We start from the raw sequence: 53,836 nt of genomic DNA, 5'->3' as shown, positions 1-53,836 counted from the left end.
CAGCGCGACATGCTCGGCCGCATCGGCGACGTGACGGAAGGCGACGATCTCGGCCTTGTCGGCCACCGCCACCGGCAGCCGCGCCTGCGACGCGATGACGAGATGGGCGGGATCTTCGTAATCGTCGAGCGCGCCGGCCTCGACCTCCGCCTCGACCGGCCCGTCGGATCGCACAAACAGGGCGGGCAGCAGCCCGGCCAGCCGTGCGAGCCGAAGCGCGGCGGCAGCGGCCTCCGGCGCAGCCACCGCCTTTGCGCGGAACGGACCTTTCAACGGCGTCGCGAGATCCTGGACCGGATCGGCCAGCGCGGTCGCGGTCGGCAAGTCGAGCCAGGGCACCCGCTCGACCAGCGCCGGGCAGGCCGGGCTTGCCGCCTCGCGCTGATTGGCGAGGTGCAGCGTCGCCGCACGCGCCGCCGACAGCAGCACGTCGGCGGGGCTGTCGGCATCGAATTCGGCAAGGGTCACGTCATTGGCGGTCTCGATCGCGAGCACCACCACCCGGCCGCCGTCCGACCTCACGGCCACGGGCCAGCCCCGCTTGAGCGCGTCGATCGCGCGCGCCGCGGATCGGGCGGCGCTCACACGTCGAGCTCGGTGATGAGCGGGATATGATCGGAGGGCTTGATCCAGGAGCGGCAGGGCTCGCAGATATAATGATCTGTGGCGAGCTTCGCGACCTCCGGGCTCGCCCACATATGATCGAGCCGGCGGCCGCGATCCGATGCCGCCCAATCCTGCGCGCGATAGCTCCACCAGGTGTAGAGCCGCGCCGGCGGCGGCACGAAGCGGCGGCCGAGATCGACCCAGTCGTGGCTGGCCTGAAGGCGGTTGAGCGTCTCGACCTCGATCGGGGTGTGGCTGACCACGTCGAGCAGTTGCTTGTGGCTCCAAACGTCGCATTCGAGCGGCGCGATGTTGAAGTCGCCGACCAGCAGCGTCGGCTCGGCAAGCTCCTCCGACCAGCGGATCATCCGGCCGAGGAAATCGAGCTTCTGCCCGAACTTCGGATTGGCCTCCCGATCGGGAATGTCGCCGCCGGCCGGCACATAGACATTCTCGAGCCGGATGCCGCAATCGAGGCGCACCCCGACATGCCGTGCCTCGCCATTGTCCTGCCAGTCGTGGCGGCCATGATCGCGGAGCGGCAGCTTGGAGATGATCGCGACGCCGTGGTGCATCGGCTGGCCGTTGATCTCGAAATGGGAATAGCCGATGTCGCGGAACATCTGGAACGGGAAGGTATCGTCGCGAACCTTGGTTTCCTGCAGGCACAGGATATCGATCTGCTGCTCGAGCAGGAACTGACGCACGATATCGATCCGCGCGCGGACCGAGTTGATGTTCCAGGAGGCGATCTTGAGCTTTGCCATGGTTCGGCGATGTAGCGGCGTGGTTTGACGAGCGCCAGTGGGCGAAGCTCATAAGCCGCACCGTTTCGAAGGAGGGCTCCGCCGCGCTACTGGTGCTTCAGCCGTGCCCATACCGGCAGGTGATCGGACGCCAGCCGCGCCCGCTCGCTGACATGCACTCCGCAGGCGACCAAGTGCAGGTCGCGGGTCAGGATGATCCGGTCGAGGCAACCGACCGGGCGGCGGCTGTGATAGCTGCGTCCGGTCGGCGCGATATGATGGTCCGCGGCGAACTCGCGGATGCAGCCACCCTGGAGCGACCATTCGTTGAGGTCTCCCATCATCACGGTCGGCATCTTGCGCTTGCGGCGGCGGATATGGTCGATGATCGCGCGGACCTGGCGCCGCCGCCACAGCCCCGACAGGTCGAGATGCATGCCGATCACGCGCAGGTCATTGCCGCCGATGGTCAGCTCGGCCATCACGGCGCCGCGCGGCTCCAGCATGGGCAGCTCGATCGGCTGGTAATCGCCGATCTCGACGGCGTTGCGCACCAGGATGGCGTTGCCATGCCAGCCGATCCCGCCGGGGCGGATGTCGAACGGCACGGCCTTATATTCGCCCTGCTTGATCAGTTCGGTCGGCAAGGCGCTCTGCTTCGCCCCGAAGCGGCGATCGGCCTCCTGCAGCGCGACGATGTCGGCATGCACCTCGTGCAGCACGTCGAGGATGCGATCGGGCCTGCGCCTGCGGTCTGTGCCGAGGCCCTTGCGGATATTGTAGCTCGCGACGGTGATCATAGTCCGGTCATTACGCTTTCACACGTGAAACGGCACCGCCGCGGAAAGAGGCATGAACAAAAAAAGGGCCGGAGGGTTGCCCCACCGGCCCCAGTGCGTTCGCAGGAGGAACGCCCGGAGGAGCCGCCCCGGATGGAGCGGCCCCAATTCGATCAATAGTTGTAGGCCCGCTCGCCATGCTCGGCGATGTCGAGGCCTTCCAGCTCGACTTCGACCGAAGGCCGCAGCCCGATGGTCTTGTCGATGAGGAAGAAGAGGATCGCCGACACGCCGCCCGAGAGCAGCAGCGTAACGCCGACCGCCTTGAGCTGGGTGATGAACTGACCCGCCATGTCATAGGTGCCGGCAACGGCCGGGAACACGGTGTAATCGATCCAGCCCTGGCCGCCGAGCGCCGGATCGGCGACGATGGCGGTGCCCAGCGCACCGACGATGCCGCCGACGCAGTGAACGCCGAACACGTCGAGCGAGTCGTCATAACCGAGCTTGTTCTTCACCGTGGTGACGAAGAAGAAGCAGACGATCGAGACGACGACACCGAGCAGGATCGACGTGACCGGCGCGGCGAAGCCCGAAGCCGGGGTGATGGCGACGAGGCCGGCGACGGCACCCGAGGCAGCGCCCAGCAGCGAGGGCTTGCCGTGGATGAGCTGCTCGATCACCGCCCAGGCGACGGCCGCGGCAGCGGTAGCGACGAAGGTGTTGATGAACGCAACCGCGGTGACACCGTTCGACTCGAGGTTGGAACCGGCGTTGAAGCCGAACCAGCCCACCCACAGCAGCGAGGCGCCGATCATGGTCATGGTCAGCGAGTGCGGAGGCATCGGCTCCTTCTTGTAGCCGGTGCGCTTGCCGAGAACGAGCGCGCCTGCCAGGCCTGCGATACCCGCGTTGATGTGAACCACGGTGCCGCCGGCGAAGTCGAGACCGCCCCAGCCCCAGATCATGCCGTAGTCGGACGGCGTGTCAGGCAGGAAGTCGGGACCGGCCCAGTACCAGACCATGTGCGCCATCGGGAAATAGACGATGGTGAGCCACAGGACCATGAACAGCATCAGCGGCCAGAACTTCACGCGCTCGGCGAAGGCACCGACGATCAGCGCCGGCGTGATGCAGGCGAAGGTCATCTGGAAACAGACGAAAGCGTATTCCGGGATGTAGACGTTGTTCGAGAAGGTGGCCGCATAGGTCGACGCGTTCACGCCGGCCAGGAAGGCCTTGGAGAAGCCGCCGAAATAATGGTTTTCGCCGCCCGAGGTGAAGGCCATCGAATAGCCCCAGCCCACCCAGACGAGCGCTGCGATCGATACGATCATCAGCACCTGCATGAGCACCGAGAGCATGTTCTTGGTGCGGACGAGACCGCCGTAGAACAGCGCCAGTGCGGGAACCGACATCATCAGCACGAGCGCCGAGGAGATCAGCATCCAGGTGGTGTCACCCTTGTTGACCATGGTGGCCATCTGTTCGGTGGTCGGAGCCTTGACGAGGTCCGCGAAGGCCGGTGCCGCGGTCAGCGCGGACAGGACAAGGCCGCTCAGGCCCGCCCCGATCTTGGTTGAAAACTTCATGTGTCCCCCTTCTATCAGAGCGCGACGTCGTCGGTTTCGCCGGTGCGGATCCGCACCGCCTGCGCGACCTCGAGGACGAAGATCTTGCCGTCGCCGATGGCGCCGGTGTTAGCGGACTGCTGGATCGCTTCGACGACCCGGCCCGCCAGGTCGTCGGTGGTGGCCACCTCGACCTTGATCTTCGGAACCATATTGGTGCTGTATTCGGCGCCGCGGTAGATTTCCGTCTGGCCCTTCTGCCGCCCGAAGCCCTTGACCTCGGTAACGGTCATGCCCTGCACGCCCAGCGCGGACAGTGCTTCGCGCACCTCGTCCAGCTTGAACGGCTTGATGATGGCAATGACGAGTTTCATTCTGCCTCCCTATTTAGCCCGATTGTGCTTAGCAATAAGCGTGCCAACCACGAGCGCGCCTGGATTCACAGGTCCAATCCTCGCGGGTGCGGCAAAGCCGCGCAAACGACTCGGAGCGCTTTGATTAAAAGTTAAGCCGTGCCCTTTTTTTGGGCAGCGCCTTGCCCGGGCAATGGGTTCGCGCCGGGCCCCGCTCGCTTACCAGCCCCTGCTCAGCGCGATCGCGACATCCTCGCCGGGGCGGTCTGCGCGGCCGAGCGCCGCATTGCGCGCGGGAAAGCGGCCATAGCGCGCGATCATGTCATGGTGCTTGCGTGCGAAATCGAGCGAATTGGCATTCCCGAGCGCGGTGAACAGGATCAGCGACCGCTCCTGATCCGCCATCGACTCGCTGTGCTGGAGCGGCATGTAGAGGAAGCTGAGCTCATCCTCGCTCATCGCCTTGTCGAGGCCGCGATCGAGCGCGCCCCTGGCAATCGCGAGCGCAAGCGGATCGGTCGAGAAGGCATCGGCATGGCCGCGGAACATGTTGCGGGGAAACTGATCGAACAGGATCACGCCGGCGACCGCCTCGCGCGCCGATCCGAGGAAGCTTTCGGGGGTACGGCTGCGCCATTCCTCCCAGAGCGCCGCGAAACGCTCGACGATCGCAGCATCGGTGTCGGCCGAACGTACCCACCAGCGATCGGAACCGATCTCGCCGAACCAGAAATCGTGGACCAGGGCGGTGCCCTCTGCCGTGTCGGTCATCGCGCAGCCCTCATCCCCGAAGCGCGCGCCGCCAGCGCGCGGATGCCCTCGATCTTCTCGATCACCGAACGGCGGCCGATCGCGATAAGTTCATCGGCGCGGGTGAAATCATGGATCTCGACATGGCCGACCGGCAGGGTCAGCCCCAGATCCGGCGGATCGAGCGCCAGCGAATGGCGCGCCAATTCGGCCATCAGCAGCATCGTCGAGGCCCGCACCACCGCCAGCGAAGGATGGCTGCGCTTCGGCTGCGCACGGATTCCCGCGGTGACGCGACGGCCATGATAATCGCCCTGCAGATTGACCGAAAGCACCGGCAGGTCCGGAGCGATCTGTCGCGCGGCGGCGACCGGCACCGGCATCACCACGCCGCCGTCGACCAGCACATGGCCGTCATATTGCACCGGCCGGAACAGGCCCGGAATGGCGATCGAGGCCATGATCGCCGGATTGACCGGCCCGCGATCGATGACCAGCGGCTTTCCCGTGACAAGATCCGTCGCGACCGCCGCGGACGGAATCCACAGCTCCTGGAACTGCAGCCGCCCGAGGTGGAGTTCGAGATCGCGCAGGATGCCGCGGCCGCCCAGCATCGCCCCAGGCCGCATGTGGAGATCGAGGTAGGACAGGACGCGCAGCCAGTTGGTCGAGCGGGCGATGCTTTCGAGCGCATCGAGCTTGCCGGCCGCGAAGCAGACCGCCGCGAGCGCGCCGATCGAGGTGCCGGCCGCCGCGCGCACGGCTATGCCCTGGTCCTTCAGCTCGCGCAGGACACCGATATGCGCCCACCCGAGCGCGGCCCCACCTCCCAGCGCGACCGCGATGCCCATGGCTCAGGCCGCCATCGGACTTAAGGACATACCGTCATGCTGAACTTGTTTCAGCATCCACTCTTCCGCTCGGGGACGTCCAAGAGAGTGCGTAAAGCTCGTCGCAAGAGCCTCTGACGTTCCCCCGCCGCCTGGTGGATGCTGAAACGAGTTCAGCATGACGGACGGGAAAGTGCGCACAGCGCTACGCTGCCGTGCCGCCAACGGTCAGGGCGGAGATCATCACGGTCGGCTGGCCGACCCCTGCCGGGACGGACTGGCCGCCCTTGCCGCAGATGCCGACGCCTTCGTCCAGCGCCATGTCGTTGCCGATCGCGGTGACCTTGGTCAGCACCGAGGGGCCGTCGCCGATCAGCGTCGCGCCCTTGATCGGCACGGTCAGCTTGCCGTTCTCGATCTTGTACGCCTCGGTGCAGGAGAAGACGAACTTGCCGCTGGTGATATCGACCTGGCCGCCGCCGAAGCTCTTGGCATAGATGCCGTTCTTCGCCCGCGCGATGATCTCGCCAGGATCGTCGTTGCCGCCATACATGAAAGTATTGGTCATCCGCGGCATCGGCGCATGGGCATAGCTTTCGCGACGGCCGTTGCCCGTCGGCTCGACGCCCATCAGGCGGGCGTTCAGCCGGTCGTGGATATAGCCCTTGAGGATGCCGTCCTCGATCAGGACGTTGCACTGGGTCGGCGTGCCCTCATCGTCGATCGTCAGCGAGCCGCGCCGGTCGGCGATCGAACCGTCGTCGACGACCGTGACGCCCGGCGACGCGACCCGCTCGCCGATCCGTCCGGAAAAGGCCGATGTGCCCTTGCGGTTGAAGTCGCCTTCGAGGCCATGGCCGATCGCCTCGTGAAGCAGCACGCCGGGCCAGCCGGGGCCGCACACCACGGTCATCTCGCCGGCGGGCGCCGCCACCGCATCGAGATTGACGATCGCCTGGTGCAGTGCCTCGTCGATCGCGCGATTCCAGGTCGCCGGCTCGAACAGCCGGTCATAGAGATAACGGCCGCCAAGGCCGAAGAAGCCGGTTTCGCGCCGGCCATTCTGCTCGACCACGATCGATACGTTGAGGCGGACCAGCGGGCGCACGTCGAAGGCGGTGAAGCCATCGGGACGGACGATCTCGACCACGCTCCACGAACCCGACAGGCCGACCGACACCTGCTGGACGCGTGGATCGCGGGCGCGGGCGGCGGCGTCGACCTCCTGGCAGAGCGCCACCTTCCGGGCGAACGGGATCAGGCCAAGCGGGTCTTCGCCGGTATAGAGCCGGCTGTTGGTGCGGCGCGGCGGCGCGGCGCGGCTGCCCTTGGCGGGATCGAGCAGCGTCATCGTCTCGCCGGCGCGGATGATCGCGGCCTCGCTCAGCTCATTGGCATGGGCGAAGGCGGTGGTCTCGCCCGAGACCCCGCGCAGGCCGAAGCCCGCCTGGGTGTTGTAGTCGGCGGTCTTGAGCCGGCCATCGTCGAAGCCGAAGCTCTCCGAGGTCATATATTGGAGATAGAGCTCGCCATCATCGCAGCCCTGCAGGGTCTGCGCGGTCAGTCGCAATGCCGCATCGGGGTCGAGCGTATCGCGGTAGAGGAAGTGGCGGGGGTCTGCGGGAAGGATCGTCATGCGCCCGATATAAGGACTCGGCGCGGAACCCCAAGAGCGAAATTGCCTTGGCGGCTGCCATCTCGTCTGTCGTCATCCTGAACTTGTTTCAGGATCCACCCGACAGCAGGAGAGCGCTCGCGAACGGAAGAGTGGATGCTGAAACGAGTTCAGCATGACGGCTTTTAGGCTCCGCCTCAGTGGTGCCCGCCGGCTCCGGCGCCATCCTTCAGCACGAAACGACGGTCACAATAGCCGCAATCGACATAGCCCTCGTCCGGGTCGATCTCGAGGAACACGCGCGGGTGGCCGAGCGCGCCGCCGCCCGGAATGTCGCTGGCGCCATCGCAGACGACGCGGCTGGAATCGACTTGAATGGTTTCGGGGGCGGGCTGCGTGCTCATGCCCGGCGATTAGCAAGCGCGCCGGAGTCGCGCAATCTAGCGCAGCCGCCCGAAGCGGCTATTTTCGACGGCGACCGCCACCGAGCCGCTGCCGCCCAGCGGCGCGACGGCCGATCCGAACACGCCGCGCGCGCCGTTGGTGCCGATCATCATCCCGACTTCGCCATGAACCTGCCGGTCGGGCGCATTGACCGCCGATTCGCCCAGCGAGGTCGACGGCTTCGCCGCTGCATCGTCGAGGATCTTCGCCTTGGCCTCGGGGCTGAGCGCCACCACGGTCTCCGCCGCGCCGGCGGCGGAAGCGGCGAGCAGCGCGGCAAGGGCGAGGCCATGGCGTATGCGCGGGCGATATGCTGTCATGGCGCGACGATGCTAGCCGACGAGTGAAGCGCAGGTGAACGAAAAGCACGGCCGTGCGGTAAAATTATATTTTGACGGCGGCTGCCGCCCCAATCCCGGGCCGATGGAAAGCGCCGTCGTGCTGCGGGGCCTCGCCGATATCCGGCGCGACCTGGGCCACGGCGACAATGGGCAGGCCGAATGGCTGGCCTTGCTGCATGCGCTGGAGATCGCCGCCGCCCATGGCCTGCGCGACATCATCCTGATCGGGGACTCGCTGTCGGTGATCCGGCAGGCGAACGGCGTGCAGCGTGCAGCGTCGACCGAAGCGCGGCGTTGTCTCGAACGCTTTCGATCAGCCGCGCAAAGCTTCGATCGGGTTCGGCTCCGTCATGCCGGCCGGGCGCAGAATCTGGCCGGCATCGCGCTGGAGCGCGCGCGCTGGCGGCCCGGCGATTCGACCCGGCCCGGAACGGACTCGGATGGGCGCAGCGGCTCCTGACACGGCGATGGGGCTCGCGCATGGTCCGTGCGGGAGGATCGGCTGTGCGATCGAACATCGGGCTTTGGACGGCGGCCGGAGCAGCGGCCCTGCTGGCGAGCGGTTGCGGCAGGAAGACCGTCGAGCCGGCACCGTCGCCGAAGCTCCACGCCCCGGCACGACCGGCACCGCCCGCGGGCGCGATCGACAGCCTGAAGCTGCCACCCGCCGACGGCAAGGGCGGCTATCGGACGATCAACTCGGATCTCTCGCCCAGCGAGGCGATGTGGCACCTGCGCGCGGCGCTTAACGTCGCGGCGCTGACCTGCGATCGACCGGGGACGATGAGCATCGCCCGCAACTACAACCGCCTGCTCGGTCGCCAGCGCACGCTGCTCGCCGCCGCCTATCGCGCCGAAGGCCAGCGCCTCGGCAGTGCCGCCGCGACCGACGCGCACGTCACCCAGGTCTATAATTTCTTCGCGCAGCCACCGGTTCAGGCGCGCTTCTGCGCAGTCGCCGGCGCAGTGTCCGCCGAGGCCGCCGCCCTGCCCGCCGAAGGGCTCGAGGCGTTCGCCCCGGTCGCGCTCGACCGGTTGATGGCGCCGTTCCTCGATTTCTACCGCGCCTATGCGCGCTACCAGACCGAGCTGGCCGCCTGGCGGAAGGGCGGTCCGATCACCCCGCGCGCGGCGGTCGCACTGACCAGCGCCGCCGCGCCGCCCGCGGCGGGCCCGCCCTGGCGCATCCAGCTCGGCGCCTATTCGGGCGACCGCGCCGCGCGCGACGCCTGGGGCCGGATCCGCAGCCGGATGAGGCGAGCCGCCGATTTCGAGCCGGCTTATGAAGAGACGCCCGACGGCCAGCTGGTGCGCGTGCGTATCGGCCCGGTGACCGACCGCTCGACCGCGATCGCGCTCTGCGCGGCGGCGGCGGGCGCGGGGCTCGACTGCCTGCCGGTGCCGCCCAGGGCTTGATCCTTCGGAAAGGAACTAGCCCTTCCCCCTTTGCACCTGCGCGCCGCACCCGCTATGCCGCGCGCCATGAGCGACGCGGCGATCAGCATAAGGGGCCTTTCCAAGGTCTATAAGGGCGGCAAGCAGGCGCTGTTCGATGTCGACCTGGACATTCCGCGCGGGCAGATCTTCGGGTTGCTCGGACCCAATGGCGCGGGCAAGTCGACGACGATCAACATCCTCGCCGGGCTGGTCAACAAGACCGCCGGCCATGTCGACATATGGGGTTTCGACATCGACAGGGACCCGCGCAACGCCAAGGCGTCGATCGGGATCGTGCCGCAGGAGATCGTGTTCGATCCCTTCTTCACCCCGCGCGAGACGCTCGAAAACCAGGCCGGCTTCTATGGCGTGCCCAAGGCCAGGCGGCAGACCGACGCGCTGCTGCGCGCCGTCCATCTCCACGACAAGGCGGATGCCTATGCCCGGTCGCTGTCGGGCGGCATGAAGCGGCGGCTGCTCGTCGCCAAGGCCATGGTCCATTCGCCGCCGGTGCTGATCCTCGACGAGCCGACGGCGGGCGTCGACGTCGAATTGCGCCAGCAGCTGTGGGAATATGTGCGCGCGCTCAATGCCGACGGCGTGACCGTCGTGCTGACCACCCATTATCTCGAGGAAGCCGAGCAGCTGTGCGATCGCATCGCGATCATCAACCATGGCCGCGTCATCGCCAACCAGCCGACCCGCGAACTGGTCGGCATGGCGCAGGAGAAGGCGGTATCGGTGACGGTCGACCGCGATCTCGACAAGGCGCCCGATGCGGTGTGCTTCGACAAGGTCGAGTTGCAGGGCAGCCGAACACTCGTCATAACCTATTCCAAAGACAAGGTGAACGCCGGCGAGGTGCTGGCGGCGGTACAGCGGGAGGGGCTCGGCATCGTCGACGTTTCGACCCAGGAAGCCGATCTGGAGGATGTTTTCCTGAATCTCACGCGCCAGAACAACGCCGCCTCCGTTCAGAATCCTGGCGCGGGCGATGGCCGCCTATAATTTCGACATCGTAGTGATCGGCTCGGGTGCTGCGGGATTGACCGCGGCGCTCAACCTTGCCGATCGCTTCAAGGTCGGGGTGCTTGCGAAGGCGGGCATCTCCGACGGCTCGACCGCATGGGCCCAGGGTGGCATCGCCGCGGTGCTCGAGCCGGGCGATACGTTCGAATCGCACATCGAAGACACGATGATTGCCGGCGCGGGACTCAACAACCGCACCGCCGTCGAATTCGTCGTGGAAAATGCGCCGGTGGCGATCGAGAAGCTGGCAAAGCTGGGCGTGCCTTTCAATCCCGGCGGCGGACGCGACGACCGCTGGCACCTGACCCGCGAGGGCGGGCACAGCCACCGCCGCATCGTCCATGTCGACGACGCCACGGGCCAAGCCGTCCAGCTCGCGCTCGAGAAGGCCGCCGAAGCGCACCCGAACATCACCCTCTTCCCCGATCGGGCGGCGATCGACCTGATCACCAGCCGGCATGGCGAGCGCTATTCCGGGGATGGCCATATCTGGGGCGTCTACGCGGTCGACCGGTCGACCGGCACGATCGAGACCTTCACCGGCCGCGCCACCATCCTTGCCACTGGGGGCGCCAGCCGGGCCTATCTGTTCTCGACATCGCCGCGCGGCGCCACCGGCGACGGCATCGCGATGGCGTGGCGCGCGGGCTGCCGTGTCTCCAACATGGAGTTCATGCAGTTCCACCCGACCTGCCTGTACAATCTCGAGGTCAAGAATTTCCTGATCACCGAGGCGATGCGCGGCGAGGGCGGGCAACTGAAGCTGCCCACCACCGGCCGCCGGTTCATGTCGCGGTTCGACAAGCGCGCAGAACTGGCGCCGCGCGACATCGTCGCCCGGGCGATCGACCATGAGATCAAGCGGCTGGGCCTCGACTATGTCCATCTCGACATCAGCCACAAACCCGCCGACTTCGTCACCGGGCATTTTCCGACGATCCACGCCAAGCTGCTGAAGCTCGGCATCGACATCACCACCCAGCCGATCCCGATCGTGCCGGCCGCCCATTATACCTGCGGCGGCGTCCTCATCGACCTCAAGGGCCGCACCGACCTGCCCGGCCTGTACGCGGCCGGCGAGGTGACCCAGTCCGGCCTTCACGGCGCGAACCGGCTGGCGTCCAATTCACTGCTCGAATGCTTCGTGTTCGGCGACGCCGCCGCCGAGCATATCAAGCGCCATTTCGACGAGATGCCGACACCGCCGCCAATCCGTCCCTGGGACGAGAGCCGCGTCACCGACTCCGACGAGGAAGTCATCGTCCAGCACAACTGGCGCGAGATACGGCGGTTCATGTGGGACTATGTCGGCATCGTCCGCACGACCAAGCGCCTGGAACGGGCGGCGCACAGGGTGGCGCTGCTCCGCCAGGAAGTTGCCGACTATTACGGCAATTTCCGCGTCACGCCGGACCTGATCGAACTTCGCAACCTCGTCGATGTCGCCGACCTGATCGTGCGTTCCGCGCTGCACCGCAGGGAAAGCCGCGGACTGCATTATACGCTGGATTATCCCGAACTGCTCGATGAGGCGAAGGACACGGTGCTGGTGCCCTGAATGGGCCCGCGGACGGGCACATCTCCTCGCTTCGACTTTCCGCGTTCGCACGTCTAGCGTGCCGCGATGAATTCGATGATCCGCCGATTCCTGGGAACCGAGGCCGCCGGCGGGGTCGTCCTGATCTTCGCCGCTGCCGCTGCCATGCTGGTGGCGAACAGCCCGCTCGCCGCCGGATATGTCGACCTGCTCCAGGCGTCCATCGGGCCGCTCAGCCTGCTCCACTGGATCAACGATGCGCTGATGGCGCTATTCTTCCTGCTGGTCGGCCTGGAGATCAAGCGCGAGTTCGTCTGCGGTCATCTGGCGCGCTGGTCGGATCGCACCCTGCCCTTCATCGCCGCCGCAGCGGGCATGGCAATGCCGGCGCTGCTCTACACGCTGTGGACCGGCGGGACGGTGGGGCTGTCGCGCGGCTGGGCGATCCCGACCGCGACCGACATCGCCTTCGCCATCGGCGTGCTCGCGCTGCTCGGGTCGCGCGCGCCGACCTCGCTCAAGCTGTTCCTGACCACCGTCGCCATCGTCGACGACATGGGCGCGGTCGCGATCATCGCGCTCGCCTACACCCCGGCGATCAGCGGTCCCGCGCTGCTGGCTGCGGCGCTGCTCCTCGCCGCGATGTTCGCGCTCGGGCGGCTCGGCGTCGCGGTGCTCTGGCCCTATCTGCTGCTCGCGGCTGCGCTCTGGCTGGCCGTGCTGCTGTCGGGGGTGCATGCGACCATCGCCGGCGTGCTGGCCGCGCTGGCGATACCGCTGGGCGAGGATGATCGCTCCCCGCTCGAGCGGCTCGAAGCGGCGCTCCATCCGTGGGTGGCATTCGGGATCGTGCCGCTGTTCGGCTTTGCAAATGCAGGCGTGTCGCTGGGCGGCATCGGCTTGAAAGATCTGCTCGCGCCACTACCGATGGGGATCGCAGTGGGGCTGTTCGTCGGCAAGCAGGTCGGCATCTTCGGCAGCATCCGCCTCGCGGCAGCGCTGGGACTGGCCGCGCCGCCCGAGGGTGCGAGTTGGGTGCAAATTTACGGCGTCGCGCTGCTCTGCGGCATCGGCTTCACGATGAGCCTGTTCATCGGCGGGCTCGCCTTCGACGGTCCAATGCTGGGCGACGAGGTCAGGATCGGCGTGCTGGGTGGTTCGCTGCTGTCCGCAGTCTGCGGCTATGCCGTGCTGTGGTGGGTCGGACGAAGGGCGTAGAGTTGATTTCGATTCGATCGATTCATTCTCCGCTCCTCCTCGTCCACCCGTCGCCGTCATCCTGAACTTGTTTCAGGATCCACTTTCCTGCGCGGGAGCGTTCCCGAGGGGCAGAGTGGATGCTGAAACAAGTTCAGCATGACGGAGGGGCGTAAATCGCCACTCAGTGGCGCGAGGCTGAGTAAAGGCGGAACAAGCCCCAGCTAGCCCAGCTTGTCCTTCAGCGCCTGCAGCGCCGCGAACGGGCCGGCCACCACCTCGTCCTCCGACAGCACCCCCGCTTCCCTGAGCACCGCATCGGCATCGGCCGCGCGGGGAAACGGATCGAGGCTCAGCGCCAGCGTCTCGGCGACCGCCTCGCCCAGGTCGATCGCGCCGCCTTCATAATCGATCGTGTCGACATCCTCCGCATCGAGTTCGATCTCCTCGCCCGCCGCCTGTCCCGCAGGCACGAAGCGCAGGCTGAACGGCTCGTCGATCGCCGCCGGGACCGCCGCGCCGGTGGCGACGCACGCCTGCTCCACCGACGCGCGGATGCGCCCCTCCACGAAGATGCTGTCCGCCTCGCGGCGCAGCGCCGCATCCGCCGACAGTGCCTCGAGCGAGATCAGCTCGAAGCGCCGCGCCAGTGCCGCCCGCTCGGCGGGATCCGCTTCCACCGTCAGCGTCCGTCCGCCTTCGCCGAGCGTGTCGATCCGCACCGGCCGTGAGAATTCGGGCGTCATCGGGGCAGGCCATTCGCGAGAAGATCATCCCAGCGCAGCGTCTCCAGCCGCGCGGCGATCGCCTGCATCCGCGCGGCGACCAGCGCCGGCTTCGCGTCCGCGGCGGACTCGCCGCGCCACAGGTTGCGGACCAGCGCCTCCTCGAGCGCGGTCCGGTCGCCGATCGCTGCCCGATAAGCCGAGAGCCGCCCGCCCATCGCCGCCATCATCTTGCCGATATGCTTGCCGACGATCACATCGCCGATGCCAAGTTGGCGCAGCTGTCCGTCCATGTCGTCGATGAACACTTCAGTGAGCCGCGCGCTCGCACCGCGGCCTGCATCGCCCTCGGCCTCGATCCGGACCAGCACCAGCGACAATATCGCCGACACCATGTCGAAGCGGCCGTCCAGCGTGTCGGGCACGCCCATCTCGGCATACCAGGCGGGCTGGCGCGCCTCGGCGACGACCGAGTTGTAGAGCGGGATCAACGCCTCGCGCGGGTCAGGCCCGAACCCGAACAATGTCTTCAGGAAATTCACGTCTTGTTCCTCAGCCCGTTCAGCGGGCATCAAGCCCCGCCCTCTATCTTGCGCGAGCCCATCTTGCCACTGGGTAGCTCCCGCGCATATTGAGGCGGATCGGGCGCGCCGCAAGGGTCGGCGCTGCCATTGCGTGTTTCAAGGAGATGTTGATGCCCCGGACCCTGTCGCGAACGGCCGCTCTGCTCGGCGCGCTCGCCATATTGGGCCTGACCGCAGGGTGCGCCCGCACCCGCGATCATAAGGGCTATGTGGTCGATTCCACGCTGATCGGCACCGTCCAGCCCGGCATCGACAATCGCGAATCGGTGGGCCGCACCCTGGGTCGCCCGACGTTCGCGGGGCAGTTCGACAAGGACAAGACCTGGTATTATGTCGCCCGCGACACCAAGCAGATCGGTTTCCGTACACCCAAGCCAGTCGGCCAGACGGTGCTCGCGATTCATTTCGACGAGCGCGGCAACGTCGCCTCCGTCGAGCGCACCGGTCTCGAAAAGGTGGCCAGCGTCTCGCTCTACGGCGACAAGACCCCGACTCTGGGCAGCAAGCGCGGCTTCTTTCGCGAGCTGTTCGGCAATATCGGCCGGGTCGGGTCGGTCGGCGAGGCAGGCGGCACGGCGGATAATCCTAACTAAGGATTTTTCGATATAGCCCTCAGGCGCCGGGCGGCCGACGTCCGTCGGCCTTGGCTATCCTCGCTATCGCTCGGACGCGCTGCACGCGCTTGTCTCTTCGAACCACGTTAGCGTGGCGCACATTCCGCCTGCACCCGGGCGGACCTCACCTACTTTCCCTCTTGCTTCAACGGCCGCGCCAGCAGCGCCTTCACGACATCATCGACCTTGGCGCCCCCGGTTAGCAGCGCGCAGACCGCATCGACGATCGGCATGTCGACCCCGGCCGCACGCGCGGCCTCGGCGAGGACCGGCGCGGTCGAGGCGCCTTCCGCCACCGTGCGGCGGTCGCTGAGCAGCTCCGCAGCCGGGATGCCCTGGCCCAGGCCCTTGCCCAGCGAAAAATTGCGCGAGCTGACCGACGAGCAGGTAAGCACGAGGTCGCCCAATCCCGACAGCCCGGCCAGTGTTTCGGCCTTGGCGCCGCGGGCCAGGCCGAAGCGCGTCATCTCGGCAAAGCCGCGACTGATCAGCGCGGCGCGGGCGTTCTGCCCAAGCCCTGCGCCGTCGACCACGCCACAGGCGATCGCGAGCACATTCTTGACCGCACCGCCGATCTCGGCGCCAACCACGTCATCCGACAGATAAGGACGGAATCCGGGCCGCCGCAGCCGTTCCGCAAGCGCCAGCCCCACCGCCTCGTCGGCACAGGCCAGCGTTATCGCGGTCGGATGCCCTGCCGCCACCTCATGCGCGAAGGTCGGCCCCGACAGCACGGCGATCGGCGCGCCGGGCACGACCGCTTCGGCGACCTCGGACATCAGCATCCGCGTGCCGGCCTCGATACCTTTGGCGCACAGCACCAGCGGGCGCGCGCCGGCGGGCAGGGCGGCGAGCAGGTGGCGCACGAACTGCGCCGGGACGACGACGACCAGCGCATCGCAATGGGCCATAGCCGCGAGATCGTCGGTCGCCTTGACCCGCTTGCTGAGCGGCAGCACCGGCAGGAAGATCGGATTGCAGTGCGTCTCGTTGATCGCGTCGACCACCTCGGGCTCGCGCGCCCATAGCAGCACATCCGACCCGTCGCTCGCGACGACTTGGGCCATTGCGGTGCCCCAGGCGCCGCCGCCGATCACACCCAGCCTCTGCAGCTTCATCGTCTCTCCAGATATCATCAGGCTTTCACTCCGGCGCCGCGCGCCTTCTCGGCTCCGGGATCGAGCGGCCAGCGGGCACGGGCCGGGACCTCCATATCGTCGATCAGTCCGGCCGCGAAGCGTTCCGCCCCGGCCCAGGCGATCATCGCGCCATTGTCTGTGCAAAGCCACAGCGGCGGCGCGGCGAATGCGAGGCCCGATCGCTCGGCGAGCGCCGCGAGCGCACCACGCACCGCCTGATTGGCGGCGACACCGCCAGCCAGCACCAGCGCCGTCGCGCCGTCGGCAGCGCCGATCGCGCGCGTGGTGCGATCAATCAGGCAGTCGACCACCGCCTGCTGGAAGGACGCGGCGACATCCTCTGGCCTGTGGATGCCGGCATCGCGTGCCCGCAACACCGCACTCTTCAGGCCCGCGAAGGAGAAATGGGGTTCGGCGCTGCCGAGCAGCGGGCGCGGCAGCGGCACGGCCTTCGCGTCCCCGAGCCGGGCCGCCGCTTCGACCGCAGGGCCGCCCGGAAAGCCCAGGCCCAGCAGCTTCGCGGTCTTGTCGAAGGCCTCCCCGGCGGCATCGTCGATGGTCGTGGCGAGCCGGCGATAATCGCCGACGCCGTTGACCAGCAGCAGCTGGCAATGCCCGCCCGAAACCAGCAGCAGCAGATAGGGAAAGGCAAGATCGCGATCGGCGAGGCGCGGCGACAGCGCATGGCCTTCGAGATGGTTGACCGCGATCAGCGGCTTGCCCGCGGCATGGGCGAGCGCCTTGCCGGTCATCAGCCCGACCATGACCCCGCCGATCAGCCCCGGCCCCGCCGTGGCGGCGATCGCATCGACCTGGTCGAGCCTCAGCCCGGCATCGGCCAGCACCGCCTCGACCAGCGGCACCGCCATCTCGACATGCGCGCGCGCCGCCAGTTCGGGCACGACGCCGCCGAACGGCCGGTGTGCCTCTTCCTGTCCGGCGAGGCGATGCGCGAGCACGCGGCCGTCGCTCGTCACCAGCGCGGCAGCGGTCTCGTCGCAGCTCGATTCGATACCCAGGATGATGGCCATCCAGCGCCTGTAGGCGAGCGGGACCGGAATGTTAACTGCCGGCAGGGTTCCCGCGCTGCGCCGGCAAGGCTAAGGAGCGCGGCATGTCCGCAATCGTGACTTCCGAGACGCCCTGGCGTGCCGAGGCGCGCGCGCTCCTGTCGCTGAGCGTGCCGCTGATCATCGGCAATCTCGGCTGGTCGGCCATTGCCGCCACCGATCTGCTGCTGCTCGGCCATCTCGGAGCCGACGCGGTGGCGGCCGGCGCGCTCGGCCTCAATCTCTATACGGCCTTCCTCATCTTCGGGATCGGGCTCACCACCGCCGCCTCGCCGCTGATCGCCAGCGAACGCGGGCGGCGGCTCCATTCGGTGCGCGACATCCGCCGCAGCGTGCGCCAGACCATCTGGGCCGGCGCGCTGATCTGCCTGCCGAGCTGGGCGTTGCTCTGGCACAGCGAGGAAATACTCGTCCTGCTCGGCCAGGATCCCGCGCTAGCCGCAGGCGCCGCCCAGCTGATGCGCAGCCTGCAATGGGCGCTGCTGCCCTATCTGCTGTTCCTGGTCCTGCGCAATTATGTCGCGGCGCTCGAACGACCGATCTGGGGCGTGATCGTCACGCTGGCAACCGTGCCATTCAATGCACTGGCAGGCTGGGTCCTGATCTTCGGCCATTTCGGGCTGCCCGCGATGGGCCTGCGCGGCGCCGGCCTCGCCAGCTTCCTGTCGGCGGTGTTCATGGCGCTGGGCATGATTGCCGTGGTCGGTCTCGATCGCCGTTTCCGCCGCTATCAGCTGTTCGGCCGCTTCTGGGTTCCCGACTGGAACCGGTTCCGCACGGTGTGGCGGGTCGGCCTGCCGATCGCGGTGACACTCGCGCTCGAAGTCACGGTGTTCAACGCCGCGGTGTTCCTGATGGGACTGATCGGCCGGGCGTCGCTCGCCGCACATGCCATCGCGATCCAGATCGCTGCCCTGTGCTTCATGGTGCCGATGGGGATCGGCCAGGCGGCAACGGTGCGCGTCGGCTATGCCCATGGCCGGCGCGACGGCGCGGCGGCGGGCCGCGCCGGCTGGCTGGCACTGATCCTCGGCACGGCCTTCGCCCTGCTCTCGGCGGCGCTGCTGATCGGCGCGCCGCGGCTGTTGATAAGCGGCTTCATCGATGTCCATGCGCCCGCCAATGCCGAGGTCACCCGGCTCGCGGTCTCTTTCCTGGCGGTGGCCGCGCTGTTCCAGCTGGTCGACTGCGCGCAGGCGGTCGGCTCGGGAATCCTGCGCGGGCTGCAGGACACGCGCGTGCCGATGATCTTCGCCGCCGTCGGCTATTGGGTGATCGGCATCGGCGTCGGCACGCTGCTCGCCTTCCCGCTCGGCATGGGCGGCGTGGGGATCTGGCTCGGCCTTGCCTCCGGGCTGGGCGTGGTGGCGGTGCTGCTGGTCTGGCGCTGGATGCGGCGCGAGCGGCTGGGGCTGCTTCGACCCGCTGAAAGCAAATGACAGGGAAGAGCTTTTGCTCGACCGGCCTCTTCTCTAAGGACAGCGAATGACGACCCCTGCCCCTTCCCGCCCCTTGCGCCTCGGCACCCGCGGATCGCCGCTGGCGCTGACCCAGGCCCGCATGGTGATCGCGGCGCTGCGATCGGCGCATGGCTGGGGCGAGGAGGCGATCGAGATCGTCACCATCAAGACCAGCGGCGACCGGATCCAGGACCGCCCGCTGGCCGAGGTCGGCGGCAAGGCCTTGTGGACCAAGGAGCTGGACCGCGCCCTGACCGACGGAGACATCGATTTCGCGGTCCACTCGATGAAGGATGTCGAGACGATCCGGCCGGCCGAGATCGTCATCGCCGCGATGCTGCCCCGCGCCGATGTCCGCGACAGGCTGATCGGTGCGGACTCGCTCGGGGCGCTGCCCGGCGGCGCGCGGGTCGGGACATCGTCGCCGAGGCGCTCGGCGCAGGTACGGCGCGCGCGGCCCGATGCCGAGATCGTGCTGTTCCGCGGCAATGTCGACACGCGGCTGGCCAAGCTGGCGGCCGGCGAGGCCGAAGCGACGCTGCTGGCAGGCGCCGGACTCGACCGGCTGGGGCGCAGCGAGATCGGCCATCCGATCTCGACCGACGAGATGCTCCCGGCGCCCGCCCAGGGCGCGGTCGGAATCGAGACGCTGGCCCGCAGCAGCGAGATCCGGGCGCTGCTCGGCTGTATCGACGACGAGACGACCGACGCCTGCGTCACCGCGGAACGCGCGCTGCTCGCCGCGCTCGGCGCGGACTGCCGCTCCCCGGTTGCCGCGCTCGCGGTTCGTTCGGGCGCGGGCCTGCACTTGCGGGCGGAGATCCTGACCGAGGACGGCAGCGAATGTCGCTCGGGCGAAGCGCTGCTGCTGCGCACCGCCGATGCGGCGACGCTGGCCCACCGCTTGCTCGACGCAGCCTCGCCGCGCCTGCGCGCGCTGTTCACCGGCGCATGAGCCGCCGCCCGCTCCTCGTGCTGCGCCCCGAGCCCGCGGCCAGCCTGACCGCCAAGAGCGCCTTCGACGAAGGCTGGCGGCCGATCATATCGCCGATCTTCCAGATCGAACCGATCGCCTGGGCAACGCCCGGTCCGCAGGACTATGACGCGCTGTTCGTCACCAGCGCCAATGCCGTGCGCCAGGCCGGCAAGGGCCTCAAGCACTTCACCGCGATGCCCGCCTATGCCGTCGGTGCCGCGACCGCGCGCGCTCTGAAGGCGGCGGGCTTCACCGATATCCGCACCGGCCGCGGCGATGCGGCGATGATGCTCGATGCGGCGGCGGAGAATGGCGTTGCGCGCGCATTGCACCTCGCCGGCGAGGATTATCGCGACGTCGGGCATGACGCGATCACGATCGATCGGCGCATCGTCTATCGCAGCGCCGCGATCGGCCGCCTGGGTGAGAAGGCGCTGACCGCGCTTCGGGAAGGCGAGGCGGTGGCGCTGCTCCATTCGGGCCGCGCCGCCGAGCATTTCGCCAAGCTGTGCGACGACGCCAGAATCTCGCGCGGGTCGATCGCCGTTGCGGCGCTGGCCCCCGCCGTGCTGGCCGCGGCCGGCCCCGGCTGGCGCGCAGCGATCGCGGCGGCGAAGCCCGACGACGCGGCGCTGCTGGCGGCGGCGGCGCGGCTGTGCCAATAAGACGGCCAGAGAGCGAAAAGAGACGAGCCGAGCATGCCCGATCCCGTCGACCCCTATAGCCAGCGACGCCGGTCGTGGACGCCGATCCTGGCGTCGATGGTGGTGGCGCTGCTGCTCGGCATGGCGGCCATGGCCTGGTTGTTCCATCGCTTCGACAGCGTCGCCGAGATCGTCAAGCCGGCGCCCCCGGTCATCGCCACGCCCGCGCCGCCACCCCGCCCTGCGCTCGTCAACATCGCGCCCGCGCCGCCGACCGAGGTGGTCGAGACGATCGTCGACCGCCGGATCGACACGATCGAGGACAAGATCGATGATATCGGCCAGCGCGCCGCCGTCGCTACGAGCGAAGCCCATCGCGCCGAGGGCCTGCTCGTTGCCTTCGCCGCGCGCCGCGCCATCGACCGCGGTGCGCCGCTCGGCTATCTGGAAGGCGTGTTGCGCGACCGCTTCGGCAGCATCGAACCGCAGGCCGTCGCGGTGGTGATCAGCGCCTCGCGCCAGCCAGTCACGGTCGACCAGCTGCGCGATCAGCTCGATGCGCTCGAGCCGCAGCTATCGATGGCTTCGGCGAATGAAGGCTGGTGGGAAGGCTTCCGCCGCGAACTGGCGGACGTCATCGTGATCCGCAGCGCCTCGGCGCCATCGGTCGCCCCGGTGGACCGGCTCGCCCGCGCCCGCGATGATCTCGCCGCAGGGCATGTCGACGCCGCGCTGGCCGAGATCGCGCGCCTGCCCGGCCGCAAGGCCGCCACGGCCTGGATCGCCAGCGCGCGCCGCTACGTCCAGGCGCGCGTCGCACTGGATCGGATCGAAACGGCGGCGCTGCTGCAGCCGGCGAACAATCCCGATTAGATCACGGGTCAGAAATCGACCGCCACGCCCTTGAGCTCCCAGTCGCCATAGCGGGTGGGATCCGGTCCGTTGCGACCGCCCGACTCCGGTTCGGGCCGGATCTCCTCGGGAGCAGGAACCGGCGTGTTCGGCGAAAGGTGCGCCGGGGGTTTGACATGGGGTGGGCGTTTTCCGGACATGGCGATCATCCTTGGCCGCGCATGATTGAAGAGCGCCGCACTCTTCCCCACATTGGCTTTGGAAGGAGCAAAGGCAAGATGAACATGGTGAAGACGACCATGCTGCTGGCGGCGCTCACCGCGCTGTTCATGGCACTCGGCTTTACGATCGGCGGTTCCGGCGGAGCGATGGTCGCGATGCTGGTGGCCGCGGGCATGAACCTGTTCACCTTCTGGAACGCCGACAAGATCGTGCTGCGCATGCATGGCGCGCGCGAAGTCGATGCCTCCGCCTGCCCCGAATTCGTCGGCCTGGTCCATGGGCTTGCACGCCGCGCCGGCCTGCCGATGCCGCGCGTCTACCTGATCGACAGCCCGCATCCCAACGCCTTCGCGACCGGCCGCAATCCGGCCAACGCGGCGGTCGCGGCGACCACCGGCCTGCTCGGCATGCTCGACCGCGACGAGATCGAGGGCGTGATGGCGCACGAACTCGCCCATATCCGCCACCATGACACGCTGATCATGACGATGACCGCGACGATCGCCGGCGCGATCTCGATGCTCGCCAACTTCGGCATGTTCTTCGGCAATGGCCGCCGCGATGGCGGGCAGATATTGGCGACGATCCTCGCGGTCGTTGTTGCGCCGTTCGCCGCGATGCTGGTGCAGATGGCCATCAGCCGCTCGCGGGAATATGGCGCAGATCGCGGCGGCGCGGAGATCTCCGGCAAGCCGCGCGCCCTTGCATCGGCGCTCGCCAAGCTCGCGCAGGGCGCTGCCCGCATCCCCAACCCGGTGGTCGAACGCAATCCGGCCGCGGCAGCGCTGTACATCGTGCCGGGCGTGCAGCGCGGCGGCGACAGCATGTTCTCGACCCACCCCGCGACCGAGAACCGGATCGCCCAACTCGAGATGATCGCCAGCGAGATGGGCGTGCCGATTCGATCGCGCAATGTCACGCCGATGACAACGCCGCCGCGCCGCGCCGCCATCTCGTCGGTGCCGAAGACCAAGCGGCGGAGCAGCGCTCTCGATCCGCGCGGGCGGGGCTGAACTTCCGGTCTTCGGACCACATCCCTCGACTTCGCGCGGTGCGAACGGCTAAAGCGCGCGGGTGAAAGAAGATCCCACCGGAACCGCCACCCGCCGCGCGGCACTGCGCCTGCTCGATGCGGTGTTGCGCCGCGGCCTGCCCCTCGAAGCCGCGATGGATGGCGCCTGCGGCGACCTGGAGCGGGCGGATGACCGTGCCTTCGCCCATGCCATCGCCGCAGAAGTGCTGCGCCGCACGGGCGATCTCGATGCGCTGATCGATGCCGCCACCGAGCGCCCGCTGCCGCCGGATGCCAAGGCCCGCATGGTGCTGCGCATGGCGCTGGTCCAGGCGCTCGCCATGAAGACGCCGCAGCATGCCGCCATCGCGACGGTGCTGCCGCTGGTCGATGGCGGCCCGCGCAAGCTGGTCCACGGCGTTTTCGCCCATGTGCTGCGCGACGGCGGCACCCTGCCCGACCCCCCGCACCTGCCATCCGAGGTGGCGGATCGCTGGGCCAGGTCGTGGGGCGCGAAAGCGGTGGAAGCCGCGCGGCTCTCGATCGCGGCGCCGCCTCCCGTCGACCTGAGCTTCAAGCCCGGCGTCGACCTCGCCGACTGGGCGGGACGCCTCGAAGGCGAGAGCCTGGCCTCCGATCATGTCCGCATCCCCGCCGGACGTCGCGTCGTCGATCTGCCGGGCTACGACGAGGGGCTGTGGTGGATCCAGGATATCGCGGCGTCGATCCCGGCCCGGTTGCTCGGCAAGGGCGACGGTCGGCGCGCGCTCGACCTGTGCGCGGCGCCCGGCGGCAAGACGATGCAGCTGGCCAGCAATGGCTGGGCCGTGACCGCGGTCGACCTGTCTGAAGCCCGGATGGGACGTCTCGCCGAGAACCTCGCCCGCACCGGCCTCAGCGCCGCTCTCGCCGTCGCCGACGCGGCCGGCTTCGCCGATGGCGCCCCCTATGATGGCGTGCTGCTCGACGCGCCCTGCTCCGCCACCGGTATTTTCCGCCGCCATCCGGACGTCCTCCACCGCGCCGGCCCGCGGGCCATCGCCGAGGCGGCGGACATGCAGGCCCGGCTGATCGACCATGCCGCAGGGCTGGTCACGGCGAACGGCGTATTGATCTATGCCGTGTGCTCGCTGGAAGCCGACGAAGGCGAGCAGATCGCCAAGACCTTCCTATCGCGCCACGCCGACTGGCGCCTCGACCCCGTCGCCGCCGCCGAGCTGCCGCCCGGCTTCGTGCCGGACAAGGTCGGTCGCGTCCGTATCCGGCCGGGCGCCCTTGCCGGCGAAGGCGGCGCGGATGGCTTCTTCATCGCACGGTTCAGGCGCACATGACGGCCGAAGCAGGCCGATGGCCGCGCGCGCTTGCCCGCCCCTTCCCACCCCGCTAATCCAAGGCAATCATGACCAGCCCCATCCGCATCGCGCCATCCATCCTCTCCGCTGACTTCGCCAGGCTGGGGGAGGAAGTCCGCGCCATCGACGCCGCGGGAGCGGACTGGATCCATGTCGACGTGATGGACGGGCATTTCGTGCCGAACATTACGATCGGCCCCGCGGTGGTGAAGGCGCTGCGCCCGCACAGCGCCAAGCCCTTCGACGTCCACCTGATGATCTCGCCGGTCGATGCGTTCCTCGAGGACTTCGCCAATGCCGGCGCGGACATCATCACGGTCCATCCCGAGGCCGGCCCCCATACCCATCGCACCATCCAGCGCATCAAGGCGCTGGGCAAGAAGGCCGGCGTTTCGCTCAATCCCGCGACCCCGGCCAAGATGCTGGACTATCTGATCGATGACATCGATCTCGTGCTGGTGATGAGCGTCAATCCGGGCTTCGGGGGGCAGAGCTTCATCGACAGCCAGCTGCGCAAGATCGAGGCGATCCGCAAGATGATCGACAAGACCGGCAAGGCGATCGATCTCGAAGTCGACGGCGGCATCGACGTCAACACCGCCCCGCGCGCGATCGCCGCCGGCGCGACCGTGCTGGTGGCAGGCACCGCCAGCTTCAAGGGCGGCCCGACGGCCTATGCCGGCAACATCGCGGCTTTGAAGCAGGCGTGAGCATCGCGTGATGAGCGAGGGCGGCGGGCCCGGCTACGGCGACAGCGTTGAGCCTGGCCGACGCCTGATCCGCGTCGAGCACGACAAGAGCCATTCGCTCGCCGAACGCTTGGCCGGACGACTGCACGCTCTGGCCTGGCGCACCCCCGTCCACGGGCTGCGGCTGCGCGGCCACTATCCGCTCAAGCTGTACGACGTGCCGGCCGATCCGATCGAAGGCATGGTTCGCCTCGGCGGCGCGATGCTGGACGGGGAGATATTGTGGCAGGGCGAGAGCGTCACGATCGAGGGCTATGACTTTCGGCCGCGCGCCATGTCCGCGGCATTCAGCGACCATCTCCAGAGCTTCGCCTGGCTGCGCGACCTGAGCGCCGCGGGGCCGCGCCAGCGGGTGGCGCCGATCGCGGAGCTGCTGACCCGCCGCTGGCTGGACGCGTTCGGCCGGCAGATCCACGAGGCGGCGTGGCGCCCCGACCTGTGGGGACGGCGCATCCTGTTCTGGGGCTGCCACGCGCCGCTGATCATGTCGTCCGACGAACTGCGCGGCCCGGTCCTCAACGCGCTCAACCGCGGCGCCAAGCATCTCGATCGCAGCGCCGACAAGGCCGCGCCCGGGCTCGCGCGCATCGCTGCCTGGATCGGCGTGGTCGCTGCCGGCCTGCTGATCCCGGGCGGCGAGCTGCGCCAGATCCATGGCGAGAGGGGTCTTGCCCGCGCCCTGGACGCAGCAATGCACGGCGACGGCGGGCTCGTCAGCCGGTCGCCGGTCGAGCAGATGGATCTCGTCGCCCTGCTGGCGATGCTGCGGCGCTATTACGAGATGCGCGGCCAGACCCCGCCCGTCGCCTTCAGCGAGGCGCTCGGCCGGGCGGTGCCGCCGCTGCTCGGGCTGAGCCTGGGCGATGGCGGGCTATCGAGCTGGCAAGGCTCGGCGCCGATCGACGGCGGCAGGATCGACGCGGTCGTCACGGCCTCCGGCATTCGCGCACGGCCGCTGCGGCAGTCGCGCGAATGGGGCTATCAGCGCCTGTCGATGGGACAGACCCGCATCGTCGTGGACGCCGCCCCGCCGCCGATCTCGCGCTTCGCCGCCGATGCCTGTGCCTCGACGCTGGCCATGGAATTGTCCGACGGTCCCTGGCGGTTGATCGTCAATTGCGGCGGAGGCCGCGGCGCGAACAATGCGCTGCATCCCGATCTCGCCCAGGCGCTGCGCAGCACCGCCGCCCACTCCACCCTGGTGATCGACGACAGCAACTCGACCGCGGTCCATTCCGACGGAACCCTGGGGAAGGGGGTGTCGGAACTCGAGCTCGATCGGCAGGAGGATCTGCACGGCAGCGTCATCGACATGCGCCACGACGGCTATGTCCGGAGGTTCGGGATGGCGCACCGCCGCAAGATCACGATCGGGCCCGGCGGCCGCGAAGTGCGCGGCCTCGATGCGCTGCTGCCGCAGGGCCGGCGCGCGCGCGGCAACGGGGTCGACTATGCGATTCGCTTCCACCTGGCGCCCGGCGTCGAGGTCTCCGCTACGGCCGACGGCTCGGGTGCGCTGCTGCGGATCGGGGAAGGCGCGCTGTGGCGCTTCCGCGCCATCGGCGGCGAGGTGGCGATCGAGGACAGCGTGTGGATCGACTCGCGCGGACGCCCGCAACCGACCCGTCAGCTGGTGATAGCCGGCCCGGTGGCCGCACAGGGCATCGAGGTCACCTGGATCCTCGCCAAATCCGGTTGATCGATATCCTCCGGCGCGGCGGTCCATCGGCAGGCCGAATCGATCGTCCAATTGCCCGCGACGATTGCGATTGCGGCGGAAACCGCGCACCATCGCCCGGCTAGACCCTGATCGGTTCAGGCTGAATCAGCCCGAGCCGTGAATCAAGGTCTAAACCATAGATAAAGAGCCCGATTCACCCTTTCGGTGAAAGCGCGTAGCGCTTCCACCTTGAACGATCAGGCTCTGGCTGGGAGAGGTCGCGTGAACCATTCGGTAATCCTCACGGTGGTCGGCAGCGATCGGCCCGGCCTGACGCGCGCGATCGCCGACGCCGTCTATGCGGCTGGGGGGAACTGGCTCGAGAGCCACTTGTCGCGCCTCGGCGGCAAATATGTGGGGTCGGTGCTCGTGGAACTGCCGCAGGCGCGGCTGGCTGAGCTGGAAGCGGCAGCGCGCGGGATCGACGCGGTGGGGCTGAAGGTCGACATCATCGCCTCGTCGGGCACAGCCCGGCGCGGCGGCGAGCCGCTCGTGATCGAGATCGTCGGTCAGGATCGCGCGGGCATCGTCCGCGAAGTGACCACGGTTCTTGCCGGCCTGGACGTCAACATCGAGGACTTCGCGACCGCGATCGAGGACAGCGCGTGGTCTGGCGCGCCGCTGTTCCGCGCGAAGGCGCGCCTGCTGATCCCCTCGAACATATCGACCGACACAGTCCGCGAGGCGCTCGAGCGGATATCGGGTGAAATCATGGTCGATTTCAGCGCGCATCCGGAAGTCGCCTGATCAGCTCTCCGCCAGATCCAGGCCCGCCACTGGATCAAGGTACGCCCCGGACACCGGCGAGGCTGCTCCGCGATGCCAGCGACCAAGGCGCAGCTCGAAAATTGCGGCTGTTGCCGGATGCCACGCGCCGACGCCTCGCGGCGAGCCGTGAGCGGCGCGCAGCAGCGGCCCGCGTCTCGCCGGGACGCACATCGTAGCAAGCCAGCAGCGGCGGAGCTGACGCAATTTTCCAGGCCCTGGCCCCGCGGGTCGGCTGGTGCGTTATAGCCAGCGAGCCCCTATGATCCCGGAGAAGCTGATGATCGACCCATTCACCGCCTGGATGCGCCTCGCGACAGCAGGGTTCGACATCTCCCGCACCGGCCATCGCGCCTCTGATCTGATGCAGGCGTCCGGCGAGGTCGTGCAGAAGCGCTCGGACATGATGGCCGCAGCCATGCGCTCGCCGGTCGATGGCAACTATGTCGAGCTCGCGAAGATGGTACCGGAAAAGGTGGAGGCATTCTCCAGCGCCGGTATCGCGATCGCTCGTCAGTGCTGGGCCATGCAGGCAGCTTTCCTCGCGGAGGCACAGGATCTCGGAGCGCTGTTCGCACGGGGCCGCGCGCCCAGCATGGCAGAGCTTATCGAGCTGGCAGCGCGCACCACCGCCTATGTCGTCACCAGCGCGGAGAATATGGCTAAGCTTGGGGCGGTTGGCCTGGCCCCAGTGCATCGCACCGCAAACGCAAACGCCCGGCGCCTGAAGCGCCGATAACGATATTAACCAGATTGAGAACCAGCGTTCCCAGCGTCTTCTTTGAAGAGAGGCGCGCGAATGAGTGGAGACAAGGCCGGACCCGCGTTCGAAGGACGATCCGGCGCCAGCTTGGAGGAACGAGTGGATTCCGCTGGGCGAACGATGGGCCGCCGGTCAGTCTTCCCGACGGGGTCGGCGACGGTCTCACCCTTGATGGCCGCGCGCCGGAAGCCTGACGCGCTTGGGAGCGCGCGCTCGCCGCAGCCCTATTCCAGCGCGAGCGCGAGTTGCTCGGCGGTTACGATCAGTTCCTCCTCGCCCTCTCCGAGGTTCGACAAAGTGACCCCGAGCAGGCGCACCCCCTGCTCGACCGGTTCCAACGCGGCGAGCAGCGCGAGCGCGACCTCACCGATCCGGGCCGCGTCGGCGATCGGCGCCGCCAAGGTGCGGGCCCGTGTCAGGGTACGGAAATCGGCATAGCGCAACTTGATCGACACGGTGCGCCCCGCTTTCCCGGTGCGCTCGGCGTGGCGCGCGACCGTCTCCGCAGACTCGGTCAGCGCCGCGGCGAGATCCTCATGCGCGTAAAGGTCGGTGAAGAAGGTATTCTCCGAACCGATCGACTTGCGCACCCGATCCGGACGCACCGGACGATGATCGATCGCGCGGGCGGCGAGATAGAAATAATCGCCCGATTTGCCGAATTGCTGCGACAGGAACTCGCGGCTGCAGCGGCGCAGGTCGGCGCCCGAATGGATGCCGAGCTTCTCCATCCGGGCTGCCGTCACCGGCCCGACGCCGTGGAAGCGCGACACCGGCAAGCGCGCGATGAAGTCGAGCCCCTGTTCGGGGCGGACCACGCACAAGCCGTCTGGCTTGTTATGGTCCGATGCCAGCTTGGCGATGAACTTATTGTAGGAGACGCCCGCCGACGCGGTCAGCCCCGTCTCCTCCCTGATGCGCGCGCGGATCGCCCGGGCGACATCGGTAGCGGTCGCGATTCCCTGGTGGTTTTCGGTCACGTCGAGATAGGCTTCGTCGAGCGAGAGCGGCTCTATGAGGTCGGTATAGTCGACGAAGATCGCCTGGATCTGGCGCGACACCTCGCGATACACATCGAAACGCGGCCGCACGAAGACAAGGTCCGGGCACTGCCGCCGCGCCACGGCCGAAGCCATCGCCGATCGCACCCCGAATCTGCGCGCCTCGTAGCTTGCCGCCGCCACGACGCCGCGTTCGCGGGTGCCGCCCACCGCGACCGGCTTGCCGCGCAGCGCCGGGTCGTCGCGCTGCTCGACCGACGCATAAAAGGCATCCATGTCGATGTGGATGATCTTGCGGCCGCCTTCGGCCGAACCATCGGGTGCCAGCGCCTGTTCGGGTCGATCCATGGAACAAAGCAGATACAACAGAGCGCCGGCCGGCGCCAGAGGCCGTTTCATCGCCGGCCTCGCCCCGCAACGGAACTCCCCCGTTGCCCTCGCGTTTTTTGCTCGATTCCAAGGAGAAACGATCATGGCTTCTAGAAATACATCTACGCGGTCGCGTTCGACTGTCGCGAAAGCTGCTCCCAGGAAGCGTGGTGCCGGCTCATCTGCCCGCCCCCAGTCCCTCGCCGATGAGGCGAAGACGGCCGTGCGGTCGGTGCGCACCCGCGCGTCCCGCGCCGTCAAGAAGGTCCCCACCGACAGGACCAGCGTATCGATTGCTTTTGGCGTGCTTGCCGGCCTGGTCGGCGCCGGCGTTGCGATCTTCATGAACCGCGACCGGCTCCGCGACGTTGCATCGAGCAGCGGCGAGCGGCTGAAAAAGGCCGCGGATGATCTGTCGACGATGGCGCATGAGCGCATCGACCAGGCGCGCGACAACATCACCAGGTTCCGCTCGCGCAACGAGCAGACGCCTTCGCACGAGACGCCCGAATCGGCCCCCGCCCCCGCCCTCCTTCATTCTAGACCGATGCGATTCGACCCGACTAGCGAGCGCTGGCGTTACGACCTGCGGCTGTTTCTGCTGGCCTATGTGCTGGGCATCATCGCCTTCAGCGCACTGGTGCCCTGACCGTCATAGCCGACGGCCGAGCCGGTCAGTCGCAGGCCTTGTGCAACAGCCAGGCCAGCCAGGCGGCGCCGATGCTGCCCACCGCGACGATCAGCAGCGTCTCGGCGACAGACACGCCCATATGCACCATTCCCGCCAGGATCAGCGTCGCCGCCACCATCGCGCCGGAATTGACGATGTTGTTCGCAGCGACCGTCCGCGCGGTCTGCGCCTTGGCAACCGTGGTGGTGAGAAAGGCGTAGAGGGGCACCACGAACATGCCGCCGGCGATCGCGACGCCGAGAAGGTCGATCATCACCCGCTCGCCATGGGGCGCGGCGATGAACGCCCGGAAGTCAAGCAGCGGACCCTGCGGCACCGGCCAAGAATGGGCGGTCCACCACAGGTCGCAGACAAATGCGCCCATCACCAGCGCCGCGATGGGCGAGCAGCGGGCCGACACCGTGCCGCCGAGGATCCGGTTGACCGCAATCGAGCCGATCGCGACTCCGACCGAAAAAATCGCAAGAAACAGCGTCGCCACGTCCTGGTTGGCGCCCAGCACATTCTTCACGAGCGGCGGGAACTGCGCCGCGAGCACCGTGCCCTGTGCCCAGAAGAAGCTGATCGCGCAGATGGCAAGGAACAGCCGCCGGACATGCATCGTGTCCGACACCAGCTTTATCGACGAGCGGATGATGTGGAAATCGACCCCGGCGTCCTGGATCATCGGCGGTGCCGGGGGAACCTGCCGGGCGGTCAGCCAGCCGAGGCAGGCCACCGCCAGCACGCCGACCGCCGCCTGCTCGGAGGGGATGATGCCGCCGACGATCGTGCCGGCAAGGATCGCGATATAGGTGCCCGCCTCGACCAGGCCTGTACCCGGCAGCACCTGATCATCCTCGAGGTGCTGGGGCAGAATCGCATATTTGATCGGGCCGAAAAAGGTCGAGTGGGCGCCCATCGACAGCAGCGCGAGCAGCATCAACGGGATATTGCCGAGGATGAGACCGGCCGCGCCGGCGATCATGATGACGATCTCGGCGGTCTTCACCAGCCGGATGATCTGCGCCTTGTCGTGGCAATCGGCGAGCTGGCCCGACAGCGCCGAGAACAGGAAGAATGGCAGGATGAACAACCCGCCGGCGACAGCCGAGAATGCCGCCTCCTGCGCCGGATCGTTATAGATACGATAGATCACGAGCATGATCATCGCGGTCCGGAACAGGTTATCGTTGAACGCCCCCAGGAACTGGGTGGCAAACAACGGCAGGAACCGGCGCTTGGCGAGAAGCCGGAAAGACGGGGTCATAGGGGGATATTGCGCCTTATGTGTCGTTGCCGGCATCGTTCGGGCGCTCCCATAGCCGATAGCAGTGGCGAGGTCCAAGCCCGATAACCGCAGCGCGGGTCAGTTCCGGGACTCCCGCGATATGGCCGATCCATTCTTCCCGGGGTTGGTGTCGCGCCCCGCCTGCAGGCGGGGGCTTATCTCTTGCGTTCATCCACGCTAGAGCATCCTGCAGATGCTGACGCTGCCGAACATCCTGACGCTTTCCCGCATCCTGGCGGTGCCGATCCTCGTCTTCCTGCTGTGGCCCGAGCCGCGGCAGTTCGAATATGGGCTGGCGTTCGGCCTCTATGCGCTGATGGCGATCACCGATTATTTCGACGGCTATCTGGCGCGGGCGCAGGGAGCCGTGTCCAAGCTCGGCATCTTCCTCGATCCGATCGCCGACAAGATCATGGTGGCGGCGGTCATCCTGATGCTGGTGCTGACGCGGGATGTCTCCGGCTTCGCGACGATCGCCGCGCTGGTCATCCTGCTGCGCGAGATCGCCGTGTCGGGGCTGCGCGAGTTCCTCGCCGGGGTCCAGGTGTCGGTGCCGGTCAGCAAGCTCGCCAAGTGGAAGACGACCCTCCAGCTCGTCTCGCTGGGCGCCATCATCCTCGGCAATGCCGTTCCCGAGTGGAGATGGATCGAACAGCTCGGTTTGTTCAGCCTGTGGGCCGCGGCCGCGCTCACGCTGATCACCGGCTGGGATTATCTGCGCGTCGGCATCAAGCACATGGACTAGGCCAGCGACATGGTGATCGAAATCCTCTACTTCGCACGCATCCGGGAAGCGATCGGCCGCAGCGCCGAGACCGTGACACCCCCGGACGAGGTCGTCACGCTCGCCGACCTGGTGGCGTGGCTCGCGGCGCGTGGCGGCGGCTATGCGGAGGCGTTCGCCGACCGCGGCCAGGTCCGCGCCGCGATCGGAGATGCCTTCGCCGATCCGGAGACCCCGATCGCCGGCGCGCGCGAGATCGCGCTCTTCCCCCCGGTGACGGGCGGATGAGCGCCGAGATGCGAATCCTGGTCGATACCGGGGAGATCGACGTCGGCGCCGAGCTCGCCAGGCTCGAAGCGCTCGGCGGGGGCGGCGTAGCGAGCTTCACCGGCATCGTGCGCGGCGGAGCGGGGCTGACGGCACTCGAACTCGAACATCATCCCGGCGTGACCCTGGCGATGATGACCCGCATTGCCGAGGATGCCGCGGCGCGGTGGCCGCTGCTCGGCGTCACCGCGATCCACCGCCACGGCCGGCTGCTGCCCGGCGAGCGCATCGTGCTGGTCGCCGCGGCCTCGCCGCACCGCGCCGCCGCGCTCGAGGCGACCGCCTTCCTGATCGACTGGCTCAAGACCCGCGCGCCCTTCTGGAAGAAGGAATATTTCGCGGACGGGACGAGCCGCTGGGTCGAAGCGCGGGCGGAAGACGACGAAGCTGCCGCGCGTTGGACCAAATAGCTATGAGCGTACAGGAGCTGCCCGACCTGCTGGCCGCCATCGCCGATGGCGACCGCGTCGCCTTCACGCGTTTCTACGAGCGGACATCGGCAAAACTTTTTGGAGTTGTCCTGCGTATCTTGCCCGAAAGGTCGGTGGCTGAAGACGCGATGCAGGATGCCTATGCGAAGATCTGGCGGAATGCCGCGGGCTATGATGCCCGGCGCGGCAGTCCGATAACCTGGGCGGCGACGATCGCGCGCAACGTGGCGATCGACCTGCGGCGCCGCGAGCACCCGCGCGGCCGCATCCGCGATGAGGATTTCGACTTCGACGCGATGAGCGATCCAGCCGGCGGGGTTTCGGCCGAGGACATGGCGGCGCTGCGCGCCTGCCTGGACCGGCTCGACCCCGAACAGCGCGCGCTGATCCTGGCGGCCTATCTGAACGGCGAGAGCCGCGAGGAACTGGCCGAACGGCTCGGTCATCCGACCGGCACGATCAAGAGCTGGCTGCACCGCGGCCTCGCCCGGCTGAAGGGCTGCCTGGATGGCTGACGACATCGACATGCTCGCCGGCGAATATGTGCTCGGCACGCTCGACGAGGCGGAGCGGCGGGCATTCCAGCGCCGCCTGCTGACCGATCGCGACGCGGCCGCGGCGGTGGCCCGCTGGGAGGAGCGCCTGTCGCCGCTGCTGCTCGCGGTGCCGGAGGTCGAGGCTCCGGCCGGCCTCATCGACCGGATCGACGTCGGCGCCCGCCCGGCCAACGATAATCGCCCGCTGCGCCGCTGGCAGGCGGCGACCGCCGCCGCCGCGCTGCTCGCCGTTGTGAGTTCGGGCCTGGCCTTGCGCCCGCGGCTCGTGGCGCCTCCATCGGCGACCCAGCCGACGCGGCCACCGTTGTTCCAGTCGGTGGCCGCGCTCAGCGAAAGCGGGGGCGCTCCGGCGCTGCTGGTCACCTATGATCAGGCAACCAGGAAAATGCGGGTAACCCCGGTCAACGTCTCGCCGCGCCCCGGCCATAGCCTCGAACTATGGGTGATCGCCGGCAAGGCAGCCCCGAGATCGATCGGCCTGATGCACGACGAGGGCGCCACGGCCCTTGATCGCATGGCGCTGGACATCAAGCAGGACATGACCATCGCGGTGTCGGTGGAGCCGCGTGGCGGATCGCCCACGGGCCTGCCCACCGGCCCGGTTGTCTATTCGGGCCGGATGATCACCCTGCCGACCAGCTGATACGCGACGCAACCTACCGGGCGCCTTTTCCACCTGTTCGATGAATGGGCGATGACGGAGCCGGAAAGCCTCTTCCCCGTCATCCCCGCTTGCGGCAGCTACGGCCTTCACACATTTTCCTTTTGTTCGTCATCCCAGCCCTTCGGCTGCCTGCAAGGCAGGCGCTCAGCAACCGTATTGCGGGTCAAGGTAGTGTTGGAACCCATGGAGTGCCATGTTCGATGATCTCTTCGTGCGAGTGACGAAGTGTGAAGCCCATAGGCGCGGTAAAGGGGCGATCACTCCGCCGCGCGCAGCGCCTCTGCCAGCAGGTTGAACTCCTTCTCGCGCGGCGAGCCCCGCCGCCAGGCAAGCGCGATGCGGCGCGAGGGATGTTCGGCATCAAGCCCCTTGGCAACGACATGGGTGTTGTCGAGGATGCCCGCATCGAGCGCCATCGCCGGCAGCAGCGTCACGCCCAAGCCGTTGTCGACCATCTGCACCAGCGTGTGCAGCGAGGTGCCGAGCATCGCCGCCTCCGCCCGCAGCTCGGGCCGATTGCACGCCGACAGGACATGATCCTTCAGGCAGTGGCCATCCTCGAGCAGCAGCAGCCGGCTCTCATCGATCGCATCGGCACTGATCGTATGCGCGCTGCCCGGAATCTCCCCGTCGCGAAACGCGATGAACAGCCGGTCGAGGAACAGGTCGACCGATTCGATGTCGCCGCAATGATAAGGCAGCGCCAGCAGCACGCAGTCGACATGGCCGCGATGAAGCGAGTCGCACGCGGCGCTGGTGGTCTCTTCGCGAAGATAGAGCTTCAGGTCGGGCCAGGCCGCGCGCAGCCTGGGTAGTATCCGCGGCAGCAGGAACGGCGCGATGGTCGGGATGACGCCCATGCGCAGGTCGCCCGACAGCGGCTTGCCGGCCGAGCGCGCAAGATCGCCGAGTTCCTCGGCCTCGCGGAGCACGCGCTGCGCCTTTTCGGCGATCCGCAGGCCAAGCGGCGTGAACCGCACGACCCGGCGGGTGCGCTCGACCAGGGTGATGCCGATCAGCGACTCCAGTTCGCGCAATCCGGCGGACAATGTCGACTGGGTGACGAAACAGGCTTCGGCTGCGCGCCCGAAATGGCCGTGGTCGCGCMGCGCGACCAGATATTGGAGCTGCTTGAGGGTGGGAAGATAGGTGGCCATTCATCGCCTCACTCGATCATTGCTGGCGGAATAATCAATTTGATTGCTAAGGTCCACCCTGCCATCAGACGTGCTCCAAACCAAAGCCCCTAGGAGATACACAGTGGCCCTTACCGTTGGTGACAAGTTTCCCGCCCTGGTTCTTCCGGTCCAGCAGGGCACGTCCGCACTTCCCGCAGGCGAGACGATCGACACCGGCAATAGCGGTGGCAAGTGGAAGGTCGTGTTCTTCTGGCCGAAGGACTTCACGTTCATCTGCCCGACCGAGATCATCGGCTATGGCGAGCTGCAGCGCGATTTCGCCGATCGCGACGCGGTGCTGATCGGCGCCTCGACCGATACGGATTTCGTCCATTTCGCGTGGCGCAAGTCGGACGAGCGCCTGGCCAAGTGCGATTTCCCGTGGATCGCCGACAACCAGAAGAAGCTCGCCAATGCGCTCGGCATCGTCGACCCCGAAGCGGGCGTCGCCTATCGCGCGACCTATATCGTCGATCCGCACAATGTGATCCAGCACGTCACGGTCAACGGCCTCAACCAGGGCCGCAACCCGGCCGAGGCGATCCGCGTGCTCGACGCGCTACAGACCGACGAGCTGTGCCCGTGCAATTGGCATGCCGGTGAAGAGGTCCTCAAGCCTGCTGCCTGATCCCCTCTTCAGGTAGCCGCCGCGCCGAGCCCCCCACGGCGCGGCCTAATGGGCGTGGAGGACTCCTGACGGACCTCCGCGCCCCTTTTTTGTTCGAGTCTTCCCAACAGGAGCCCCCCCATGTCCCTCAAGGAATTTGCCGACGCGCTGCCGGACTATGCAAAGGATATCCGGCTCAACGTCGGCTCGCTGCTCAGCGACCAGACGCTGAGCGACCAGCGCAAATATGGGTTGCTGCTCGCCTGCGCCCACGGCAGCGGCTACAAGCCGATCGTCGACGCCGCAGAGGCCGAGGTGGTGGGCAAGCTGACCCCCGAAGCGGCGAACGCCGCCCGCGCATCGGCCGCCGTCATGGCGATGAACAATGTCTATTACCGCTTCGTCCATCTCGCCTCGAACAAGGAATATGGGCAGATGCCGGCCAAGCTCAGGATGAACGTGATCGGCTCGCCCGGCATCGAGAAGGTCGACTTCGAACTGTTCAGCCTCGCCGTTTCGGCGATGAACGGGTGCGGACTGTGCATCGACAGCCATGAGAAGGTGCTGCGCCAGCACGAGGTCGCCAGCGACGTGATCCAGACCGCCGCGCGCGTCGGGGCCGTGATCAAGGCGGCCGCGACGGTTCACGCAACCGCGGCCTGAGCAGGAATCCTCCCTCTCCGGGGGAGGATTTTCCCTGCCAGATAAGCCCAGCCTATCACGTACCGCTCAGGAACATCTTTCCAGCACGGAACGGTCGTCCTATATTGGCGGTTCGCGCTGCGTGGTCCCTGAAGGAAGGCCGATGTTCGACGGACTGATTTCCTATCTCGACTCGATCAAGGCCCGGGATCCCGCGCCGCGCTCGCGCTGGGAGGTTTTGCTCTATCCCGGCGTCCTGGCGCTGGGTCTGCACCGCATCGCGCACTGGCTGTTCCAGGCGGAACTCTATTTCCTCGCCAGGCTGGTGAACCACTTCTCGCGGATGATCACCGCGATCGACATTCATCCCGGCGCACAGATCGGCCGCAACTTCTTCATCGATCATGGCTTCGTCGTGATCGGCGAGACCGCGGTGGTCGGCGACGACGTCACCATCTACCAGGGCGCCACGCTCGGCGGCACCAACCCGACCAGCGGCGAAGGCGGCAAGCGCCACCCGACCATCGGCGACGGCGCGATCGTCAGCCTGGGCGCGGCGATCCTCGGCCCGATCACGATCGGCCGGCGCGCGCGGGTCGGCGCGAATGCCGTCGTTACCCGCGATGTCGCGGAGGGCCAGGTGGTCGTGGGCATCCCCGCCAAACCGATGCTGGTCGATGCCCGTGAATATCAGCGCGGTTTCGTGCCCTATGGCACGCCGTGCAGCGAACGCTTCGATCCCCAGACCCAGCAGCTCGAGATATTGCGCTGCGAGCTGGAGACATTGCGGGGCCGCATCGCGATGCTGATCGACGAACGCGATGCCGCACGGGAAAAGATTGCGGAAGCCAAGATTGCTGAGGCGAAAATCACCGGGGACCGTGAACGCGCCTGATGGGCACGGTATCTCCCTTCCCGGGAAAGCCGTTGCAGATCGGCTTCGACCGTCTCGAACTCTCTCGCATCCTTGATCTGTACGGCCGCATGGTCTCCGCCGGCCTGTGGCGTGACTATGCGATCGATCTCGGCCGCGACGCCGCGTCGTTCGCGGCATTCCGCCGCACCGCCGAGCGGCCCGAATACCGCATCGAGAAACGCCCCGCCCTGCGTAACCGCCAGGGCATGTGGGCGCTGATCGGCGAAGGCGGCGCCATCCTCAAGCGCGGGCCGGAACTCGGCCCGGTGCTGGCGCCGGTCGAGCGGCGGCTGATGAAGCTGGTGAGCGAGTAATCGGCACGCGCGGCTCGTAAATCCTCGTCATCCTGAACTTGTTTCAGGATCCACCCCTTCTCCTGGTTTTCATCCGGGTGGATGCGTGGATGCTGAAACAAGTTCAGCATGACGAGAATAGCTGAATCAGGCCGCCACGCGCCTGTCCGTCACCGGCAGCCGCACCGCCATGTCCGCCGGCAGCAGCCCCACCACGAAGCGGCGGGCGCCGGTCCAGAAGGCGGAGAGCAGCAGCAGCGCGGAACCGATGATCAGCGCCGTGAGGCCGAAGGAGAGGTCGACCACGCCGCTCTGCTCGATCAGGCTCGACAGCGCATAGAGCACATAGATGAGCGCCGACACCATCAGCGCGCGGCGGTCGATCGCCAGCGCCACGAAACCGAGTCCGATATACAGCAGGACGACGATCGCGGCCTGCGCGGGCGCGGCGGTACCCTCGAGCATGCCCATCATCGCGAAGATCGGATGGACCAGCATCGGCGCGGCCAGCAGGTGCAGCCAGAAGGCGACGTCGGAGCGGCGGGTGGTGCGTGTCCGATCGCTCATGTCCCACCACATCGCCAGCGCGAACACGGCGAACCCGGCGAGCAGCATCAGCTTGAGGACATGCTCGCCCAGGCCCGGCACCGCCGCGACGGCGAGCGCGAGCAGCAGGCCGGCGAGCGCCGCCGCCCCCGCGGCCACCGTGATCGGCACCTGGAAACGGCGCCAGTGTAGCCAGACCGCGCCCGCCGTCAGCGCCGCCGCGCCGGCCATGACGAGCGCCATCGTCCGTTCATCGCCCGACTGTGCACCGGCGATCCCGCCGAACAGCACGGAAAAACCGCCGAATACGCCACCGGCATAGGCAAGCAGCAGGATGATGCTGGGCAGCGCCATGCGCCGCTCACGCGTGAAATATTCGGCAAGCCCCCAGGCCGTGGCGGCGACCGCGAAGCCCCCGACCGGCGCCGGGCCATATTCGGGGGCGAACAGGCGAACCATATTGCCGAGCCAGCCCATCGCCACCAGCATCAGCACCGCCGCAATCGATACGAAGATATCGTTGAAGCCGGTCAGGAGACGGAAGCTCTCCTCGTCCGCCGCCGGTATGGCGCGCAACGCGGCGACATGGCTGCGGAACGACGCCGCGGCCTCCGCGCTGAGCGCCCCCGCCTCGACGGCGCCATCGATATCGCTCTCGCTATACACAGGACTCTCCCGATGATCCGGGGGTGTGATAACATTGCTGTGTTATTATGGCAATACACTCAAGCCCTCTCCGCTCGGGCCGGGTGGCGCACGAAGAGGATTAGCTCGGGATAGGCGGGAGAGGAAACCGCGTGCCCTCACCCTCCCACCGCTGCGCGGCGAGCCCCTCCCTCTCCCCTGAAGGGCGAGGGGTTGAGTTTTAGATCATGCCCTCGCTGTCCAGCGCGTAGCCGGCGGAGCGGACGGTGCGGATAACGTCGGGAGCATCGGCGAGGTTGATCGCCTTGCGGAGCCGGCGGATGTGCACGTCGACAGTGCGCGGCTCGATGTCGCTGTCCCGCCCCCAGACCGAATCCAGCAGCCGCTCGCGCGAGAAGACGCGGCCGGGATGTTCGAGGAAATGCCTGAGCAGCCGGAACTCGGTCGGCCCGAGCATGATCGGGCTGCCGCCGCGGCGCACGCGGTGGCTGGCGGTGTCCATCTCGATATCGGCATAGGCCAGCCGCTCGCCGGCGAGCCCCGGACGCACCCGGCGAAGCACCGCCGCGACCCGGGCGAGCAGTTCGCGCGGACTGAACGGCTTGGTGACATAATCGTCGGCGCCGGTTTCCAGCCCGCGCACGCGATCCTCTTCCTCGCCGCGCGCGGTGAGCATGATGATCGGCACATTGGCCGTGTCGGGCATGCGGCGCAGCCTGCGGCAGACCTCGATGCCCGATACGCCTTCGATCATCCAGTCGAGCAGGACGAGATCGGGCGGCGTCTCGCGGGCGAGCAGGATCGCTTCCTCGCCGTCGCCGGTGCGTTCGACGTCGAAATCCTCGCGTTCAAGATGCCAGCTGACGAGCTCGGCAAGCGCGGCATCATCCTCGACCAGGAGGACGCGCGCACGCGCCATCAGGCGTCTCCGGCGAGGGGGTCCTCGCCCTTCGCCCGCTCGGCCATCTGCTGGCCGGTCGCCGCGAAATAGACCATCTCGGCGACGTTGGTCGCGTGATCGCCGATCCGCTCGATATTCTTGGCGATGAACAGCAGGTGGGTCGACGCGGTGATGTTTTGCGGATTTTCCATCATGTGGGTCAACAGCGTGCGGAACAGGCTGTTGTAGAAGTCGTCGACCGCCCGGTCGCGCGCGGAGACCGCGACCGCGGCATCGGCATCGCGCAGCACGAAGGCATCGAGGACGTTGCGCACCATCTCGGTCGCGACCTTGCCCATTTCCGGCAGCACCGACATCGCCTCCATGCCGCGCGCGTCCTGCAGCAGCGGTGCGCGCTTGGCGATATTCTTGGCATAATCGCCCATGCGCTCGACCACGCCCGCTATCTTCAGCGCGGCTAGGACTTCGCGAAGATCGTCGGCCATCGGCGCGCGCAGCGCTATCAGGCGGACCACCCGGCGTTCGATCTCGGCCTCGAGCTCGTCGATCTTGCGATCGCCCTCGACGATCAGCGCCGCGGATTCCAGGTCCCGGTTGACCAGCGCTTCCAGCGAGCCGGTGATCGCCGCCTCCGCCCTGCCGCCCATTTCCGATATCAGCGCCCGGAGCTGTCCCAGATCCTCGTCGAACGCCTTTACCGTATGTCCCGTTGCCATGGTTTCACTTTCCTTGAGCGCCAGAGGCCAGCGCCGCTTTGACGACGCCTATGGGGGCCGGTTGTTGCACTATGATGACAGCGTATCCGGCGCCGCCATCGGAAATGTGACAGTGACAGCCGTGCCCTCGCCGACCCGCGACGCGATGTCGAGCGTCGCACGATGACGCTCGGCAATGTGTTTGACGATCGCGAGGCCAAGCCCGGTGCCGCCCACCGCGCGGCTGCGTCCGGGATCGACGCGGTAGAAGCGTTCGGTCAGCCGGGGCAGATGCTCCGGCGCGACGCCCTCGCCTTCGTCGACGACACGCAGCCGGACCTTGCTGCCGACCTGCGTGAGCGACACCCGGATCGGCGTACCCGGCCGACCATATTTCAGCGCATTGCCGATGAGATTGTGGAGCAGCTGGCCGATCTGGACACGATCCCCCCGGACCGCCGGCACCGGCTCCACCCGCAGCTCGATGCGGTTCCGGTCGGCCTCGCCGCGCAGACCGGAGCGTATCACCCCCACGACTTCATCGATCACCGGCCCGAGCGCCAGCCCGTTCCGCGGGACGGCGAAGCGGTCCGCCTCGATCCGCGAGAGCGAGATCAGGTCGTCGACGAGTTGCTGCATCCGCTTCGCTTCGCCCAGCATGATCCCGAGGAAGCGCGCGCGGATCGCCGGATCTTCGGCGCCGCCGCCCTCGCCGAGCGTCTCTATGAAGCCCAGGATGGTGGCGAGCGGGGTCCGCAGCTCGTGGCTGGCATTGGCGACGAAATCGACGCGCATGCGTTCGGCGATCCAGCTGTCGGTGCGATCGCGCAGCGTCACCAGCCTGTTGCCTCCGGCAAGCCGGCGCACCGTCATCGCCCACCGCCGGTCAGGCTCGCCCAGCCCGGCGATTTCGACCGGTGTCTCGGTTTCACGATCGGCCGCGACCAGCTCCGCGGCGACAGGATGGCGGAGCGCCAGCCGGAAATCGCCTTCGACCTTCTCGGCGCCGAACAGCCGGCGGGCGGCGGCATTGGCATGGGTTATGCGCTGGCCATCGAGGATCAGCAGGACATCGTCGACGGCATCGATCAGTTCTTCGGTGCGATCCGCCATGTCGACCGCCGGGGCGGGCGGCAGCGCGGCCGATGCAGCCTCCCAGCGGCGCGCGCGCCAGGCGAAGCCCGCCGCGACGAGCCCGGCCACGGCCGCTGCCATCAGGGGGGCCGACAGCAGCAGGGCAGCCCCTGCGACGACCAGAAGCGCGGCGACGCTGCGCAGGATCGGCCGGTCCGCCATGCGGCCGGTGATCGCGGCGTCCTGCCCGGGAGGCGGCAAGGGTTCGTGCTTCATCAGACCCCCTTTATAACCGAATTGTGAAATCTATCGGACATATAAGCTGTCGCTCGCGCCCGCCCAGCATCATTCTGGCACTCGCATCGAAACCGGATCGGCGGTAAGACGAGCGCGCCTGGGGCGTGTGGGGGTGATTATGCGTGACGAGGACGAACAGCCGGAAGGCGGCGCGCACCGCGCAGACCAGGCCCAGACACGCCGTGCGATGCTGCGGATCGGTGCGCTCGGCACCGCCGCGGTGGTCACGATTCGCCCGGGCATCGCCCAGGCCGCAACATCGCTGCTCACCTGTTCGGTACCGGTCCCCGACAGCGCCAACGCCGACAAGTGGATCAAGTCGGATGGAACGCTGGTGAAAAAGAACAGCAAGGATTCCTTCGCGCCCCCGTCGGCGCCTCTGCGTGGCGAGGATGTCAAGAATTCACTGAAATATGGGACGGATTATCCGGGCTACAGCGGGGCGCAGACCGATGCCTATAACGCTTATATCCAGAAGCTGAGCATCGGGAAGCAGGGCTATACCTGCTATGCCTCGCTACAGAGCCCCAGCCGTCAATAGGCCCGCAGGCATGGCTGAATGGTGACCGAAGCGCTCTACCGAAGCGATTTCCTCCATCATTGCCGGACGCACGCGATCGACGGGATGCTGCTCGTCTTCCACAGGCCTTCGGGGACGACGCATTTCCTGGCCAGTCCCGTGCCCGAGATGCTCGAATTGCTGGCGGAAGCCCCGTCGGATTCAGCCGGCCTGTGCCGCCGCCTGTGCGAGCGGCTCGACGTACCGCAGGACGACGAGGCGCTTGCGGTCGTCGCGGCGCGGCTGCGGGACCTGGTCGCCAGTGGCCTGGTGCAGGCCGCCTGATGCACGAGATCAAGCTTCGGGTCGGCACCATTTCCTATCGCGTCGCTTCGCCCTGGCTGGCGCCCGTTGCAGCGCTGCGCCGGCTCTATGCCGGCTATCCCGCGCCCGAGGACGGCATCGCCACGGTGACGGCGCGGATCGGCCCGCCGGCGCGCTGGCGGCGCTGGATCCGCCCGCAGGTTGGCATCGAAGGCGATCACAGCCTGCCGGACACGGTCCCGATGGCGTTGCGCCACGCGCTGCTCGCCGCCGAGATGGCGATGAACATGCAGGTCGCGCTCGGCGAACGCCGCCATCTGCTGCTGCACGCCTCGGCTGTCGAGCGCGGCGGCAAGGCCCTGATCATGCCAGGGGAGTCCGGCTCCGGAAAATCGACGCTGGCGGCCCTGCTCGGCGAGGCCGGCTGGCGGCTGATGGCCGACGAGTTCGTGATGATCGACCTCGCGAGCGGCATGGCGCTGCCCTTCCCGCGCGCGATCAGCCTGAAGAACAGCGCGATCGCCGAAATGGTCGGCCGGATCGCCGACCCGGGCCGTTTCGGCCCGCAGCTGAGCGCCACGCCCAAAGGGGAGCTGCGCCATCTGCGTCCCAATGCCGACGCGATATCGCGGATGGACGAGCCGGCGGTGCCCGCGCTGATCCTGTTTCCGTCCTTCGGCTTCGAGGCCGCGAGCGAGGGCGTCAGCCGCTCCGAACTGTTCATGCGGCTCACCGAGGGCTCAACCAACTATGTCGCGCTCGGACTGCCCGGCTTCGAAGCGCTGCTCCGCCTTGCCCAAAGCGTGCCATCCGCGCGCTTCGCTTATCCGGACAGTGATAGCGGCATCGCCATCGTCGAGCAGTTCTGCGCCGAGGCCGGGATATGAGGGACGCGCGCGCGCTTGCGGCCGCGCTCGCCGATCCGGTGTCGGTGCTGGCCTTCTCGTCCGATGACTGGACCAGCCTGCTGGCCATCGCGCGGGCCGAGCGCCTTGACGGCAGCCTCGCCTTCCGGCTGGCGGACCTGCCGCTGCCGCCGGTCGTGCTCCGGGCGCTGGAAGATGCCCGTGCGCAGGCCGAGTTCGGCCAGACCCAGGCGCTGTGGGAGGTTGAGACGGCGCGGCGCGTGTTGGCGCCGATCGGCATCGCGCCGATCCTGCTCAAGGGCAGCGCCTTCGCCTTCGCCCGACTGCCCGCCGGAATAGGGCGGCTCGTCGGCGATCTCGACATCCTCGTGCCGCGCGACAGGATCGACGATGCCGAAGCGGCGCTGCTCGCAGCGGGCTTCGAATGGGTCAAGAATGACGATTATACCCAGCTTTACTATAGGCGGTGGATGCACGAACTGCCGCCGCTGGTGCATCGCGAACGGGGCAGCATGATCGACGTCCATCACACCATCCTGCCGCCGACCGCCCGGCGCACCCCCGACGCCGCGGCGCTGATCGGGGACAGCATCGAGATCGCGCCGTCGCTGCGCATCCTCAGCCCCCCCGACATGATCATCCACGCGGTGGCGCACCTGCTGGCCGACGGGGACCTCGCCGGCGGCCTGCGCAATCTGTGGGACATCGACCGGCTGCTGCGGCTGTTCGCGGCCAGCGCCGATTTCTGGAAGGCTCTGGAGCGCCGTGCCGCGCTCCACGAGATGCGCGAACCGCTCGGCCTGGCGCTGCGGCTTGCCGACCGCATCTTCGCCACGCCGGTCGAGCCGCGCCTCGCAGGCTATGACCGGATGCGCGATGGCCTGTTCGTCCGGAGGCTGCTTGCGCGCGACGGCTGGGGACGACCGACGCGGCCGATCAACCGGCTGGGCTTCTACATCCGCTCGCACTGGATGCGGATGCCACCGCTGATGCTGGCGCGACATCTGTGGATCAAGGCGCGCGCGACATGACGGCGGATGACCTGCTGGTCCGCGAGCTGGGCTGGATCGAGCCCGCCGAGATGTTCGCGCGACTGTCCGGCCAGGCCGGCATCGCCTTTCTCGACAGCGCCGCAGCCGGCGATCCACGCTCGACATGCTCCTACATCGCGGTCGATCCGGCCGAGGAGATACGGCTCGACACCGCCTCCATGGACGAAGCGCTCGCGGCGTTGCGGCGGCTGCACGTGCCGGCGGCGGCCTCGGCGCCGCTGCCGTTCAGCGGCGGCCTGATCGGATTGCTGTCCTATGACCTCGGCCCGAGCGCGCTCGGGGTGACAAGCCGCCATGCCCCCGACCCGGAACTGCCCGCGCTGGTGGTGCGGCGCTATGATCTGGTGCTCGGCTTCGATCATGCCGCCCGCCGTGCCTGGGGCTTTGCCCGGCCGCGCGGCACGCTGCGGGCGGAGGAGCGGCTCGCGCGGTTGCTCGATATCGCGGCGGAACCGCTGCCGGCCTGTCCCACCGCGCTCGCATGGACCGAGGAGACGAGCCCGGAGCGTCACGCGGAGATGCTCGCGGCGGTTCTCGGCTATCTGCGCGCAGGCGACATCTACCAGGCCAACATCAGCACGCGCTTCACGGCACCGCGTCCGCCCGGCTTCTCGCCCGCCGCCGCCTATCTCGCCCTGCGAGACCGCACCCCGGCACCCTTCTCCGCCTATCTCGACCTCGGCGACGGCGGCAGCCTGCTCAGCGCGTCGCCCGAACGCTTCGTCCGCTGCGATCCGGCCGGGCGAATCGAGACACGGCCGATCAAGGGAACCGCGCTGCGGTCCAGCGATCCCGACGAGGATCGCCGCAACGGCGAGCGCCTCGCTGGATCGCCCAAGGACCATGCCGAGAATCTGATGATCTGCGACCTGCTGCGCAACGACCTCTCCATCGTTGCCGAGGAAGGCAGCGTCACCGTCTCGCAGGTCGCCCAACTCGAGGGCTTCGCATCGGTCTGGCACCTCGTCTCGGCGATTCATGCCCAGCTGCGCCGCGGAAAGGATGCGATCGATCTGCTGGCCGCGACCTTTCCCGGCGGATCGATCACGGGCGCCCCCAAGCGCCGGGCGGTGGAGATTATCGACGCGATCGAGGCCTCAGCGCGCGGCCCGTTCTTCGGAATCCTGTTCGCGCTGGCGGACGATGGGGCATTGGACAGTTCGATCGTGATCCGGTCGATCGCCGCGACGCCGTCCCGCCTGATAGCGCGGGCTGGCGGCGGCATCGTCGCGGACAGCATAGCCGCCGCCGAATATGCCGAACTGCGCGCCAAGATCGATCCCGTTCTGGGATAGCCTCCCGGCGCGCGCAATTGCCATTGGCCGGAAGCCCGGTTGAATCGGCCGTACCGATCTGTTACATAGACTGTGTTGACAAGGATGGACCGCCTGTGCCTGCACCCAAGAACAGCCCCTGTTGCGATAGCGATGGTGCGGGAACCAAGAAGACCGCCGCTACCCGCGTGTTCGAGGCGGCGCGCGACCTGTTCTATCATCGCGGGATTCGGGCCGTCGGCGTGGACGAGATCGTCTGCAAGGCGGGCGTCACCAAGCCGAGCCTGTATCGCGCCTTCGCATCGAAGGACGATCTGGTTGCCGCCTGCCTCGAAGAGAGCGGCCGCGAGAATCGGGCGGCTCTCGACATCGCCGTAGAGCAGGCCGGAGCCGACCCCCGCGATCAGTTGCGGGCCATAGTGCGTCATTTCGCGACCAAGATCGCTGCGCCCGATTTCCGGGGCTGCCCGATGAGCAATACCGCCGTTGAAATCCCCGAGCCCGGCCATCCCGGTCGCGCCGTGCTCGAAAGCTGCAAGGCCGAAATGCGGACGAGGGTGGCCGAGGTCACCCGGCGCATGGACATCGCCCGTCCCGATGAACTCGCCGATGGTCTCGTGCTGATCATCGAGGGCGGCATGGCGGCCCATCATATTTTCGGCAGCCAGGGGCCTTGCGCGGCAATGACCGCGACCACCGACGCGCTGATCGAAGCGCATAGCAGGACGCAGATCAGCGCATAGACGCTCGAATCCTCCCGCCACGCTGCGGGGGTGCCGCTATGGGTGACCGACCTCCAGCGCGCGCATCTCGATCGCGTGCAGCATCGCCATGAAGCGATCGAGCTCCTCGGGCACGAAGCTCGCAAAGATCCGCTCCTCATATTCCAGCGCCTTGGGCGCGACCTCCGCGTAGAGCGCCTGCCCGGCATTGGTCAGCGCGAGCAGCCGCGACCGGCGGTCGGCGCGGTTTGGCGCGCGCGCGATCAGGCCACGGTCGACCAGCGCGATCGCCGCGCGGCTGACCGTAACCTTGTCCATCCGCGTCGCGGTGCAGATGCCCTGCTGGGTGATGCCGTCATTCTCGGCGACCACCGCGATCACCCGCCATTCGGGAATGGTCAGGCCGAACAGAGCCTCATAGGCGCTCGCGATCACATCGCTGACGACGTTGGAGGTGACCGACAGGCGGTATGGGATGAAATGATCGAGGATGAGACGTTTCGGGGCCATGCGTGTTGGTAACATTTGACACGACTCACCGCAAATCCGATAATCGTTTCAAATGTTACTGATGGAGGCGGCCATGACCGATTCGCATCTCGAGCCCCACCACAATCCCCTTGGCCTCGACGGGTTCGAGTTCGTCGAGTTCACCGGTCCCGATCCAGAGGCCCTGGCAGCCCTGTTCCAGGCAATGGGCTTCACCCATCTCGGCAATCATCGCTCGAAGAATGTCCGCCGCTACAATCAGGGCGACATAAACTTCATCCTCAACATGGACCCGACCGGCCAGGCCGCGGACTTCCGCGCCGCGCATGGCCCATCCGCCAACGCGATGGCGTTCCGCGTCCACGATGCCGCCAAGGCCCTCGAAAAGGCCGTCACGCGCGGAGCGAAGGCCGTGCAGAGTCCGGCCGGGCCGATGGAGCTCAACATCCCCGCGATCGAAGGCATCGGCGGCTCCAACCTCTATCTGGTCGATCGCTATGGCGCGCGAGAGATCTACGACGTCGATTTCCGGCCGGTGCCGGGCGCGAAGAAGGATGACCGCTCGGTGGGCCTCCACACGCTCGATCACCTGACCCATAATGTCCATCGCGGGCGAATGGATCATTGGGCGCGGTTCTACGAACGCGTCTTCAACTTCCGCGAGATCCGCTATTTCGATATCGAGGGCAAGGCGACGGCGCTGCTCAGCCGGGCGATGACCGCGCCGGACGACAAGATCCGCATACCGCTCAACGAAAGCCAGGACGAGAACAGCCAGATCGAGGAATTTCTCCGCGAATATCGGGGAGAGGGCATCCAGCACCTGGCACTCGCGACCGACGACATCTTCGCCACCGTGGACGCCCTGCGCGTCAACGGCATTCGTTTCCAGATCAGCCCGGAGAGCTATTTCGACGGCATAGACAAGCGCCTGCCCGGCCATGGCCATGATGTCGGCGAGATGCGCAAGCGCGGTATTTTGATCGACGGTGCCCCCGAAACCGGCGGCGGCCTGTTGTTGCAGATCTTCACCGAGAACATGGTGGGTCCGATCTTCTTCGAGATCATCCAGCGCAAGGGCAATGAGGGCTTCGGCGAGGGCAACTTCAAAGCGCTGTTCGAATCGATCGAAGCCGACCAGATCCGCCGCGGCGTGGTGAAGGCGGATGGTTAAGTGCGAAAGGCCAAACCCCTCCCCTGAAGGGGAGGGGCTGGAAATGGCCGATTACTTCCCGGGCTTCGGCAATCACCTGTCCACCGAGGCGGTTCCCGGCGCGCTGCCGGTAGGCCGGAATTCGCCCCAGCATGTGCCCTTCGGCCTCTATGCGGAGCAGCTTTCCGGCACCGCCTTCACCGCGCCGCGCAGCGAGAATCGGCGCAGCTGGCTCTATCGATTGCGCCCCGCCGCCAACCATCCCCCGTTCAAGCCCTATGGCCGGCCGGGCCTGCTGCGCTCCGCCCCGTTCGACGAGGCGCCGCCTACCCCCAACCGGATGCGGTGGGATCCGCTTCCGCTGCCAGCCGAGCCCACCGACTTCCTCGACGGGCTCGTCAGCATCGCGGGAAATGCCGGCATGGGCGTGCACCTCTTTGGCGCGACCCTGCCGATGGAACGACGAGCCTTTTTCGACGCCGATGGCGAGCTGCTGATCGTGCCGCAGCAGGGCCGGCTGTGCATTGTCACCGAGATGGGGAGGATCGAGATCGAGCCGCTCGAGATCGCCCTCATCCCGCGCGGCGTGCGCTTCAGGGTGGAGCTGCCCGACGGCGCGGCGCGCGGCTATGTCTGCGAGAATTACGGACCGGCCTTCCGCCTGCCGGAACTAGGTCCGATCGGCTCGAACGGCCTCGCCAATCCGCGCGATTTCGAGACGCCGTCGGCCTGGTACGAGGATGTCGACGCGCCGGTCGAACTGATCCAGAAGTTCGAAGGAGCGTTGTGGACGACGATGCTCGATCACTCGCCCTTCGACGTCGTTGCCTGGCACGGCAACCTCGCACCATGCCGCTACGATCTGCGCCGCTTCAACACCATCAACACGGTCAGCTTCGACCATATCGATCCCTCGATCTTCACGGTGCTGACTTCGCCGAGCGGCACCGCCGGCACCGCGAATTGCGACTTCGTGATCTTTCCGCCACGCTGGACCGTAGCCGAGGACAGCTTCCGGCCACCCTGGTTCCACCGCAATGTGATGAGCGAATATATGGGTCTGATCGAAGGCAGCTACGACGCCAAGGCCAGCGGATTCGCGCCGGGCGGCGGATCGCTGCACAACCGAATGTCCGGCCATGGCCCGGATCGAGCGAGCTATGAAGAAGCCATCGCCGCCGACCTCCAGCCCCGCAAGATCGAGGCAACGATGGCCTTCATGTTCGAAAGCCGCGCGGTATTGCGTCCGACCCGCTTCGCGCTCGACACGCCGCTGATGCAGTTCGATTATGACGATGTCTGGTCAGGCTTCGCCAAGGCGGAGCTGCCGCGATGATCGCGATCGATGAGACCCATGATCCGGCGCTGACCAGCTGGGTGCCCGGTGCCGACCGACATGCCGATTTCCCGGTCCAGAACCTGCCTTATGGCATCTTCTCCGTCGACGGCCGCGCTGCGAGGCCTGCCGTGGCGATCGGCGACAAGCTGCTCGACCTGCTCGCGATCACCTGGCTGCTGCCGGTGGAGGTGACCGGGGGCACACTGAACGCCCTGTTCGCCCTCGCGCCGGAGCGGCGGCTGGCGTTGCGCCGCAAGCTCTCCAGCCTGTTGTCCGACGACAGCCACCGCCCTGCCATCGCACCCCACCTCTACGACCAGGGTGCGGTGACGATGCACCTGCCCGCCGCGATCGGCGATTACACCGATTTCTATGCCGGCATCCACCACGCCAACAATGTCGGCCGTCAGTTCCGGCCCGACAACCCGCTGCTGCCCAATTATAAATATGTGCCGATCGGCTATCACGGCCGCGCCTCGTCGATCCGGCCATCGGGCGTGCCGGTGGTGCGGCCGCGTGGCCAGCGAAAACCGCCCAATGCCGATACGCCGGTGTTCGGGCCGACCGCACGGCTTGATTTTGAGCTGGAGCTGGGGGTGTGGGTCGGCCGAGGCAATCACCTGGGCGATCCGATACCGATCGCCGAGGCCGCAGATCATATCGCCGGCTTCTGCCTGCTGAACGACTGGTCGGCGCGGGAATTCCAGGCGTGGGAATCCCAGCCGCTCGGCCCCTTCCTGGCCAAGAATTTCCACTCGACGGTGTCGCCCTGGGTCATCACCGCCGAGGCGCTGGCACCGTTCCGCATCGCCCAGCCGCCGCGGCCGGACGGCGATCCCGCGCCGCTTGCCTATCTGTGGGACGAAGCAGATCAGTCAGGTGGCGCGCTGGCCATCGACCTGGCGGCCTATCTGCTCACCGCGAAGATGCGCGAAGCCGGCCTGCCGCCTCACCGCTTGAGCCGGGGCCCGGCGTCGAACATGTACTGGACCGTCGCGCAGCTCGTCACACACCACGCCTCGAACGGCTGCAACCTCAACCCGGGTGACCTGCTGGGCACCGGCACGCTTTCCGCACCCAGCGAAGACGGCTTCGGCAGCATGCTGGAGCTTTCGCGCGGCGGCGCGCAGCCGGTGCTGCTGCCGAATGGCGAAGAGCGCACCTTCCTCGCCGACGGCGACGAGGTGATTCTGACCGCGACCGCCCGCTCGGACGGCTATATCCCGATCGGTTTCGGCGAATGCCGGGCGATGGTGCTGCCGGCGCGGTGATCGGTCAGAAAATCAGCTTCCGGATCTGCAGCCGGATCGTCCGCCCGGCCGGATCGAGATAGCCGGGCTGGTAGCGCAGCGGCGTCGCGCCGGTCGCATCGCGCACCTTCAGATGCGAATCGAACAGATTGTCGATGCGCAGCGATATCCGGGCGCCCTGCGCCCAGCCCTGTTCGATCAGCGACGGGATCTGCGCCAGATTGACGAACAGCCGCGCGTTTACCGATGCGCGCGGCGAGAAGCGCAGGTCGCCGGTCGGTACGCCTGCCGCACCCGTGACGGTGGTTCCGCTTTGCCAGTTGGCGGTCAGCCGCGCGCCGAGGCCGTTGTTCGAATAAGTCGCCTGCGCCTCGAGCTCGTGCCGCGCGGTGCCGCCGCCGGAACCAATCGTGGCGCCGTTGAGCAGATCAAGCACAGGCAAACCCTGGCGGATCAGCACCTCGTCCTTGAAATGCCAAGTGTGAAAGACCGACAGCTGGATGCGTCCGCCCTGACCGCCGCCGCGCCCGCCGAAGCCACCGCCACCGCCACCGCCACCGCGCGCGCGTCCGCCATCACGCGGCGCATCGCCGGCGGGCCGCGTCTCGCCGCGCGCGGCGGCCGCCGCCGCGCGCTGCTCCATCATTCGCTTGGCGCGCGGGCTGTTGCGCATCGCCTCGATCAACGCCTGCGAGGTCTTGAGGCGCTGGCTGAAGGTCAGGCCCCAGCGGAGCTCGCTGCGATCCTGCCGCGCAAAGTTGATCGGACGGCTGTCGATGCGAACCAGATCGCCATCGACATCGCGGATGAAGCGATCGGGGAAGGCAGCCTCGATCGCGGCAGTGGGTTCGGGAAAGCCGGCGATGGCATTGCGGATGCGACTGTTCACATAGCTGGCAGTGAGGGTGAGATCAGCCTTGAACGGCTTGAGTGTGGCACCGATCTTCATCACCCGGCGCCGATCCGCATCCAGCAGGGGGTTGCCGCCGCCCAGCTGGGCGATGTCGACGGTGGTGCCTCGGACATAATCGAAGGTGCGGACATCGGGCGTCAGCACCACCGGGTTGCCGAGCTGCTGGACGCTCGGCGGGTTGCGGTCCTCGCTCATCGAATAGATCAGCGCGATCCCGGTGCGCGGCGTCCAGTTGGCGCCATAGCCCCAGCTGCCCAGCGTGCCAAAGTCGGAATAGCGATCGAACGCCGCATTCACGTTGAGCGACAGGTCGCCGATCGCGGCGAGCACGCCTTCGCGGCGGCTGGCGACCGGCAGGTCGAAGCTGACCCGGCCGGTGAGATCGCGGCGCGACAGCTCGCTCGACGCGGCTATGCCGGAGCGCACCGATGTCGCGTCGAGGCCCAGCGCGCTGGCGCCCGCCTTGAAGCTGGCATTGATGGGTCCGGCCGGCAGGCTCGCCAGCGGGCCGCTCGCCACCAGCTGGACATTGCCGCTGTCCGATTTCGCCCGGGCGCGATCGATAAAGCGCCCGTCGACGCCGAAGGGATTGAGCGACGGGTTCCCCGCAACCAGGCCAGCCTGCAGATCGGAGACATTGGCCCCGCGATCCGTGCGGGTTCGCGTCACGTCGTGATCGTAATTGCCGGTCAGCGACATGCGCCACTTCACGACGTCCTTGTCGAGCGTGAAGCCCAAATGACCGCTGGTGCCGTCGATCCCCTGGGTCAGCGGGCTTGCGCCCAGATAGCGCCGCAGGGTCACGTCCGAACCGAATGGCGAATAAGGATTGCCGGCGGGCAGTGTAAGGCTCGCGCCGGGCAGGCCGCGCAGGGAATCGCTGTCGGTGACATCGAGCGTCGCGTTGATCGTCGCAGCGACCGTGCCGAAGATGTTGCGCGCATAGACCGAGTTGAGGCTGAGCGTCTTCGTCTCCGGCCGGATCGTCCGATAGCGGCCGATATCGGTGACATTGGCGCGATTGGCCGTCGGCACGAAATCGCCGAGCGATGGCGCCCCGTTGGCGGCACCGGCAGGAACGCCTGCGACCGTCACCGGCGCGCCGGCCAGCGCGCTCAGCGCCGGATCGATCTGTGCGCCCGGCGGGATGCCGACGATGTTGCCGACGGTGTCGAACAACTGGCCGCCGCTGCGCGAGATCAGCTTGCGGTCTTCCTCGCTAATCGCCGCGCTCGCCTGATATTCCAGGTTGACGTTGAGCCGCTGGTCGCGGCGGAGGTGGAGCAGGTTGAGCTCGACCTGGCCGCTATTGCCGCCGCCCTGGGTGGTGGTGGCCCCCTCGATTTCCGCCGTGACCGCCCGGAAGCGGCGGCGCAATACGATATTCACGACGCGCTGATCGGCGCTGTAGCCATATTTGAGCGCGACCTCCTCGGGGAGGATGTCGACCCGCTCGATCGCCTCGGCCGGGATGTCGCGGATCTCCGCGAAGCCCGATATGCGACGGCCGTTGAGCAAGGTGACCGGCTGCTCGCCGCCGCGCCCGCGATCGCTGCGCGTCTGCGGGGCCAGTTCCTGGAGCAGTTCGGCGACCGAACTCACCCCGAGGGCCCGGACATCGCCGCTGTTCAACTGCTGCTCCGGCGCGATGTCGCCGATCACCGCGCCCGGCTGCCGCCGCCCGGTGACGACGATCGTTTCGGATTCGTCATAGTCCTGCGCGTCGTCCTGCGGGACCTGCTCGGTGCGGGCAGCGGGCTCGGCATTCTGGGCGAAGACGGCTCCGCCGCAGAGCGACACACCCGCAAGCAGCAGGCGTGCCACCCCAGCATCCGACCATATCCTTACCCGCACCACGCCACTCCCGCCCGAATCACAGATCGAGCGCTCTTAGCCGAAAATATCGACGGGAGATGTCAGCGCCGAAATTGCGGGTCAGATGACGTGGAACAGCAGCAGCCCAATGACGACGATGCCGGGAACGCCGAGCAACCACAGGATAAGGCCCTTGCCCATTTTCTAACTCCTCGGAGCCGCCGCAACGAAACCGCACGACAGGCTTGTGAAGTGAGAACGACCCTGTTCCGCGACCGTTCCATCTTCCTGTGCGAGGCAGCTTCGGTTACCCCTGTGCCGATAATCGACAAGCGTAAGGGGAAGCGCGGGTGATTTCGACGATCCAGCAACTGCTCGGCGGCGGCTACGCGCCCCATGGCTATTGCCTGCTGTGGCAGCCATGGCTGAT

Annotated in this window: 60 protein-coding genes (2 of these 60 only partly in view); 36 read left to right on the top strand and 24 right to left on the bottom strand. The window is 67.6% G+C overall.

Features of this window, described 5'->3' with window-relative positions:
• From ribA to AC1DQK_RS17255, 10 genes are all read right to left on the bottom strand, one after another.
• A protein-coding gene (gene ribA, locus AC1DQK_RS17300) for a GTP cyclohydrolase II (RefSeq protein ID WP_477872782.1) crosses the window boundary here: on the bottom strand, positions 1-585 show its 5' portion. Its footprint begins 477 nt before the window's first position; 585 of the gene's 1,062 nt are visible here — the first part of the coding sequence; its start codon is at positions 583-585; its stop codon lies off the left edge, out of view.
• Positions 582-1,373 carry an exodeoxyribonuclease III gene (locus AC1DQK_RS17295; protein WP_477872780.1) on the bottom strand — a complete coding sequence of 264 codons (792 nt, stop codon included), beginning with the start codon at positions 1,371-1,373 and terminating at the stop codon, positions 582-584. Before AC1DQK_RS17295 ends, ribA begins: the two co-directional genes overlap by 4 nt.
• An 86-nt stretch (positions 1,374-1,459) precedes the next feature.
• Positions 1,460-2,152: an endonuclease/exonuclease/phosphatase family protein gene (locus tag AC1DQK_RS17290; RefSeq protein WP_477872778.1), complete on the bottom strand. Its 693-nt coding sequence runs from the start codon at positions 2,150-2,152 to the stop codon at positions 1,460-1,462.
• A 152-nt stretch (positions 2,153-2,304) separates the two neighbouring features.
• Complete coding sequence (locus AC1DQK_RS17285; protein WP_477872776.1) at positions 2,305-3,723, bottom strand: ammonium transporter; 1,419 nt, start codon at positions 3,721-3,723, stop codon at positions 2,305-2,307.
• Between the two features lie 14 nt (positions 3,724-3,737).
• Positions 3,738-4,076, bottom strand: coding sequence for a P-II family nitrogen regulator (locus AC1DQK_RS17280; protein WP_477872774.1), 339 nt, complete (start codon positions 4,074-4,076; stop codon positions 3,738-3,740).
• Positions 4,077-4,274: 198 nt separating this feature from the next.
• A complete protein-coding gene (locus AC1DQK_RS17275) occupies positions 4,275-4,826 on the bottom strand; it encodes a DUF924 family protein (RefSeq protein ID WP_477872772.1) in 552 nt (183 codons plus the stop codon).
• Positions 4,823-5,656, bottom strand: a complete 834-nt coding sequence (locus tag AC1DQK_RS17270) for a patatin-like phospholipase family protein (protein ID WP_477872770.1) — start codon at positions 5,654-5,656, stop codon at positions 4,823-4,825. Before AC1DQK_RS17270 ends, AC1DQK_RS17275 begins: the two co-directional genes overlap by 4 nt.
• Positions 5,657-5,840: 184 nt before the next feature.
• Positions 5,841-7,271 carry a metalloprotease TldD gene (gene tldD, locus AC1DQK_RS17265; protein ID WP_477872768.1) on the bottom strand — a complete coding sequence of 477 codons (1,431 nt, stop codon included), beginning with the start codon at positions 7,269-7,271 and terminating at the stop codon, positions 5,841-5,843.
• 176 nt (positions 7,272-7,447) lie between these two features.
• On the bottom strand, positions 7,448-7,654 hold the full coding sequence (locus tag AC1DQK_RS17260; RefSeq protein WP_477872766.1) for a zinc-finger domain-containing protein: 207 nt from the start codon (positions 7,652-7,654) through the stop codon (positions 7,448-7,450).
• A gap of 36 nt (positions 7,655-7,690) precedes the next feature.
• Positions 7,691-8,014 (bottom strand): hypothetical protein, encoded by a 324-nt coding sequence (locus AC1DQK_RS17255; protein WP_477872764.1) that lies wholly within the window; start codon positions 8,012-8,014, stop codon positions 7,691-7,693.
• Positions 8,015-8,048: 34 nt separating this feature from the next.
• Here AC1DQK_RS17255 and AC1DQK_RS17250 point away from each other — a divergent pair, with 34 nt between their 5' ends.
• From AC1DQK_RS17250 to nhaA, 5 genes are all read left to right on the top strand, one after another.
• Positions 8,049-8,495, top strand: coding sequence for a reverse transcriptase-like protein (locus AC1DQK_RS17250; RefSeq protein ID WP_477872762.1), 447 nt, complete (start codon positions 8,049-8,051; stop codon positions 8,493-8,495).
• 44 nt (positions 8,496-8,539) lie between these two features.
• A complete protein-coding gene (locus AC1DQK_RS17245) occupies positions 8,540-9,451 on the top strand; it encodes an SPOR domain-containing protein (RefSeq protein WP_477872760.1) in 912 nt (303 codons plus the stop codon).
• Between the two features lie 66 nt (positions 9,452-9,517).
• Complete coding sequence (locus tag AC1DQK_RS17240) at positions 9,518-10,480, top strand: ABC transporter ATP-binding protein (protein ID WP_477872758.1); 963 nt, start codon at positions 9,518-9,520, stop codon at positions 10,478-10,480.
• Positions 10,467-12,059 carry an L-aspartate oxidase gene (nadB, locus tag AC1DQK_RS17235; RefSeq protein ID WP_477872756.1) on the top strand — a complete coding sequence of 531 codons (1,593 nt, stop codon included), beginning with the start codon at positions 10,467-10,469 and terminating at the stop codon, positions 12,057-12,059. The genes AC1DQK_RS17240 and nadB overlap by 14 nt, the downstream gene beginning before the upstream one ends.
• 66 nt (positions 12,060-12,125) lie before the next feature.
• Positions 12,126-13,256 (top strand): Na+/H+ antiporter NhaA, encoded by a 1,131-nt coding sequence (gene nhaA, locus AC1DQK_RS17230; protein WP_477872754.1) that lies wholly within the window; start codon positions 12,126-12,128, stop codon positions 13,254-13,256.
• A 203-nt stretch (positions 13,257-13,459) separates the two neighbouring features.
• Here nhaA and AC1DQK_RS17225 read toward each other — a convergent pair whose 3' ends face one another.
• Both AC1DQK_RS17225 and AC1DQK_RS17220 read right to left on the bottom strand, forming a co-directional pair.
• Positions 13,460-13,981 carry a YceD family protein gene (locus AC1DQK_RS17225; protein WP_477872752.1) on the bottom strand — a complete coding sequence of 174 codons (522 nt, stop codon included), beginning with the start codon at positions 13,979-13,981 and terminating at the stop codon, positions 13,460-13,462.
• Positions 13,978-14,502 (bottom strand): ubiquinol-cytochrome C chaperone family protein, encoded by a 525-nt coding sequence (locus tag AC1DQK_RS17220; RefSeq protein ID WP_477872750.1) that lies wholly within the window; start codon positions 14,500-14,502, stop codon positions 13,978-13,980. Before AC1DQK_RS17220 ends, AC1DQK_RS17225 begins: the two co-directional genes overlap by 4 nt.
• 152 nt (positions 14,503-14,654) lie before the next feature.
• Here AC1DQK_RS17220 and AC1DQK_RS17215 point away from each other — a divergent pair, with 152 nt between their 5' ends.
• Entirely contained in the window at positions 14,655-15,137 is a 483-nt protein-coding gene (locus tag AC1DQK_RS17215) for an outer membrane protein assembly factor BamE (RefSeq protein ID WP_477872748.1), read from the top strand.
• A 149-nt stretch (positions 15,138-15,286) separates the two neighbouring features.
• Here AC1DQK_RS17215 and AC1DQK_RS17210 read toward each other — a convergent pair whose 3' ends face one another.
• Both AC1DQK_RS17210 and tsaD read right to left on the bottom strand, forming a co-directional pair.
• Positions 15,287-16,276 (bottom strand): NAD(P)H-dependent glycerol-3-phosphate dehydrogenase, encoded by a 990-nt coding sequence (locus AC1DQK_RS17210; RefSeq protein WP_477872746.1) that lies wholly within the window; start codon positions 16,274-16,276, stop codon positions 15,287-15,289.
• 17 nt (positions 16,277-16,293) lie between these two features.
• On the bottom strand, positions 16,294-17,328 hold the full coding sequence (tsaD, locus tag AC1DQK_RS17205; RefSeq protein WP_477872744.1) for a tRNA (adenosine(37)-N6)-threonylcarbamoyltransferase complex transferase subunit TsaD: 1,035 nt from the start codon (positions 17,326-17,328) through the stop codon (positions 16,294-16,296).
• 83 nt (positions 17,329-17,411) lie between these two features.
• Between tsaD and AC1DQK_RS17200 the strand changes: the two genes are divergently transcribed.
• From AC1DQK_RS17200 to AC1DQK_RS17185, 4 genes are read left to right on the top strand one after another with little or no spacing between them, the layout of a single operon-like run.
• The gene (locus AC1DQK_RS17200; RefSeq protein ID WP_477872742.1) at positions 17,412-18,806 is read left to right on the top strand and encodes an MATE family efflux transporter; all 1,395 of its coding nucleotides are present in this window, start codon (positions 17,412-17,414) and stop codon (positions 18,804-18,806) included.
• A 46-nt stretch (positions 18,807-18,852) separates the two neighbouring features.
• Positions 18,853-19,782, top strand: a complete 930-nt coding sequence (gene hemC / locus AC1DQK_RS17195) for a hydroxymethylbilane synthase (protein WP_477872740.1) — start codon at positions 18,853-18,855, stop codon at positions 19,780-19,782.
• Positions 19,779-20,468 carry a uroporphyrinogen-III synthase gene (locus tag AC1DQK_RS17190; protein WP_477872738.1) on the top strand — a complete coding sequence of 230 codons (690 nt, stop codon included), beginning with the start codon at positions 19,779-19,781 and terminating at the stop codon, positions 20,466-20,468. The genes hemC and AC1DQK_RS17190 overlap by 4 nt, the downstream gene beginning before the upstream one ends.
• 33 nt (positions 20,469-20,501) lie before the next feature.
• Positions 20,502-21,320, top strand: a complete 819-nt coding sequence (locus AC1DQK_RS17185; protein WP_477872736.1) for a hypothetical protein — start codon at positions 20,502-20,504, stop codon at positions 21,318-21,320.
• A gap of 8 nt (positions 21,321-21,328) precedes the next feature.
• On the opposite strand, the gene AC1DQK_RS17180 is transcribed toward AC1DQK_RS17185, so the two are convergent.
• Positions 21,329-21,508, bottom strand: a complete 180-nt coding sequence (locus AC1DQK_RS17180) for a DUF1674 domain-containing protein (protein ID WP_477872921.1) — start codon at positions 21,506-21,508, stop codon at positions 21,329-21,331.
• 69 nt (positions 21,509-21,577) lie between these two features.
• Between AC1DQK_RS17180 and htpX the strand changes: the two genes are divergently transcribed.
• The 6 genes from htpX to AC1DQK_RS17150 all read left to right on the top strand — a co-directional run bounded on the left by htpX (position 21,578) and on the right by AC1DQK_RS17150 (position 27,858).
• The gene (gene htpX, locus AC1DQK_RS17175) at positions 21,578-22,534 is read left to right on the top strand and encodes a zinc metalloprotease HtpX (protein ID WP_477872734.1); all 957 of its coding nucleotides are present in this window, start codon (positions 21,578-21,580) and stop codon (positions 22,532-22,534) included.
• Positions 22,535-22,595: 61 nt separating this feature from the next.
• Entirely contained in the window at positions 22,596-23,864 is a 1,269-nt protein-coding gene (locus AC1DQK_RS17170; protein ID WP_477872732.1) for an RsmB/NOP family class I SAM-dependent RNA methyltransferase, read from the top strand.
• A gap of 68 nt (positions 23,865-23,932) precedes the next feature.
• The gene (gene rpe, locus AC1DQK_RS17165; RefSeq protein ID WP_477872730.1) at positions 23,933-24,595 is read left to right on the top strand and encodes a ribulose-phosphate 3-epimerase; all 663 of its coding nucleotides are present in this window, start codon (positions 23,933-23,935) and stop codon (positions 24,593-24,595) included.
• Positions 24,596-24,605: 10 nt separating this feature from the next.
• Positions 24,606-26,333: a heparinase II/III family protein gene (locus AC1DQK_RS17160; protein ID WP_477872728.1), complete on the top strand. Its 1,728-nt coding sequence runs from the start codon at positions 24,606-24,608 to the stop codon at positions 26,331-26,333.
• A gap of 243 nt (positions 26,334-26,576) precedes the next feature.
• Positions 26,577-27,101: a glycine cleavage system transcriptional repressor gene (locus AC1DQK_RS17155; protein WP_477872726.1), complete on the top strand. Its 525-nt coding sequence runs from the start codon at positions 26,577-26,579 to the stop codon at positions 27,099-27,101.
• A gap of 298 nt (positions 27,102-27,399) precedes the next feature.
• Complete coding sequence (locus tag AC1DQK_RS17150) at positions 27,400-27,858, top strand: hypothetical protein (RefSeq protein ID WP_477872724.1); 459 nt, start codon at positions 27,400-27,402, stop codon at positions 27,856-27,858.
• 248 nt (positions 27,859-28,106) lie between these two features.
• Here AC1DQK_RS17150 and dinB read toward each other — a convergent pair whose 3' ends face one another.
• Positions 28,107-29,231, bottom strand: a complete 1,125-nt coding sequence (gene dinB, locus AC1DQK_RS17145) for a DNA polymerase IV (RefSeq protein WP_477872722.1) — start codon at positions 29,229-29,231, stop codon at positions 28,107-28,109.
• A gap of 253 nt (positions 29,232-29,484) precedes the next feature.
• Here dinB and AC1DQK_RS17140 point away from each other — a divergent pair, with 253 nt between their 5' ends.
• Positions 29,485-29,901 (top strand): hypothetical protein, encoded by a 417-nt coding sequence (locus tag AC1DQK_RS17140; protein ID WP_477872720.1) that lies wholly within the window; start codon positions 29,485-29,487, stop codon positions 29,899-29,901.
• Between the two features lie 25 nt (positions 29,902-29,926).
• Here AC1DQK_RS17140 and AC1DQK_RS17135 read toward each other — a convergent pair whose 3' ends face one another.
• Complete coding sequence (locus AC1DQK_RS17135) at positions 29,927-31,192, bottom strand: MFS transporter (protein WP_477872718.1); 1,266 nt, start codon at positions 31,190-31,192, stop codon at positions 29,927-29,929.
• A 214-nt stretch (positions 31,193-31,406) separates the two neighbouring features.
• Between AC1DQK_RS17135 and pgsA the strand changes: the two genes are divergently transcribed.
• The 5 genes from pgsA to AC1DQK_RS17110 are packed head-to-tail and all read left to right on the top strand — an operon-like array spanning position 31,407 to position 33,895.
• Positions 31,407-31,958 (top strand): CDP-diacylglycerol--glycerol-3-phosphate 3-phosphatidyltransferase, encoded by a 552-nt coding sequence (gene pgsA / locus AC1DQK_RS17130; RefSeq protein ID WP_477872716.1) that lies wholly within the window; start codon positions 31,407-31,409, stop codon positions 31,956-31,958.
• A gap of 9 nt (positions 31,959-31,967) precedes the next feature.
• Complete coding sequence (gene moaD, locus AC1DQK_RS17125; protein WP_477872714.1) at positions 31,968-32,225, top strand: molybdopterin converting factor subunit 1; 258 nt, start codon at positions 31,968-31,970, stop codon at positions 32,223-32,225.
• Between the two features lie 8 nt (positions 32,226-32,233).
• Positions 32,234-32,674 carry a molybdenum cofactor biosynthesis protein MoaE gene (locus tag AC1DQK_RS17120; protein ID WP_477872712.1) on the top strand — a complete coding sequence of 147 codons (441 nt, stop codon included), beginning with the start codon at positions 32,234-32,236 and terminating at the stop codon, positions 32,672-32,674.
• A 2-nt stretch (positions 32,675-32,676) separates the two neighbouring features.
• Positions 32,677-33,210, top strand: coding sequence for a sigma-70 family RNA polymerase sigma factor (locus tag AC1DQK_RS17115; protein WP_477872710.1), 534 nt, complete (start codon positions 32,677-32,679; stop codon positions 33,208-33,210).
• Positions 33,203-33,895, top strand: a complete 693-nt coding sequence (locus tag AC1DQK_RS17110) for an anti-sigma factor (protein ID WP_477872708.1) — start codon at positions 33,203-33,205, stop codon at positions 33,893-33,895. The genes AC1DQK_RS17115 and AC1DQK_RS17110 overlap by 8 nt, the downstream gene beginning before the upstream one ends.
• Before the next feature lie 278 nt (positions 33,896-34,173).
• On the opposite strand, the gene AC1DQK_RS17105 is transcribed toward AC1DQK_RS17110, so the two are convergent.
• A complete protein-coding gene (locus tag AC1DQK_RS17105) occupies positions 34,174-35,073 on the bottom strand; it encodes a hydrogen peroxide-inducible genes activator (protein WP_477872706.1) in 900 nt (299 codons plus the stop codon).
• Between the two features lie 103 nt (positions 35,074-35,176).
• Between AC1DQK_RS17105 and AC1DQK_RS17100 the strand changes: the two genes are divergently transcribed.
• The 4 genes from AC1DQK_RS17100 to AC1DQK_RS17085 all read left to right on the top strand — a co-directional run bounded on the left by AC1DQK_RS17100 (position 35,177) and on the right by AC1DQK_RS17085 (position 37,573).
• Positions 35,177-35,722 carry a peroxiredoxin gene (locus tag AC1DQK_RS17100; protein WP_477872705.1) on the top strand — a complete coding sequence of 182 codons (546 nt, stop codon included), beginning with the start codon at positions 35,177-35,179 and terminating at the stop codon, positions 35,720-35,722.
• Between the two features lie 120 nt (positions 35,723-35,842).
• Positions 35,843-36,364 carry an alkylhydroperoxidase, AhpD family gene (gene ahpD, locus AC1DQK_RS17095; RefSeq protein WP_477872703.1) on the top strand — a complete coding sequence of 174 codons (522 nt, stop codon included), beginning with the start codon at positions 35,843-35,845 and terminating at the stop codon, positions 36,362-36,364.
• Positions 36,365-36,506: 142 nt separating this feature from the next.
• Positions 36,507-37,238 (top strand): serine O-acetyltransferase EpsC, encoded by a 732-nt coding sequence (gene epsC, locus AC1DQK_RS17090; protein WP_477872701.1) that lies wholly within the window; start codon positions 36,507-36,509, stop codon positions 37,236-37,238.
• Entirely contained in the window at positions 37,238-37,573 is a 336-nt protein-coding gene (locus AC1DQK_RS17085; RefSeq protein WP_477872699.1) for a DUF2794 domain-containing protein, read from the top strand. The genes epsC and AC1DQK_RS17085 overlap by 1 nt, the downstream gene beginning before the upstream one ends.
• 126 nt (positions 37,574-37,699) lie before the next feature.
• Here the strand turns inward: AC1DQK_RS17085 and AC1DQK_RS17080 are convergent, their stop codons facing one another.
• From AC1DQK_RS17080 to AC1DQK_RS17065, 4 genes are all read right to left on the bottom strand, one after another.
• Positions 37,700-38,764 (bottom strand): hypothetical protein, encoded by a 1,065-nt coding sequence (locus AC1DQK_RS17080; protein ID WP_477872697.1) that lies wholly within the window; start codon positions 38,762-38,764, stop codon positions 37,700-37,702.
• Between the two features lie 199 nt (positions 38,765-38,963).
• Positions 38,964-39,662, bottom strand: a complete 699-nt coding sequence (phoB, locus tag AC1DQK_RS17075) for a phosphate regulon transcriptional regulator PhoB (protein WP_477872695.1) — start codon at positions 39,660-39,662, stop codon at positions 38,964-38,966.
• The gene (gene phoU / locus AC1DQK_RS17070) at positions 39,662-40,360 is read right to left on the bottom strand and encodes a phosphate signaling complex protein PhoU (RefSeq protein ID WP_477872693.1); all 699 of its coding nucleotides are present in this window, start codon (positions 40,358-40,360) and stop codon (positions 39,662-39,664) included. Before phoU ends, phoB begins: the two co-directional genes overlap by 1 nt.
• 69 nt (positions 40,361-40,429) lie before the next feature.
• Positions 40,430-41,689, bottom strand: coding sequence for an ATP-binding protein (locus tag AC1DQK_RS17065; RefSeq protein ID WP_477872691.1), 1,260 nt, complete (start codon positions 41,687-41,689; stop codon positions 40,430-40,432).
• 139 nt (positions 41,690-41,828) lie between these two features.
• On the opposite strand from AC1DQK_RS17065, the gene AC1DQK_RS17060 reads away from it, so the two are divergent.
• The 6 genes from AC1DQK_RS17060 (at position 41,829) to AC1DQK_RS17035 (ending at position 46,468) form a co-directional block, all read left to right on the top strand.
• Positions 41,829-42,251 carry a hypothetical protein gene (locus AC1DQK_RS17060; protein WP_477872689.1) on the top strand — a complete coding sequence of 141 codons (423 nt, stop codon included), beginning with the start codon at positions 41,829-41,831 and terminating at the stop codon, positions 42,249-42,251.
• Positions 42,252-42,269: 18 nt separating this feature from the next.
• Entirely contained in the window at positions 42,270-42,554 is a 285-nt protein-coding gene (locus tag AC1DQK_RS17055; RefSeq protein ID WP_477872687.1) for an HPr-rel-A system PqqD family peptide chaperone, read from the top strand.
• On the top strand, positions 42,551-43,420 hold the full coding sequence (locus AC1DQK_RS17050; RefSeq protein WP_477872919.1) for an HprK-related kinase A: 870 nt from the start codon (positions 42,551-42,553) through the stop codon (positions 43,418-43,420). Before AC1DQK_RS17055 ends, AC1DQK_RS17050 begins: the two co-directional genes overlap by 4 nt.
• Positions 43,417-44,430 (top strand): nucleotidyltransferase domain-containing protein, encoded by a 1,014-nt coding sequence (locus tag AC1DQK_RS17045; RefSeq protein ID WP_477872685.1) that lies wholly within the window; start codon positions 43,417-43,419, stop codon positions 44,428-44,430. The genes AC1DQK_RS17050 and AC1DQK_RS17045 overlap by 4 nt, the downstream gene beginning before the upstream one ends.
• Positions 44,427-45,746: an anthranilate synthase component I family protein gene (locus AC1DQK_RS17040; protein ID WP_477872683.1), complete on the top strand. Its 1,320-nt coding sequence runs from the start codon at positions 44,427-44,429 to the stop codon at positions 45,744-45,746. The genes AC1DQK_RS17045 and AC1DQK_RS17040 overlap by 4 nt, the downstream gene beginning before the upstream one ends.
• Before the next feature lie 95 nt (positions 45,747-45,841).
• A complete protein-coding gene (locus AC1DQK_RS17035; RefSeq protein ID WP_477872681.1) occupies positions 45,842-46,468 on the top strand; it encodes a TetR/AcrR family transcriptional regulator in 627 nt (208 codons plus the stop codon).
• A 36-nt stretch (positions 46,469-46,504) separates the two neighbouring features.
• On the opposite strand, the gene AC1DQK_RS17030 is transcribed toward AC1DQK_RS17035, so the two are convergent.
• Positions 46,505-46,957, bottom strand: a complete 453-nt coding sequence (locus AC1DQK_RS17030) for a MarR family winged helix-turn-helix transcriptional regulator (RefSeq protein ID WP_477872679.1) — start codon at positions 46,955-46,957, stop codon at positions 46,505-46,507.
• Between the two features lie 73 nt (positions 46,958-47,030).
• Here AC1DQK_RS17030 and hppD point away from each other — a divergent pair, with 73 nt between their 5' ends.
• Genes hppD through fahA form a run of 3 tightly spaced genes read left to right on the top strand, consistent with a single transcriptional unit; the run spans position 47,031 to position 50,699 of the window.
• A complete protein-coding gene (hppD, locus tag AC1DQK_RS17025; protein WP_477872677.1) occupies positions 47,031-48,110 on the top strand; it encodes a 4-hydroxyphenylpyruvate dioxygenase in 1,080 nt (359 codons plus the stop codon).
• 43 nt (positions 48,111-48,153) lie between these two features.
• Positions 48,154-49,425, top strand: a complete 1,272-nt coding sequence (gene hmgA / locus AC1DQK_RS17020; protein WP_477872675.1) for a homogentisate 1,2-dioxygenase — start codon at positions 48,154-48,156, stop codon at positions 49,423-49,425.
• A complete protein-coding gene (gene fahA / locus AC1DQK_RS17015) occupies positions 49,422-50,699 on the top strand; it encodes a fumarylacetoacetase (RefSeq protein WP_477872673.1) in 1,278 nt (425 codons plus the stop codon). The genes hmgA and fahA overlap by 4 nt, the downstream gene beginning before the upstream one ends.
• A gap of 4 nt (positions 50,700-50,703) precedes the next feature.
• On the opposite strand, the gene AC1DQK_RS17010 is transcribed toward fahA, so the two are convergent.
• On the bottom strand, positions 50,704-53,415 hold the full coding sequence (locus AC1DQK_RS17010; RefSeq protein WP_477872671.1) for a TonB-dependent receptor: 2,712 nt from the start codon (positions 53,413-53,415) through the stop codon (positions 50,704-50,706).
• Positions 53,416-53,756: 341 nt separating this feature from the next.
• On the opposite strand from AC1DQK_RS17010, the gene AC1DQK_RS17005 reads away from it, so the two are divergent.
• On the top strand, positions 53,757-53,836 hold the start of the coding sequence (locus AC1DQK_RS17005) for an ATP-binding protein (protein WP_477872669.1). It continues 1,483 nt past the right edge of the window; the window shows 80 of its 1,563 coding nt (coding positions 1-80); the start codon lies at positions 53,757-53,759; its stop codon lies off the right edge, out of view.

The organism is Rhizorhabdus sp. P4_G5, assembly GCF_056401065.1.
Note: the sequence above shows the minus strand (reverse complement) of the source record. Positions and strands in the feature narration are given on the sequence as shown.

What these genes read in the sequence shown, in the direction of transcription:
- AC1DQK_RS17295 (WP_477872780.1), bottom strand. Translation starts at nt 1,373, where the DNA reads ATGGCAAAGCTCAAGATCGCCTCCTGGAACATCAACTCGGTCCGCGCG.
- AC1DQK_RS17290 (WP_477872778.1), bottom strand. Translation starts at nt 2,152, where the DNA reads ATGATCACCGTCGCGAGCTACAATATCCGCAAGGGCCTCGGCACAGAC.
- AC1DQK_RS17285 (WP_477872776.1), bottom strand. Translation starts at nt 3,723, where the DNA reads ATGAAGTTTTCAACCAAGATCGGGGCGGGCCTGAGCGGCCTTGTCCTG.
- AC1DQK_RS17280 (WP_477872774.1), bottom strand. Translation starts at nt 4,076, where the DNA reads ATGAAACTCGTCATTGCCATCATCAAGCCGTTCAAGCTGGACGAGGTG.
- AC1DQK_RS17275 (WP_477872772.1), bottom strand. Translation starts at nt 4,826, where the DNA reads ATGACCGACACGGCAGAGGGCACCGCCCTGGTCCACGATTTCTGGTTC.
- AC1DQK_RS17270 (WP_477872770.1), bottom strand. Translation starts at nt 5,656, where the DNA reads ATGGGCATCGCGGTCGCGCTGGGAGGTGGGGCCGCGCTCGGGTGGGCG.
- tldD (WP_477872768.1), bottom strand. Translation starts at nt 7,271, where the DNA reads ATGACGATCCTTCCCGCAGACCCCCGCCACTTCCTCTACCGCGATACG.
- AC1DQK_RS17260 (WP_477872766.1), bottom strand. Translation starts at nt 7,654, where the DNA reads ATGAGCACGCAGCCCGCCCCCGAAACCATTCAAGTCGATTCCAGCCGC.
- AC1DQK_RS17255 (WP_477872764.1), bottom strand. Translation starts at nt 8,014, where the DNA reads ATGACAGCATATCGCCCGCGCATACGCCATGGCCTCGCCCTTGCCGCG.
- AC1DQK_RS17240 (WP_477872758.1), top strand. Translation starts at nt 9,518, where the DNA reads ATGAGCGACGCGGCGATCAGCATAAGGGGCCTTTCCAAGGTCTATAAG.
- nadB (WP_477872756.1), top strand. Translation starts at nt 10,467, where the DNA reads ATGGCCGCCTATAATTTCGACATCGTAGTGATCGGCTCGGGTGCTGCG.
- nhaA (WP_477872754.1), top strand. Translation starts at nt 12,126, where the DNA reads ATGAATTCGATGATCCGCCGATTCCTGGGAACCGAGGCCGCCGGCGGG.
- AC1DQK_RS17225 (WP_477872752.1), bottom strand. Translation starts at nt 13,981, where the DNA reads ATGACGCCCGAATTCTCACGGCCGGTGCGGATCGACACGCTCGGCGAA.
- AC1DQK_RS17215 (WP_477872748.1), top strand. Translation starts at nt 14,655, where the DNA reads ATGCCCCGGACCCTGTCGCGAACGGCCGCTCTGCTCGGCGCGCTCGCC.
- AC1DQK_RS17210 (WP_477872746.1), bottom strand. Translation starts at nt 16,276, where the DNA reads ATGAAGCTGCAGAGGCTGGGTGTGATCGGCGGCGGCGCCTGGGGCACC.
- tsaD (WP_477872744.1), bottom strand. Translation starts at nt 17,328, where the DNA reads ATGGCCATCATCCTGGGTATCGAATCGAGCTGCGACGAGACCGCTGCC.
- AC1DQK_RS17200 (WP_477872742.1), top strand. Translation starts at nt 17,412, where the DNA reads ATGTCCGCAATCGTGACTTCCGAGACGCCCTGGCGTGCCGAGGCGCGC.
- hemC (WP_477872740.1), top strand. Translation starts at nt 18,853, where the DNA reads ATGACGACCCCTGCCCCTTCCCGCCCCTTGCGCCTCGGCACCCGCGGA.
- AC1DQK_RS17190 (WP_477872738.1), top strand. Translation starts at nt 19,779, where the DNA reads ATGAGCCGCCGCCCGCTCCTCGTGCTGCGCCCCGAGCCCGCGGCCAGC.
- AC1DQK_RS17185 (WP_477872736.1), top strand. Translation starts at nt 20,502, where the DNA reads ATGCCCGATCCCGTCGACCCCTATAGCCAGCGACGCCGGTCGTGGACG.
- AC1DQK_RS17180 (WP_477872921.1), bottom strand. Translation starts at nt 21,508, where the DNA reads ATGATCGCCATGTCCGGAAAACGCCCACCCCATGTCAAACCCCCGGCG.
- htpX (WP_477872734.1), top strand. Translation starts at nt 21,578, where the DNA reads ATGAACATGGTGAAGACGACCATGCTGCTGGCGGCGCTCACCGCGCTG.
- rpe (WP_477872730.1), top strand. Translation starts at nt 23,933, where the DNA reads ATGACCAGCCCCATCCGCATCGCGCCATCCATCCTCTCCGCTGACTTC.
- AC1DQK_RS17160 (WP_477872728.1), top strand. Translation starts at nt 24,606, where the DNA reads ATGAGCGAGGGCGGCGGGCCCGGCTACGGCGACAGCGTTGAGCCTGGC.
- AC1DQK_RS17150 (WP_477872724.1), top strand. Translation starts at nt 27,400, where the DNA reads ATGATCGACCCATTCACCGCCTGGATGCGCCTCGCGACAGCAGGGTTC.
- dinB (WP_477872722.1), bottom strand. Translation starts at nt 29,231, where the DNA reads ATGGATCGACCCGAACAGGCGCTGGCACCCGATGGTTCGGCCGAAGGC.
- AC1DQK_RS17135 (WP_477872718.1), bottom strand. Translation starts at nt 31,192, where the DNA reads ATGACCCCGTCTTTCCGGCTTCTCGCCAAGCGCCGGTTCCTGCCGTTG.
- pgsA (WP_477872716.1), top strand. Translation starts at nt 31,407, where the DNA reads ATGCTGACGCTGCCGAACATCCTGACGCTTTCCCGCATCCTGGCGGTG.
- moaD (WP_477872714.1), top strand. Translation starts at nt 31,968, where the DNA reads ATGGTGATCGAAATCCTCTACTTCGCACGCATCCGGGAAGCGATCGGC.
- AC1DQK_RS17120 (WP_477872712.1), top strand. Translation starts at nt 32,234, where the DNA reads ATGCGAATCCTGGTCGATACCGGGGAGATCGACGTCGGCGCCGAGCTC.
- AC1DQK_RS17115 (WP_477872710.1), top strand. Translation starts at nt 32,677, where the DNA reads ATGAGCGTACAGGAGCTGCCCGACCTGCTGGCCGCCATCGCCGATGGC.
- AC1DQK_RS17110 (WP_477872708.1), top strand. Translation starts at nt 33,203, where the DNA reads ATGGCTGACGACATCGACATGCTCGCCGGCGAATATGTGCTCGGCACG.
- ahpD (WP_477872703.1), top strand. Translation starts at nt 35,843, where the DNA reads ATGTCCCTCAAGGAATTTGCCGACGCGCTGCCGGACTATGCAAAGGAT.
- epsC (WP_477872701.1), top strand. Translation starts at nt 36,507, where the DNA reads ATGTTCGACGGACTGATTTCCTATCTCGACTCGATCAAGGCCCGGGAT.
- AC1DQK_RS17085 (WP_477872699.1), top strand. Translation starts at nt 37,238, where the DNA reads ATGGGCACGGTATCTCCCTTCCCGGGAAAGCCGTTGCAGATCGGCTTC.
- phoB (WP_477872695.1), bottom strand. Translation starts at nt 39,662, where the DNA reads ATGGCGCGTGCGCGCGTCCTCCTGGTCGAGGATGATGCCGCGCTTGCC.
- phoU (WP_477872693.1), bottom strand. Translation starts at nt 40,360, where the DNA reads ATGGCAACGGGACATACGGTAAAGGCGTTCGACGAGGATCTGGGACAG.
- AC1DQK_RS17065 (WP_477872691.1), bottom strand. Translation starts at nt 41,689, where the DNA reads ATGAAGCACGAACCCTTGCCGCCTCCCGGGCAGGACGCCGCGATCACC.
- AC1DQK_RS17060 (WP_477872689.1), top strand. Translation starts at nt 41,829, where the DNA reads ATGCGTGACGAGGACGAACAGCCGGAAGGCGGCGCGCACCGCGCAGAC.
- AC1DQK_RS17055 (WP_477872687.1), top strand. Translation starts at nt 42,270, where the DNA reads ATGGTGACCGAAGCGCTCTACCGAAGCGATTTCCTCCATCATTGCCGG.
- AC1DQK_RS17045 (WP_477872685.1), top strand. Translation starts at nt 43,417, where the DNA reads ATGAGGGACGCGCGCGCGCTTGCGGCCGCGCTCGCCGATCCGGTGTCG.
- AC1DQK_RS17040 (WP_477872683.1), top strand. Translation starts at nt 44,427, where the DNA reads ATGACGGCGGATGACCTGCTGGTCCGCGAGCTGGGCTGGATCGAGCCC.
- AC1DQK_RS17030 (WP_477872679.1), bottom strand. Translation starts at nt 46,957, where the DNA reads ATGGCCCCGAAACGTCTCATCCTCGATCATTTCATCCCATACCGCCTG.
- hppD (WP_477872677.1), top strand. Translation starts at nt 47,031, where the DNA reads ATGACCGATTCGCATCTCGAGCCCCACCACAATCCCCTTGGCCTCGAC.
- hmgA (WP_477872675.1), top strand. Translation starts at nt 48,154, where the DNA reads ATGGCCGATTACTTCCCGGGCTTCGGCAATCACCTGTCCACCGAGGCG.
- fahA (WP_477872673.1), top strand. Translation starts at nt 49,422, where the DNA reads ATGATCGCGATCGATGAGACCCATGATCCGGCGCTGACCAGCTGGGTG.